Raw genomic sequence first — 57,671 nt, forward strand, 5'->3', positions numbered from 1 at the left:
ACCCTGGTGGTGGCCATCGTAATCACCTGGCAAACACGTAAGCTGGCAGCCGAGTTATTTCATAACCTGGCCATTGCTTTCTGGATCTGCGCCAATGGTTTTTGGATGATCATTGAGTTTTTTGGATACGATACGCAGCTGCGTGTGTACACGGCTATTCCTTTTAGCATCGGTTTGTTTTTTATAGCCACTTACTACCTGTTCATTCTGCCCCGCGAAAAACGAAAAGAGAAATTAGTGCCGGTGCAACTGGAAGCTTCTGAAAAAGTGTAGCATCCGGTTACGACCGCTTCTTACTTAATGGGTCCTGCTTAAGCAATTGCTTCATGCTGTTATATAATTCAGGATAGCGCCTGTGCAGTTCATCCGGTTCCTGAAAAAAAAGCTCTACGCTTTCGGCCCAGCATTCATGTACATTACTGTAGCCCTGTTTACTGAAGTAAGTTCCAATATTCCATTCCGCGTCAAATAAAATTCCCCCCACCTTACGCATTACCTTGTCAAAATGCGTTTGCAGCGACTGGTTATCGGCATAGTCGCCAACGGCCATTTCATATTCAAATGCGTGCGCCATTTCGTGCAGTCCTACATTATTTCTGGTATTGGAAGATGCATAACCTTGTAAAAAATGTTTCCATGAAATATAAATGCCCTGCCGGTTTACATGGCCTGCCCATGGGGTAACACTAAATCCAAAAGTATATTCATCGGCAGTAATATAAATATGCTTAAAAAATGAAAAGTGATATTTCTTCAGTCCAAAAGTCAGTTGTATAGCTGTGGCGCTGATCAATACTTCGGCTTCGGTTTGCGCTTCAAGACCCACGTAGTGAAACTTTTTTCTTTTGCGAAAATCATATACGCGTTGCAGAAACACCTGTTGTTCCGGTAAAGTCAGTTCATTAAAGTAACGAAAGCGCCGGCTGATGATGGCGGCATATTCCTGTAATGTAGTTGAAGGTGCTTTTTTTCGAAAGAAATCAAACATAAAAAATCTCACCCCGAAAATAACACATCGGTTCGAGCCAATAAAAAGTAAGAAAGCTCCCAAATAAAAAAAACCTCGCACCGAAAAAAACAATCCGGTTTGAGGCATTACAGTAAACAATAAAGTTTAAAAAAGTATTATTGATCTTTAGGCAGCCAGTTTATTCACACTTAAAATTTCAATCGGGTCCTGACGCAGCAAATGGCTCATGGCAGCATATAATTCAGGCAACTCGTGACGCATGCGAACCGGGCTTTCAAAAAACACTTCTACACTCACTGCCCAAAATTCATGATAATTGGTGCCCGCATAATCGCCCAGTAAATTTTTGGCGCCGTTTTGCATACTTTCAAAAATTGGCCGGGCCACTTTTGAAAAATTCTTGAATTCTTTTTTGAAATGCTTGTCTTCTTCGGTTTGTGTAATAAAGTTTACATACGCCAATGCATGTGCCATTTCGTGCAAACCCATATTGCAATTCGGGGTAAGCCCTTTCAATCCCTTCATGAAATTATCCCACGATAAATAAATGCCGCTGTGATCAACATGCCCCTGAAAAGGACGCGAATAAAAACCATAGTGGTAATCGTCTTTCAGTACATAGATGTCTTTGAAATAATTGAACTGGTATTTTTCCAGCCCAAAGGTTAACTGAACGGCAACAGCACTGATGAGCACCGGCATTTCGGCCTGCTCGTGCACTTCGATATAGTGGAACTTCTTGGCTTTCTTAAAAAGATATGTTCTGAAAAGGAACTTATGCTGTTCCTGCAGGTTTAACCGGTTGTAGTACTTTAAATTTTGCGAAACTATTGAGTGAAAAAAGGTTTCCTGGGCAAGAAACAACTTGTACTGCCTTTTTTCATACAAATAATTGTACCACCTGATAACAGGTCCCTGTAAAATGATGATGCCAAAGACCACCATGAAAATGATCAAAATTTCCATAAGGCTCATTTTTGTCCGTAAATGATGTTGTACGGGGATCAGATCAACATTGGATGGTCTTTACATAGAGTTTGGGATCATTCTACGGTTTCCAGGGAATTGGAAGGGGAAAGCAAATTAAAGGGTGGTGAACAACAGGAGGTTTTAAATTCCGCTACAAAATATAAAGAAAATTTTAAAAAATAAAGAGCCTGAGGGTAATTTTATACTTACGTTAGCAACATGCAGCTATTCTTCCGCTACCGGCGACATCAAAAGCCCTGATTTTAACATATCCTGATTTAACAAATTGCACATGGCCTCGTACAATTCGGGCAATTGAATTTTAAACGACTGCGGCCGCTCAAAAAAGTTTTCAACGCAAACCGCCCAAAATTCCTCGTAATTGGTAGCCGCATAGCTTCCCAGAAAGGTAGTTTCACCAGCCTGCATGCTTCTAAAAACAGCTTTGCCTACTCTTGAAAACCGCCAGAAACGCTGTTTAAACCCTTCATCTTCTCCGTTTTTAGCCGTAAAATTTACATAGGCCAGGGCATGCGCCATTTCGTGCAATCCTACATTATCGCCATCGGTATAATTGGCATACGACTGTAAAAAGTTATTCCAGGAAAGATAAATGCCGTCGTCGTTCACATGCCCCTGAAATGGTATATTAAACAAGCCGTAGTGGTAATCGTTTTTCAACACATAAATGGTACTGAAATGGTCCATCAGGTATTCCTGCAAACCGAATGTAAGCTGAACGGCGGCAGCGCTGATCAGCAGCGGCATGCGCTCCTCGCCCTCCATTTCAACAAACTCAAATTTTTTAGAGGCCATAAAAATGAGCGTCCTTTTCAAAAAACGGTCTTTCAGCGATGCATCGAGGTTACAGTAGTAAGGAATATATTGTTGTAAAATAGTGTCGTAGGTATTGTGTTTATCATCATACATTTTTTTCGCCTGTCTTGCCCGGTATTTTTTGCGAATAAAACGCCAGCAGGTGAAGGATGCCACGATTAAAACAAACATCAGGGCTACAAACAACCCGGGACCTACAATATCCCCATTCGATGCCGCAGGGTCCTTAATATCATTTTGATGCTCCGCCCCCGGCAACAGCTTTATAATAGAATCTGTTTCCGACTGCTGCATTAATATGGTATCCCCATTGGGTAAAAGAATATGCAAGGTGGTATCGGGTGGCATCGCAGGAAAAATACAAAATTACCACTTTGTGAGGTCGCTTAAAAAAGGAAAGATCATTATTAAAAAATTTGATAATTTATTGTTTATAAGCCTTTTTTGCAGGGCTTTTTAGTATTGGTCAAATTTTGAAAATCAAATAAATCGAAATAGATAGATAATAAGTGCAAAGTTGAAAGCATTCCGTTTTAAATTACCTTTGCACCCCGCGCTAAAGTGCAGGGCAATCTTGTGCTGAAGCACGGATTATCATTGCTTATCAGAATATTAAAATCATTATAGGAATGTACAGAACTCATACCTGTGGCGAATTACGAATTTCACATGCAGCACAGCAGGTAACGCTGGCCGGCTGGGTGCAAACCATCAGAAAGTTTGGCAGTATTACTTTTATCGACCTGAGAGACCGTTATGGCATTACGCAATTATTATTGGGCGAAGAGTTGAACAGCCAGCTCGATCAGCAGCCCCTTGGTCGCGAATTTGTTATACAGGCCATCGGTACGGTTGCCGAACGCAGCAATAAAAACCCTAATATACCAACCGGTGATATCGAAATCAAAGTAAGTTCATTTACCATTCTCAATAAATCTGCTACACCTCCCTTTACCGTTCAGGACGATACCGATGGCGGCGATGATCTTCGAATGAAATTCCGCTACCTCGACCTGCGCCGGAATGCCGTGAAGAAAAACCTCGAATTACGGTATGCCGTTAACCGTGCAGCCCGCAACTACCTGCACGAAAACAATTTCATGGATATTGAAACCCCCTTCCTTATTAAATCAACTCCCGAAGGGGCCCGCGATTTTGTGGTGCCTTCTCGCATGAATCCCGGTCAGTTTTATGCATTGCCGCAATCGCCGCAAACTTTTAAACAATTGCTAATGGTGAGCGGGTACGACCGCTATTACCAGGTGGTGAAATGTTTTCGCGATGAAGACCTGCGGGCCGACCGCCAGCCTGAGTTTACGCAGATCGACTGCGAAATGAGCTTTGTTGAGCAGGAAGATATTCTGAACATGTTCGAAGGCATGATCAAACATATTTTCAAAGCGGTGAAAGGCATCGACATTACCGAAAAAGTGCAGCGGATGAGCTGGGAAGATGCCATGTGGCACTATGGTAACGACAAACCCGACATTCGCTTTGGCATGCAGGTGCTGAATATAAAATCGGCCTTTACAAAAGAAGGTAAATTACAGGCAAACGGTGAACTGATTGCCGGTAGCGATTTTAAAGTATTTAAAGAAGCCGAAACCGTAGTGGCCATTGCAGTACCCGGCTGTGCCGACTATACCCGCAAACAAACCGATGAACTGACTGAGTGGGTAAAACGTCCGCAGATCGGTATGCAGGGGCTGGTGTTCATCAAATGCAATACCGACGGTACTTATAAAAGCAGCGTAGATAAATTTTTTACAGAAGATAAACTGAAAGCCATTGCCGATGCTGCCGGCGCCAAAGCAGGCGACCTGGTGTTTATTCTGGCAGGCCATGAAGAAAGAACCCGTAAAGCCATCAGCGAGCTGCGGCTCGAAATGGGCGAACGCCTGGGATTGCGCAAAAAAGAGGAATTCAAATTATTGTGGGTGCTCGATTTTCCTTTGTTCGAATACAGCGAGGAAGATAACCGCTGGGTTGCCCGCCACCATCCGTTCACCTCGCCCAAGCCCGATCATATTGAAATAATGATCAAAAACAATCCGGTTATCGACAATGCGGCTGAATACCTGAAACATCCTTACGCTAACATCAAGGCCAATGCGTACGACATGGTGCTCAACGGTAATGAAATTGGCGGTGGTTCTATTCGTATATTCCAGCGCGATCTGCAGGAAAAAATGTTTGCGGCACTGGGCATGAGCCAGGAAGAAGCCATGCACAAATTTGGTTTTCTGCTCGGCGCTTTTGAATATGGCGCCCCTCCGCACGGTGGTATTGCCTATGGGTTCGACCGTTTGTGCGCTATTTTGGGCGGCAGCGAAAGCATTCGCGACTTTATCGCCTTCCCCAAAAACAACAGCGGCCGCGACGTAATGCTCGATGCCCCCAGTTCAGTAGATCAAAAGCAGTTAAATGAATTGCAGATAAAGCTGAATTTGCAATAAAATAATATTACTTGTATTTTGAAGTCTCCCAACAAGTCGGGAGACTTCACTTATTTTAAACCTCCTATGAGCAAGGTAACCACATCATGGAAAATATTCAGGGCTATTTGTATTATACAGCTCATACTGGTGGCATTTAAAGGCATGCTGGCATTCAGTGAGCTGTTTTATAAAAGCCAGATACTTATAAGTATTATAGATACCCTTGCCTATGGATTGGTTTTTCTTTTTGTATATCACGGTTTGTCGATGCTGAATTATAATTATCCCGACATACCGTTGTCTGTTAAACAAAAGCGCTCTTTTAATGTGCTGTACCTCATTAACTTTTTGCTGATCGCTTATTTGTTTGCCCAAATAGTAAATACATGGTGGCTGGTGCCTTATGTATTTCGCATCAACAACACCATCAGATTTTATTCGTATACGCTCGCTGCCCTCTTTTTGTTTTCATGGGTCATTTTCATTGTTCATCTGATTTTTCTGGCAGGTATGTTTCGATTACGAAGACTTATTTATCAAAACACCATCAGTAGCTGGTATCAGCAGTTTGATAAAAAAGACTAATTTTAAAAATGCCGGAATACCGCCACCGTGGCACGGCTTTTTTCATTTTTTCTATTGTCAGTTATGCAATCAATACCACTTGCAGAACGGTTGCGTCCGAATACATTGGATGAACTGGTAGGCCAGGAGCACCTTACCGGTAAGGGAAGTATTTTACGAACTGCTATTGAACAGGGCAAAGTACCTTCCATGATCTTATGGGGACCACCCGGCACGGGTAAAACTACCATCGCCAACATTATAGCTCACACATTAAATGTTCCTTTTTATACGCTCAGCGCCATCAGTTCGGGAGTTAAAGAAGTGCGCGAAGTAATTGCAGAGGCCAAAGAAAAAGAACGTGCCATTTTATTCATCGATGAAATTCACCGGTTCAATAAAGGGCAACAGGATGCCCTGCTTGGTGCAGTGGAAAAAGGAATTGTTACACTGATCGGCGCTACTACCGAAAATCCTTCCTTTGAAGTGAACAGCGCCTTACTAAGCAGGTGCCAGGTGTATGTGTTAAAACCCCTGCAGGTAGAAAGTTTGATCAATTTACTGCAACAGGCTATTGAAAAAGACGAAACGCTTCGGCAAAAACATATTGAGCTGCAGGAAACGGCCGCATTGATTACCATATCAGGCGGCGATGCCCGCAAACTGCTCAACCTGCTTGAGCTGGTGGCAGATGCCCTGGGCAATAACGTAATAATAACAGATGATGCCGTAATGGAAATTGCGCAGCAACGTATTGCCCTATACGATAAAAGCGGTGAGCAGCACTATGATATTATTTCGGCCTTTATTAAAAGTATGCGTGGCAGCGATCCCAATGGCGCTGTATACTGGCTGGCCCGTATGATCGAAGGCGGCGAAGATGTAAAGTTTATTGCACGCCGCATGCTGATACTGGCCAGTGAAGATATAGGCAATGCCAATCCAACAGCACTGGTGCTGGCCAATGCCACTTTTGAAGCAGTTGATAAAATAGGTTATCCCGAAGCGCGCATTATTTTATCGCAGTGCGCTATTTATCTTGCTACATCTTCCAAAAGCAACGCTTCTTATGTTGCTATCGATGCGGCACTCGCAGCTGTTCGTGAACATGGCGACCTGCCGGTGCCCCTGCACATTCGCAATGCACCAACACAGCTGATGAAAAAGCTCGATTATGGTAAAGGGTATAAATACTCACATGATTACGAAGGAAATTTTTCAAACCAGGAGTACCTGCCTGCCCCGCTTGCAGGAAATAAATTTTACAACCCCGGCAAAAACGCACGCGAAGAAGAACTAAGAAAGTATTTAAAAAATCTGTGGAAAGAAAAATACGGATACTAAATGCTGTTACAGGTTACAGGGGATCAGGTTACAGGGACTTTTACTGTACCTTGAAACCTGTAACTTGTAACTTGTAACCTGAAACAAAAAAATGGATAACATTACCTTTACATACAAGTCATTCGCGCAACTTACTACACATGAACTATATGCCATTCTAAAATTGCGCAGCGAAGTATTTGTGGTTGAACAAAACTGTGTTTTTCTGGATGCAGATGATAAAGATCAATTTTCATATCATATAATGGTGTGGCAAAATAATTTACTCGTTGGTTATACACGATTGGTTCCCGCCGGTGTTGCCTATACAGAACCATCTATTGGACGAGTAGTAATTTCTTCTACCGTAAGAAACACAGGATTAGGTAGGTCATTAATGCAATTCTCTATTCGTACATTATACAACCTGTGGGGGAAAACTACGATTACTATTGGGGCGCAATTATACCTGCGTAAATTTTACGAATCACTCGGTTTTCAGCAGAAAAGTGAAGTCTACATTGAGGACGGCATCGATCATATCAAAATGATTTTACAGGATTTAGCCTGAAAATCGTACGCCAAAACACTTATTTGTATATTTTTTTGAAAGTCACACACAAAAAAGAAACAATTGTGCGTTTATTGTTTGTGTAACTGGTGTTTATTATTTTAGCGCCGGAATCCATTGACCATCTGAAAACTAAATCTGATATTCTCATGAAACAAATTTTACACCCTTTGTGGCGGTGTGGCTTGTTACTACTCGTTAGCGTGTGTAATCATCTACCTTCTTTCAGCCAAACCGAAAGCTCCTCATTTTTTGAAGCTGGTATTACCATGGGCCCCTCTAACTTCCTGGGCGACCTTGGAGGTAATATGGGAAAAGGTACCAAGTTTATCAAAGACAACAACTTCCCGATGACCAAATTCATGTTTGGTGCGTTCTTAACGTATCAGCCTAATGAATGGCTGGGATTCAGGCTGGCTGTTAACAGAGGAACTTTAGAAGGTGATGATGCTATCATCAAAGGCAAAGGCGGCTATGAAGAAGCCCGTAAGTACCGCAACTCCGACTTCCGTTCGCGGATAACCGAAGCCATGTTACTGGCCGAGATTTATCCTACAGTATTTTTAGAAAGCGATCCTTCTGATGTATTTATGAGATTAAGGCCTTATGCAACAATTGGTATAGGTGTATTTCATTTCAATCCGCAGGGAACTGATCCTCTTTCAGGCGCCTGGGTTGATCTGAAGCCTTTACACACCGAAGGTCAGGGATTTGCCGAATATCCTGGTCGCAAGGAATACAAATTAACCCAAATGAACGTTCCCATGGGTATTGGCGCCAAGTATTTCCTGAGTGAAACAGTAAACATTGGCCTCGAAATTTTACACAGAACAACTTTCACTGATTATATTGATGACGTAAGCACTACGTATATTGATCCCAGTGCTTTTTACGCTCACTTACCTTTTGCACAGGCACAGCTGGCAGAAAGAATGGCCAACAAAAGCGGTCATAATGGAACAACCACTCCCTATGCGGTTGGTGATAAAAGAGGAACTGCCACTAATAATGATGCATACTATTCAATAAACATTAAGTTAGGTATCAGATTAGGTCAGGGTGGAAACAGATACAACAGCTCTACCCGTTGCCCGGTTAGATTCTAATTGCAACTTTGCACTAATAATCCGTATACAAGATATTTGTTGATCCGTACCCTTTTGAAAATTTTAAGCCTTTAGGCTGCAATATTTAAACCCATGAAAACCACCGGAACCGTAAGAAAACGAGCTGCTCATAGTGTGTCCATTCTTTTTGCACTTTTAATGCTGCAGGCTATATCATGCCCGTCTTTCGGTTGTCCCTTACCTGTATCATTTTACGAAAATGATACCATTCTGGTACAAAAACAAACTACCAGTAAAAAGCATAAAATCAAACTTTACCCAAACGAGGAGCAGAATGTGCTGTTCTTTAGCGCACGTGGCTTTGAAGGGAAAGTGTACCAGCTGTTTTTGTTTGATGTGCAGGGCACCCTGGTAAAACAGGCCAATGTTAAAAACAAACAAACTACCATTTTAGACAATATTGAAAAAGGAAGTTACCTGTTCGAAGTGTTCAGTGATGACGAGCGCATTGAAAATGGACAGGTGATTATAAAATAAATCGGTTACAAGTTGACAAGTTAACAAGTTTACAGGTTAACAAGTTAAAGTAACAACAAAGCTCTTTGTTTGCATAACTAATAAACCAATAAGCTGCAGGGAAATTAGTAAAATCCATATATCCGGTTGAGTCAAAACCTGATCCGTTCCCTATTATTAAGTACCCTGAAACACAAAGATTTTATTAATCACTCCCTGCGCTTGCTTATTGGCTTTTTAAATTCTTCTGGTTAAATCCACCAGTATCCTCAGAGGCCGGCGATGAACAATTGCCGGCCTTTGCTTTTTAGAGAGGTCTGAAGTCGGATGTCGGAAGTCGGAAGTCAGAAGTCAGAAGTCAGAAGAACCTGAGTAATATTAACATGCTGACTAACTTATCAACCTGCAACCTGCAACCTGTAACCTGAAACCTGTAACCTGTAACCACCAACCGGAAGCAGATAGCTGGCAACCGCTAACTATTTCAAAAAAATTTCTGCAGCTTCCTGCCAGTTGTTCAGGCGGTCGTAACCGGTAATATCTTTATTGTGGGGAGAAGTATACAGGTATTTCTTTCCGTTAAAATGTTGCAGGTGGCGAACATGGTCATCGATCATATAATCACCGAACACCATGCGCTTTTCGCCACATAACACCAGTTGCTTCCAGGTAAAAAAGGGAAAGTGCTCCAGCAACCAGTCATATTTATCTTTTAATGAGTTGGGGAACTCAGTTGCAGCCGAAACAATAAATATCTCATACCGCTGATTCATTTCTTTTAACACATCCACGGCATCTTTCATCACCGGCAGGTCTCTGAAAAAACCAGGTTCATATAACCGTTCGCGGATCATTTTGTGATGCTGTTCGGGAAAACCAACCAGCCACGATCCTTTCATCTTACTGAAATCTACCGGTAACCCATGCTCTTTTTCATACCATGTTACCATAGCGCCCATAGGATCGGCAATAACCTCATCCATATCGATTATGATTCTTTCCATTGTTATATCATTTCAATTCTTCTTTTAAAAACTTTGCTGTATGGCTTGCTTTTACTTTCAGCAGGTCTTCGGGTATACCTTCAAACAATATTTGCCCGCCGCCATCGCCACCTTCGGGGCCCAGATCAATAATATGATCCGCCACTTTTATCACATCCATATTGTGCTCAATAACCAGTACGGTATTGCCACGGTCGACCAGCTTATTCAACACATCCAATAAGTGCTGAATATCTTCAAAGTGTAACCCTGTTGTTGGTTCATCAAGAATATAAAATGTTTTACCGGTATCTTTCTTCGATAGTTCGGTGGCCAGCTTCACCCGCTGCGCTTCTCCCCCGCTTAATGTTACTGCACTTTGCCCGAGTGTAATATAACCCAGCCCAACTTCCTGCAATACTTTTATCTTACGGTACAGGTACGGCACATTCTGAAAAAATTCTACGGCATCGTCTACCGTCATATCCAGCACATCACTGATCGATTTGCCTTTATACCGTATTTCAAGTGTTTCGCGGTTATAGCGTTTACCCTGGCATTTTTCGCAATGCACATATACATCGGGCAAAAAGTTCATTTCAATAACACGCATACCACCGCCTTCACACACATCGCAACGGCCGCTTTTTACATTAAACGAAAAACGACCTGCATTATACCCGCGGATCTTTGCCTCGGGAACCGATGCAAACAGCGTTCGTATATCAGTAAAAAAGCCACAATAGGTTGCCGGGTTACTGCGTGGTGTACGGCCAATGGGACTTTGGTCGATTTCAATAACCTTATCAATAAGCTCAAGCCCTTTGATCGTTTTATATTCAAGGGGCGTCATTCTTGAGTTGTAAGCGTGCTTACTTAAAATAGGATACAACGTTTCGATAATAAGCGTTGATTTACCGCTGCCGCTTACGCCGGTTGCCACAATGAATTTTCCCAATGGAAATTTTGCCGTAACCTGTTTCAGGTTATTGCCGTTGGCGCCGATCAGTTCAAGCACCTTTCCATTTCCTTTTCTTCTTTCTTTGGGAACAGCAATTTCACGTATACCATTCAGATAGGCCGAAGTAAGCGTATCTAATTTCAGCAAAGCGGTTGGTTCGCCCTGCGCTACTATGCGGCCGCCATGAAAACCGGCTTTGGGACCAATATCAACCAAATGATCGGCTGCCAGCATAATATCTTTATCATGCTCAACCACCAGCACACTGTTGCCAATATTGCGCAGGTTTTTCAATGCTTCTATCAACCGGTGATTATCGCGTTGATGCAATCCAATGCTCGGTTCATCCAAAATATAAGTGATGCCCTGTAATTGCGACCCTATTTGAGTGGCCAGCCGTATGCGTTGCGATTCACCGCCACTGAGAGTTCGCGAAGGCCGGTTCAGGGTAAGATACGTTAGCCCTACATCGAGCAAAAACTGCAACCGTTCACGAATTTCTTTCAACACATCTTTGGCAATGGCATTTTGTTTGGTCGATAATCTTTTTTCAATACCCTTGAACCACTGCATCATTTTATCGAGGTTCAGTTCGCTCAGCTCCGATATATTTTTTTCATCTACCTTAAACCACAAACTTTCTTTTTTCAAACGGGCGCCATTACAGGTGGTGCAGGTTTTTAATTCCATGAACTGCTCTGTCCATTGACGTATTGAGTCGCTTGAGCTGCCGGCAAACCATCGTTTCAGCTGAGGCACCAATCCTTCATATTCTTCGGTATATATATTAGCGCCCGGTTCAATGGTATCAAAATCAAGATGCTCTTCAACCGGTCCGGTTTCATTGCCATATAAAACCAGGTTCAATGCTTTTTTAGGCATTTCTTTCAATGGCACATCGAGACTAAACTTATATTTCTTTGCCATTCGCTGTACCTGGCCAAACACGTAGGTATCTCTTTCTTCGCCTAATGGAACAATACCACCTTCATTAATGCTTAGCGATTTATCGGGCATAACGGCATCCAGACTGATCTGGTATACATTGCCGAGACCTTTACAGGTTGGGCAGGCGCCATATGGACTATTAAAAGAAAAACTGTTGGGCGAAGGTTCTTCATAACTGGTACCTGTGTCTTCACACATCAGCTGCCGCGAGTACTGAACAAGCGCCTCCCCCTTACCCCCTCCGGTGGAAGGGGAATTATTACCTTGCTGCGATTTACCGTTTTTGGAACCGGTGGCAGTACCGGCATCCTGAACCAGCAAAAACATCAGCTCCTTCCCCATTTGCAGCGTCTTTTGCACGCTTTGACTTAGCCGAACTTTCATATCATCTGTAACGGCCATGCGGTCGATCACCACTTCAATATCATGTATTTTATACCTGTCGACCTGCATCTTCGGGGCAAGGTCTTTCACTTCACCGTCGACCCGTACTTTGAGATAACCTTTTTTGCGTATATCTTCGAACAGTTCGCGATAATGTCCCTTACGACCTCTTACGAGGGGGGCCAGCAAGGTTATCTTTTTGCGACTGAATTTCTTATAAATATTTTCAACAATTTCTTCTTCACTAAACTTGACCATTTTTTTCCCCGTATTGTAACTATAAGCCTCCCCAACGCGGGCAAACAACAAACGCAGAAAGTCATATACTTCTGTTATAGTTCCTACAGTTGAACGGGGGTTTTTATTGGTAGTTTTTTGTTCAATGGAAATCACGGGCGACAAACCGGTAATCTTATCTACGTCGGGCCTTTCCATTTCACCAATAAACTGACGGGCATAAGCACCAAAACTTTCCATATAACGGCGTTGCCCCTCCGCATATATGGTATCAAAAGCAAGTGACGATTTACCACTGCCACTGATACCTGTAATAACTACCAGTTTATTTTTAGGAATGCTGATATCAATGTTCTTAAGATTATGAACACGTGCACCAAACACATTAATAAACTCATCGGTTTCAACAGGAACGGTTTGAACATCGTTTGTTTGAACTGACTTTTTGCCTTTCACCTCTGCCATATATAAGTGAACCTTTTTAGTTGTTTTAATTACGCTTTTTTAAACGGTACATGAACAATTTGCCTTTACCTGTGTTGTAACACGCAAAATTTGTTCGGGAAAGTACAACTTATCACAACATTTTACTAAATAATTTGTCAAAGATAACAACAAAAAAAGTATAGGAAAGTTGATTATGTTATAAGATATTTGCGCCTCATAATCAACTGAATAGCGTTTAATTGGTGAATTGTGGTACAAAGTTTGAAAGTTGTGCACAGACATAAAACAGTTTTTACTAAAACAATATATATGAGATCAATCCAAAAAACCCTGACAGCCATTGTTGCAGCAGCTATTATTCTTGGAGGTTGCAAAAGCATGAACAAAACACAAAAAGGAGCAATTATTGGTACAGCAGGCGGTGGCGCTGTTGGTGCTATAATTGGAAAAGCAGCAGGTAATACAGCACTGGGTGCTATCGTTGGTGCAACAGTAGGTGGTGTTACCGGTGCCGTTATCGGGCACAAAATGGATAAGCAGGCAAAAGAAATCGAAAGCAAAGTGCCAGGTGCAAAAGTTGATCGTGTAGGTGAAGGTATTGTGGTTGAATTCAATGAAAAGATATTATTCGGGTTCGATCGTTCTGATCTTTCTGCTACTGCTGAATCTAACTTAGGTAAACTGGCAGATGTATTAAAGCAATATCCTGACACAGATATCGAAATTCAGGGTCATACCGACAGCAAAGGTGCTGATGATTATAATATGAAACTTTCTGAAAGAAGAGCTTCGGCCGTTGCCACTTATTTACGTGGAAGAGGCATTGCAAGTGGTCGTATCAAAACAAAAGGTTTTGGTGAAACAGCTCCTATTGCCAGCAATGAAACCGATGCAGGACGTGCGCAAAACCGCCGCGTTGACTTTTTGATCACTGCCAACGACAAAATGAAAGAAGACGCCAAGAAAGAAGCACAGAAACAGTAATAAGCGATTCTTCAATAATCCGTAATACCGCCGCTTAGCATTTTTATTTTAATAACCACAACTATTTAGTTATGAAAGCAAAAGTTCTGGTGCTTACAATAACAATAAGCACGGCCGCATTTGTCGCTAAATCGCAGCAATCTGCAACGTTTGGTATACGGGCAGGTATTAATTTCCAAAACATCACCGGAAAACAGTATGATGGAAGCGATGTGAATGGTAAATTAAAAGCAGGATTTAATGTTGGTGTAAATGCAGAAGTTCCGGTTGCACCCGATTTTTATGTGCAACCCGGTGTTTTGTTCAGCACCAAGGGCGCCAAAAGTAAAGATGATAACGATATAAAAATCAATCTCTCCTACATTGAAGTTCCCATTAATTTCCTGTATAAACCTGCACTGGGCGACGGCAAATTGTTATTGGGCATTGGGCCTTATATTGCTTTTGCAGTAGGTGGAAAATATACAGATCAAAACGGCAAGGAAGCGGATATAAAATTCAAAAACAGTATTACTGCAGCAGAGTTCCTGTCTGATCCTTACTTTAAACGCATTGATGTTGGCGGTAATTTATTATTTGGTTATGAACTAAGCAGTAAAATATCGGCACAGCTCAATGCCCAGTTGGGTATGGTAAAGATCAATCCCAAAATTGATGGCGTATCAAACGATAAAACCAAATACAAAAACACCGGTTTTGGTGTTTCGTTAGGTTATCGACTTTGAGTAATATATGTGTTGAATTTATGTGACATATACAGTGCAAATTATCCTCAACGTTTTTATAAAAAGCCTCCCGGCAAGCCGGGAGGTTTTTTTATGCATAATGAACACGATAATTTATTGCAAACTTTTTTATTACCGGCATGAACATTTAATTAACCCCGGATGTATAACGTTTGTGTAAAAAATGATTTGTAATACGTGTAAGCATGTATGCAATTTAAATATACTTATTACGTTATAAGGCAGATTTTTTTATTACAGATAAGTGAGATAATTAAGTTCCAGATATTTACATTTTAAACCACAACGTTTAATTATGAAATCAAAAGTTCTAATGCTTGCATTAGCAACCACAGCCTTTGCACTAACATCGAATGCCCAGGGAAAAGCATCAATTGGCATACGTGCCGGTATTAACTTTCAAAACATCAATGGAAAAAGTATTGATGGTTCAGATGTTGATTTTAGTTTAAAAACAGGGTTTCATATCGGGGTAAACGCAGAAGTACCTGTTGCCCCTGAATTTTATGTGCAACCCGGTTTATTATTTTCCACCAAAGGAGCCAGATATGATGTGAATAATGGCGATGATATTAAGTATAACATTTCTTACTTCGAAATCCCGATTAACTTTTTGTACAAACCAACATTAGGCCCGGGCAAATTATTACTGGGTGTTGGCCCTTATATTGGTATTGCCGTAGGTGGTAAAGTAAAACAGGGTGGTAATAGTACCAGTTATAAATTTAAAAATGAAATAACGTACTCTCAACTTTCTACTCCCTATGCAAAACGCATGGATTTTGGCGGAAACCTGTTGGCTGGTTATGAACTGAGCAACAAAGTTTCTTTTCAATTGAATGCTCAGTTGGGGATGGTAAAGATCAATCCAAAGATTACTGATATTTCAAACGACAAAAGGTCATTGAAAAATACCGGCTTTGGATTTTCTGTTGGCTATCGCCTGAATTAAACATACTATGCTGGTTTGCTAAGCTTAATAAAGCCCATGCATAAACATTTTTAAAAAGGTTGCATTTTGCAGCCTTTTTTTATTTTACTACCCCGAAAAACACCCGATAATAATGAAACCAAAAACTTTGCTGCCTGCGTTATATTGCCCAGGTGGGCCCTGTAAAGATCGATCCAAAAATTACCGACTACACCAACGATAAAACCTCCTATAAAAATATTGGCTTTGGTATTTCAGTGGGCTATCGTTTTTAAAAAATCACACATGGTGTTAAAAAGAAATTTGACAATTTAATTTTCGTCATTATCTTTGCGTCAGTTCTTTACACATCGCTTATCAAGAAAGGCTGAGGGAAATGGCCCGATGAAGCCTTGACAACCTGCATTCATGTTGAACAAACATGAAGCGTAAGGTGCCAACTCCATCCCGCGGAAGGCGGGACAGATAAGTCAGATAAAAGCTTCTACAATACTGAAATTCAACATATTGAAAGCTCTTCTGACTTACGGAAGAGCTTTTTTATTGGTCCTGAGCGAAGTCGAAGGACCAATTATACAGATTGAGCGCAGTCGAAATCTGTAATAAATCAACTCCTCCCGTAAGAACTCATCTTGATAAGTGCTGTCGCAACCAATGTACTGAGCATACTGAGCGTAGTCGAAGTATGCAGCGAATGATACTGAGCGAAGTCGAAGTATCATTTTCAGTACAACTGTCTAAACAAATTATTAATCACGCTCCTGCTACTGATATCCCGGTTTGGATATGCAGATGGAGGCAAAAAATGTTTATCATGCAAGCGACAACACAATTAATTCACAGCATTCCTGTTGATCCGTTAACCGGCGCAGTTTCTGTGCCTATTTATCAAACCTCCACCTTTGTACAGGAAGCACCCGGTGTAAACAAAGGCTTTGATTATGCACGAACCAACAACCCTACCCGCGCTACACTCGAAAACCTGATCGCTCAACTCGAAGGCGGACAGGTAGGTATTGCATTTGCCAGCGGACTGGCTGCCATTGATGCCGTTGCCAAATTATTAAAAGCCGGCGATGAAATTGTTGCCGTAGATGATATTTACGGTGGTGCGTACCGGTTATTCACCCAGGTATATCAGCAGTTTGGGGTTAAAATAAATTTTGTTGATACTACCGATCCCGAAAAAGTATTCAACGCGGTTACACCCAACACACGCCTCATATGGCTCGAAACACCAACGAACCCTACTTTAAAGATCAGTGATATTGAGGCTATTGCTAAAATTGCCAAAGCCAACCGGTGTTTACTTTGCGTGGATAACACTTTTGCTTCACCCGCATTACAACAACCTCTTTCGCTGGGAGCTGATATTGTAGTGCATTCCGCCACCAAATATTTAGGCGGCCACAGCGACCTGATCGCAGGGCTGGTGGTTACAAAAGAAAAAGAACTGGGCGATAAAATTAAATTCTATCAAAATGCCTGCGGCGCCGTGCTGGCCCCCTTCGATAGCTGGCTGGTAATTCGCGGCATTGAAACCCTGCACCTGCGCGTACAACAACATTGCCGCAGTGCACAGGCTGTAGCCGAATTTTTACAACAACATCCGGCAGTTGATAAAGTATATTATCCGGGATTGAAAGATCATCCTAACCATGATATAGCCAAAAAACAAAGCAAAGGTTTCGGAGGTATTGTTTCGTTTACCCTAAAGCACGATAACGAAGCGGCAGCAAAAGCTTTTGTTACCGGTACCCGTTTGTTTAAACTGGCCGAAAGCCTGGGAGGTATTAAAAGCCTGGTTAGCCATCCCGCTACCATGACGCATAAAACCATTCCTGCCGAAAAACGCAGGGCAGCCGGTGTAACCGACAGCCTTATCCGATTAAGCATTGGCCTCGAAGATGACGGCGATCTGATACAGGACCTGCAGCAGACGCTTGAGCTGAGCAGTATCACTGAGGTAGTGTCTGCTGATAATACAGTGCAGTGCTAATGTGGAAGCAGGAAGTCGGAGGTCGGAAGTCGGAAGAACCCAAATTTTGTAAATACCTTCTTTCTTTATAACGCAATTTTCGGACCTCAGACATCTGACTTCAGACTTCATATAAACAAGAGCTTAAAACAAACCATAAAAGCATCATGTCAGAACAGATAGCAATAAGAACCTTTAAAGACATAGACCGTAGTATTTTAAAAGGTATTCCAAACCCTACTGATAAAGCGTATGAGATCAAAATAAAAATACCCGAATTCACTTTTTTGGGCGTTAAGGAACAACCTGATTTTGCGGTTATTTATCTAACGTTTTATCCGGGTAAAAAAGTAATTGAACTGAAATCGCTGAAACAATACGTTTTTCAATTACGCAATATTGTAACCTCGTACGAACGGTTGATCAATATTATTTATGACGACCTGTGTGCAGCATATGAACCTGAACGGTTACGGCTGGTTATGATCTGTAATCCGCGCGGCGGCATCAGCTCAAAATTGACCATTGATTCTGACTGGAAAATTCGTGGCGGTAAAGAACAATTCAACGACTGGAAACTGGAAGATGAATGGATCGTAAGAATGTAAAAAACGCGGAACGCAGAACGCCTAACGCAGAACGCTTAAAGCATTGGATGTTCTGCATTTTGCGTTCGGCGTTAAGCGTTGCGCGTTAAGCATTTAGCGTTAAGCATTTTCAAATTAGCTAATTATCAAATTACAAATATGGACGCACACAAACCATTAACAATCGGTTTATTCGGATTTGGGGTAGTGGGAGAAGGCCTTTATAAAGTTTTACAACAAACGCCTTCCCTGAAAGCCACTATAAAAAAAGTCTGTATAAAGAACCCCGACAAAAAGCGCAATGCTCCGGCAAGCCTGTTCACTACCAGCAAAGATGAATTGCTGAACGATCCTGAAATAAATGTGATCGTTGAAGTGATCAATGAATCGGAACCTGCTTTCGACATCGTTTCTACCGCTTTAAAAAACGGTAAAGATGTGGTAAGCGCCAGCAAAAAAATGATTGCTGAACACTTACCCGAATTACTGGGATTGCAAAAAATCACCGAACGCTCTTTCCTGTACGAAGCAGCCGCCTGCGCTTCGATACCGGTTATACGCAACCTCGAAGAGTATTACGATAACGACCTGTTGCATTCCATCAAGGCCATTGTGAATGGATCTACCAATTTCATTCTTACCAAAATATTTGAAGATAAACTCGATTATCATCAGGCCCTGTTGCTGGCACAGCAACTGGGTTTTGCCGAAAGCGATCCCTCACTTGATGTGGAAGGTTTTGATGCAGCCAACAAATGGACATTCCTGCTTACCCATGCTTATGGAATTGTAGCCACAACCGACACCCTTGTATTTAACGGTATTCAGCATATACATGCAAGCGATGCTTTGGTAGCTACCGAAAAACATTACGATATTAAACTGGTAGCTCAGGCTAAAAAACTCGAAAACGGCAAAGTAGCCGCTTTTGTATTACCCCAGTTTGTTAAACACGACGACCATCTGGCCTTTGTAAAGAATGAATACAATGGCGTTGTGATCGAAAGCGGTTTTGCCGATAAACAATTCTTTTATGGAAAAGGCGCCGGCAGCTTTCCTACAGCATCCGCCGTATTAAGCGATTTATCGGCCCTTCGTTACCAATATAAATATGAGTACAAGAAATTGTATCACCATAAACCCAATGAGCTTACAAACGATTTTTATGTTCGGGTATATGTAAGTTTCGATGACTGGCAATACATTCCCAAAGAAAAATTCGAGTGGATTGAAGAGTGGCATGCTGAAACCGACCGCAAATATCTGGTTGGTGTATTGTCGTTTAATGAGCTGGTGCAAAATAGCTGGTGGCGCGAAAATAAAACCTCGCTCATTCTGGCCCCCGATCCGATTATTGAAGATGTGGAAGTACGCAAGTTGAAAAAGAAGAGTCTTGAATTAGCTGGAATAATTTAATACAAGTAATACAAGGCCGAAAGTCAGTAAAGACCGAAAGTCCGAAAGAAAGATACTTTTAATGTAAGATTCTTTCGGACTTTCCTCCCGGTAGCTATCGGGACGGACTTTCGGACTCTTTCGCACTATTCTTTCAAAAACTTCTTCTCAATAACCGCCAGTTGATCAGCTTTCAGTGAAGACGTTTTTTTCAGCACTTTTATAAAATGGGCTACTTCTTCTTTCGTTGCCGGACAACCGGTATTTTCACCACGCGTATCTAAACCGGCTCCATCGGGCCTCATCTGGCAATCGCCCAGTAAATTTCCTTTTGCATCAAAAACAAGCCAGAAGGGAATGCCCTGTTTTTCGCCGTTGTACTTTTTGAGCACCTCTTCCCCACCTGCATTTTCGAGGTCCTTTTTATCTTTCGATTCCATTACGGTAAGATGCTCCACCACATAATTATCAGCAAAAAAACTCCGGCAGTCAACACTGTTCATAAGACTATCCATACGATGGCACCAGCCGCACCATGAGGCATGAAAAATAATGAATACGTTCTTATGTTCTTTGCCGGCACGATTCATGGCATCTTTCAACACAGCATTGGCAGGCGGCGGTGTAGTTTGTGCAAAACCGGCAGCAGCCACTAAAAGCAAAACCGGCAGGAAAAGGTTTTTACGTATGATCATATGGGGTGGTTTATAAAGGTAATTTAGGAAGAAATCCGGTAGTCCTGCATTTTTCCTACCCGGCAAGTTTTAATTGAGCAAATCGATTATTTGAGCTTTTTGCTTTTGCTTAATCGTTCAAAACGGTCGTTTAATCTTTCAAATATGCCATTCAATCCTTCAAATTGATGATTTAATCCTTTAAATGAGCGATTTAATTCTTCAATTTGGTCATTTGATCCTTTAAATGAACGATTTAATGGTTCAATTTTGTAATTCAAACCTTAAATCAGCGATTTAATTCTTCAATTTGGTCATTTGATTCTTTAAAAGAGCGATTTATAGTTCAAATCGGATAATTCAATCCTTAAATCAGCGATTTAATTGATCAAATCAGTCATTTAAAGCTTCAATGCTATCATTTAATCCTTCAAACCGGTCATTTAATCTTTTAAATAGCTCATTTGAAGAATTTTGCTATTATTTAATTCTTCAAATTGATGATTTCATTGATCAAATCGATCATTTAAAGCTTTTTTGCTACCGCTTAATGCTTCAAAATAGTCCGGTGTTGGATCTGGTTACCTGGAAGGTTATGCGTTCACCTGAACTTCTTCGCGGGCGAGCCCCATTTCACAGCAGAATTGCTGGCCATTTGCCCTGTGCTTCAGGAGATTTGCTATCAATAAGGTAACTATGGCAAAACCCGATACGATGAGGTTGAGGTATTTGCCCAATAAAGCAAAAATATTGGTTTTGCCTGCAATTTTACCGCTTACCAGGGTGCCAATGGTCCACACGGCAACTTTATCGGCTTTCGGATTAAAATCGGCATAGGCATTTCCTTCCGAAAACGACACCATATGCATTAGTTTCTGCATGTCGTTTTTCAATAACGGTTGTTGAGCTGCCGGGGATTCTGCAGTTAATGATACTATGCCACTACGGCCCAGCACCCGTATATTATAACTGAAAGAAGGTTCGCTTTTTTGATTGGTTTGAACTTGTTTTGCCCAGCTTAAAATGTGATCATTTTTATTGTAAGCAGGTTGTTGCGCCCAGCGCACAATGTGTATTGGTGCATACCCCAACTTTTTTCGTTCAGCATTTTCATTAACCTCATTTCTTTGCAGGTTTCTTAACACCTGGTCATAATCAATTTTGTTGGCGTCGCCATCTTTCACATGCCCTCTTGGTTCATATTTAATAACAAACGCATAGGAATCTTTTGCAAACGGATCCTGCGATTCGGGAAAAAGCATACCTGCCAGATCGGGCTGGGGCGACCGGTGCCATACTTCACTGATGATGTATTTGCTTTGTTCGGCGTTCAGAAATTTATATCCGGTGGGAATAGTTAATTGTACAATGCCTTTGGCAACACGCACCACGCCGGTCTCGTATTGCAGCGGCGGCTTTGTGGCCTGTAACGGATCTCCTGCCTTGGTACGGATTGTACAGCAACAGAGCATGACAATCCACAGAAAACTGGTTTCTCTCATTATTTGCTGGTTGGTTGGGCTTTGCTCTGTCACAATTAAGCATCTTTCCGGCAGATAAAAAAGTTTCAGGCCATTATTTTTTCAACCAGCAGATAGAAACCCTTAGGATTTTAAAAAAGCTCCCGCAAAGGCCTTTAGAGCCACAAATGTTATGTTTATGGTTTGAGGTTTATGCCCGCCCGGATGACCCGGTCGGACGGGGTTTGTAGTTGCTGCCGCACTAAATTGTGTTTCTGGTTTGTAGTTTACGGTTTGTGGTTGCTGCCGCGCTTTGGAAACTCATTGTTAAACTCCACACCTTTCAGTGCAACAGGATAATAATTGCACGGCAAGATTAACTGAAAGAACCACAAACCATAAACCTCAAACTTCAAACTGAATTAAAGAACCTCAAACCATAAACTGCTTTGCCGCGTATCTTCGGTATAACAAATTAAAAATTACTTAATAGCAGGCTCTTCAACGCCTCATAATCCGGCGCCATAACATGACTTTTCTTTTTCAGTTGAAGTTGCGCCTGAATGGCATCGGGAACCGGCACCTGCTCATTAATAACAGGCTCTACCACATCGTAAAATTTTACCGGATGCGCTGTTTCCAGAAAGATGCCCTTATCATTGCTATGTTGCTGCAAATACCGTTGCAATGCAAGGTAGCCAACAGCGCCATGCGGATCGGGCAGGTACTTAAATTGCGCGTATACTTCTTTGATCACCGCTCTTGTTTCATCGTCGGTAATACTGTAGCCGGTTAACACTTTTCTTAAATCGCCTAATTTATGATGAAACAGTTCGAGTATGCGAACAAAGTTGCTGGGGTTGCCTACGTCCATCGCATTGGATATGGTGGCGATGGCTTTTTTCGGTTGATATTCTCCGTTTTGCAAAAACGCAGGCACTACCGCATTTGCATTACAGGCAGCGATAAAATGTTTTACCGGTAAGCCTGAACAATAAGCCAGCAAACCGGCGCATATATTGCCGAAGTTTCCGCTGGGAACCGAAATCACCGGAGGGTTGTTTTTATCGGACCATTGTTTGTATGCAAATGCATAATAAAACTGCTGCGGCAACCAGCGCGCTACATTGATTGAATTGGCCGAGGTTAAAAATATTTTTTTAGTCAGCGTTTCATCTACAAATGCCTGCTTTACCAATTGCTGGCAATCGTCGAATGTGCCGGTTACTTCAAGCGCATGAATATTTTTTCCCAATGTGGTGAGCTGTTTTTCCTGAACCGAACTCACTTTGCCCGAGGGGTACAGTATCACCACTTCAACACCGGGTACATTATAAAAACCATGGGCAACGGCGCCGCCGGTATCGCCCGATGTGGCTACCAGCACTACCACTTTTCCACTACGCTCCTTTGCAAAATATCCCAGGCAGCGGCTCATAAAACGGGCGCCTACATCTTTAAACGCAAGGGTTGGACCATGAAAAAGTTCCAGTGAAAATATGTTGTCATTCACCGGCGCCAGTGGAATGGGAAAGTTGATGGTTTCTGTTACAATACCACGCAAGGCATCGTCGGGAATAGTGCCGGCAACATAAGGATGAATGAGGCGAAAGGCTATCTCTTCATTACTAAAGGTTTTGATCTTATCAAAAAAAGCCTTTTCATGAACGGGAATTTCGTAAGGGAAATACAGGCCTTTATCGGGCGCCTGTCCTTTTATAGTAGCCTCTTTAAAATCTACATCAGGTGATTGTTTATTTAAACTGTAGTATTTCATGGTGAATCGTGAATGGTGAATAGTCAATCGTGAATGGTCAATGGTGAATCGGCAACCCGAAACTCAGCACCTCATTCTTATTACTTATAATTTATTACTTAAAACTTATAACTCAACACACTTCGCCCCGTTATAATTGATCATGGTTACATAAGTCTTAAACTCAATGCCCAGTTTCGTGTACACATCGATCATTACCTTCTCTACATGTTGAGCAACGGATTCTTCTTTGCTCAGCATAAAGATCGACGGACCCGAACCTGAAATACCGCCACCCAGCGCGCCGGTTTCTTTACTGTTCTTTTTTACTTCATCAAAGCCGGGGATCAGTATGCTGCGCACCGGTTCAATAATCACATCTTCGAGCGAACGGCCGATCAGGTCGTAATCGTTCTTCATAAATCCTGCTACAAGGCCGGCGATATTTCCCCATTGTTTAATAGCAGCTTTCAATTGCACCTCTTTGCGTAGTATTTGCCGCGCATCGGAAGTACGCACTTCTATTTGCGGATGCACTACCGTTACATATAAAGGGGGCGCTGTTAACTGTACAATATCGAGCGGAAAAATTGAGCGTATTAGCGTTATGCCTCCATAAATGCAGGGAGCAATGTTATCGGCATGTTTTACGCCGGAAGCTACTTTTTCGCCATTCATGGCAAAACGCACAAGGTCTTCTTTCGAAAACGGATTGCCCAGCAATTGATTGGCGCCAACTACGGCGCCTGCCGAACTGGCCGCGCTTGAACCCAAACCACTGCCTGGTTTTATTCGTTTGTCGATGATTACTTCAAAGCCAACCGGTTCTTTACATTCTTCTATTAATGCCAGCAATGAAGCACCGGCAACATTTTTTTCAGGTTCTACCGGTAATTTGTAACCGTCGGAGTGCTGAATCACCAATCCCGGCTCATTACGCAATCGTAAGGTCATTAAATCCTGAGGTTCCTGCAGGGCCATACCCAGCACATCAAATCCGCAAACCAGGTTAGCCACGGTGGCCGGTGCAAAAACTTTTATACTTCCATCCTTTAAAATACTTTTCTCATTTGCCATTTTGAATCGTTTGACTTTATTTAAGTCAGTGTGAGTAAACCACCCTCGCTGACATTTTACATTTTTCCATTTTCAAATTTGCACATTTTCAAATTTTCAAATTCTAATGTGCTGCTCTGATAATATCAGCAAACACCCCCGATGCAGTTACTTCGGCACCAGCTCCTGCCCCTTTTACAACAAGCGGTTGCTCGGGATAGCGGTTGGTATAAAACAGCACCACATTATCTTTACCATACAGGTGATAAAAATCGCTTTTCGGATCAACATGCTGCAAGCCTACCGATGCTTTCCCGTTTTCGTACCGGGCCACGAACTTCAGTTTCTTTCCTGCTTCAGACGCCTCTTTGTAAATTTCCTTAAAGTGCGCTTCCTGCTTCTCCATTTCCTTATAAAAATCATCTACACTGCCTACCATACACGAAGGCGGCATAAATGTTTTGTTGCTGATATCTTCCATATCGATGCGCTCACCTGCTTCACGTGCAAGGATCATTATTTTACGCATTACATCGGTACCGCTCAGGTCGAGCCGCGGATCGGGCTCCGTGTAACCCTCATCCTGCGCTTGTTTTACTACCTGTGCAAAGCTGCGGGTGCCATCGTAATTATTGAATACAAAGTTCAGCGTACCGCTTAACACGGCTTCGATCCTGTTCACCACATCACCGCTGCGCATGAGGTCGTTTAAGGAACCTATCACGGGTAAGCCGGCGCCTACATTGGTTTCGAACAAAAAGAAAGCATTGTATTCGCGCGCCAGGTCTTTTAGCTTTTTATAGTAGGCAAAGGCCGAAGAACAGGCTACTTTGTTACAGGCTACTACCGAAATGCTTTTGGCAAGCAGCTTATCATATACCTGCGCCACCATTTCATTGGCAGTAACATCGGCGAAAACCGAATTGCGCAGGTTCTTTGAACGGATGGTTTCAATAAATTTAGAAAGGTCCATTGCTTCGCCCTTATCGAGTTGTTCACGCCAGTTATTCAGATCAATGCCTTCATCGCTGAACACCATTTTTTTACTGTTGGCCATACCTACTATGCGTACCTGCAATCGCAAATGTTGTTGCAAATACAGTTGCTGCTGATGCAACTGGGCAAGCAGCTTACTGCCTACATTTCCGGTTCCTGCAACAAACAGGTTAACCTGTTTATAGGTAGTTTCAAAAAAATCTTCGTGTAATACGTTGATGGCTTTTTTTACATCGGCAGCTGAAATAACCGCAGAAATATTTCTTTCAGAAGATCCCTGGGCTATGGCGCGTACATTAACACCGTTGCGGCCAATGGCGCCAAACATTTTTCCGCTGATACCGGGGTGGCTTTTCATATTGTCGCCCACAAGTGCTACAATGGCCAGTCCTTTTTCAACTCTTAATGGCTCTACCCTGCCGGTTTCTATTTCATGGGCAAATGTTTTGTCAATGGCCAGCTTCGCTTTATCGGCAAGGCCTTCATCTATACCCACGCAAATGGAATGTTCCGAAGAACCCTGTGTAATCAGAATTACGTTAATGAGGTCGTTGGCAAGCGACTCAAATAATCGGCGCGAAAAACCGGGTATGCCTACCATGCCGCTTCCTTCGAGACTAAGCAGTGCAATTTTATTTATGCTGCTGATACCGCGAATATTGCTTCCGTTTTTGTGTACATCATTTTCTATGAGCGTACCATGATCTTCGGGTGCAAAAGTATTTTTGATCCACACCGGAATATTCTTACTCATTACGGGCTGAATGGTTGGCGGATAAATTACTTTGGCGCCAAAGTGCGACAGCTCCATAGCCTCCTGGTAAGAAATATTCGGTAAAATTTTAGCGTTGGGCACTAACCGTGGGTCGGCAGTCATCATACCGCTTACATCGGTCCATATTTCAAGTGATTGAGCGTTTATGGCGCCGGCAATAATAGCAGCAGTGTAGTCGCTGCCGCCGCGGCCCAGCGTGGTGGTATTGCCTTTGGCATCGGCCGCCACAAAACCCGGTACAATACATAAATTGCTTACGGTTGCCGCAAAGAAATCGTTACAAAGTGAATTGGTAACGGCAAAGTCAACTGTGGCATGGCCGTAATTTGAGTCGGTGCGTATCAATTCACGCGAATCGACCCAACTGCTTTCAACACCCTGTGCATTCAACCGGGCAGCAACAATTTTTGAAGATAATAATTCACCAAAACTTACAATACGGTCTTTGGTGCGGGCGCTTAGTTCGCCCAGTAAAAACACCCCGTTGCAAATGTCTTCAATTTCGTTACAGCGTTGTTTTACCCAGCTTAATACACTGCTTTGCTGTGTAACGGGTATCAGTGCTTTCACGCCTTCAAGATGACGCTGTTCAACTTTCTGAAGCAGCTCTTTGTAACTTTCATCGCCCGATGCAGCCAGGGCGCCGCTTTGTAATAAAACATCTGTAACACCCCCCAAAGCCGATATCACCACAATCGTTTTACCTTGTTGCAAGCGCCCTATTGCCTGCTGTACAATGCTGGTAACTTTATTAATGTTTTCGGCATTTGCTACTGAAGTACCGCCGAATTTTAAAACCTGCATAACCTGAAAATTAATTTGATTTGAAATTAGTTGTATTTCGACTGAAATGTGATTTTGAATTTTAAATGCTGCCTTTTCGAATGCACTCATCACAATTCTCTTTCAGAGAACAAGTTAGGCAAAAACCCCAGTTGGTAATATGGAAATGTACAACCCTTAACGGGTTGTTGTAATAGTCGTTGTTGTAGCAGTGGATGCTACGCAGGAGGATGAAATTATATGACGACTAATTACCACTTTTTTGTTTGAATACAATCAAAGATAACACGAACAACCGATAACAACTGTTAGTTTTCAGTTTTTTTTGCCCGGCGGCATTTTTTCACTGCCCTTAAAATGCAGTGGCAGCACGGGTTTTATGTCATCACGTAAAACAAATTCATATGAAGGTGCTCAAATTAATTTTTATAACGTACTTTCATTCCCCGATTTTGGTTGCTGCTTGCTGTATTTTTGCATAATTGCCATAAACTTGAAATTACATGGATCATCAGTCATCAAGAGGACTGCAGCAATTTAAAAATTACGTAGGCATTAAGTTTCAGCTCTACAACAGCCTGTTTACCTCTCTTCCATTTCATCGCATTGAAAAGACCGGTATTCTGCTTTCGCTATTATTAAATAATTGTGAAGAAGGATACAAGAAGAAGCAAAGCCCCGAACAGATTATCGAGGAATTTTTTGAAAAGCATACTGCTTATACCAGGGAGCAGGATAAGCTCGACCTGTTGTTCCGCTTTGTTCAATACGTTGAACGGCAGGTAGTTTTGTTCGATGCGCTGGAAGATGCTTCTTTTAAGGAGATCAATGATTTAAGTGGCATTGGCACTTTAAAATACCTCGAAGCCGAAGTAACGCAAAAGAACCTCCAGGAAAAACTGTCTGAAAAACTGAAGGATTTTTCCATTCGCATGGTGTTAACGGCCCACCCCACTCAGTTTTATCCCGGGCCTGTTTTAGGTATCATTCATGATCTGTCGAAAGCATTGGCCGAAAACAATGCCAGCCAGATCAATATGTACCTGCAGCAGTTGGGCAAAACGCCTTTCTTTAAAAAACAAAAACCCACCCCATACGATGAGGCGATTAGCCTTATCTGGTATCTCGAAAATGTATTTTACCAGGCAGCGGGCCGCATTGTGAACTTCATGAAAAGCCAGTTCCCGCAAATGATACCCGACGAAAACCCGGTAATTACTATGGGATTCTGGCCCGGTGGCGATCGCGACGGCAACCCGAACGTTACAGCCGATACCACTCTGAAAGTAGCCGATGCCCTGCGTGGCAGTATTATTAAATGCTATTACCTCGATGTACGGCGTTTAAAAAGAAGGCTCACTTTTAAAGGTGTAGATACCATACTGGCCGACCTCGAAAAACAGTTGTACGAAAATATTTTCATTCCCGGTCAGCGTACCTTCCTCAGCAAGCAGGGTATTCTGGATGCCTTATATAAAATTCGTGAGATACTGATTTACCAACACAACGGTTTGTTTCAGCACCTGGTCGACGGGCTGATCAATAAAGTAAATGTGTTTGGACTGCATTTCGCTTCGCTCGATGTTCGCCAGGAAAGCAGCGTTCATAACAAAGTGCTGGAAGCCATTGCCCAAAAATCAGATATACTTCCCGGTAACTATGCCGAACTGAGTGATGGTGAAAAGAAAAAATTATTATCTGCCGCCAGCGACGATATCGGCGGACATGTTTTCGAAGACGGTATCGTAAAAGATACGCTGCTCACTATAAAAGCTATCAAAGAAATTCAGCAATACAACGGTGCGGAAGGTTGCAACCGCTACATCATCAGCCAGTGCAACAGTTCATTGAACGTACTGGAGGTGTTTGGATTATTCAAACTCAGCGGATGGAAAAAAGATGAGCTGAACATTGATATTGTACCGCTGTTCGAAACCATCGATGATTTGCAGGAAGCAGCCGACATCATGCAGGAATTGTATGAGAATGAAGTTTACCGCGCTCACCTGAAAAAACGGAGCAACCGGCAAACCATCATGTTGGGCTTTTCAGACGGTACCAAAGACGGCGGTTACCTGATGGCCAACTGGAGCATTTATAAAGCCAAAGAAAGTCTTACCAGCATTTCGGCAAAGTATGGCATCGATGTGGTGTTCTTCGACGGCCGTGGAGGCCCACCCGCACGCGGCGGCGGCAAAACGCATAAGTTCTATGCCTCGATGGGAAAAAATATTTCGAACAAGGAAATACAACTCACTATACAGGGACAAACCGTTAGTTCGAATTTCGGCACCATCGATTCGGCGCAGTTCAATATTGAGCAGTTGTTAAATGCAGGCATATCGAACGATGTGTTGGCCGACAATGATAAAATTCTTTCCAAAGAAGAAGAAGACCTGATAGGCGAACTGGCCGTGGAAGGTTTAAAAGCCTATAATGACTTAAAGAACAATCCCGATTTTTTAAATTACCTCTCGCATGTAAGTCCGCTTAGGTTTTACAGCGAAACCAATATCGGCAGCCGGCCCGCAAAACGCGGTTCCTCTTCGAAGTTATCGTTGAAAGATCTGCGGGCTATTCCTTTCGTTGGCGCCTGGAGCCAGCTGAAACAAAATGTAACCGGTTATTACGGCGTGGGCACTGCTTTGCAGGCTCTGGATAAAAAGGGCAGACTGGGTGATATCAAAAAAGTATATCGCCACTCGATGTTCTTTAAAACGCTTATGGATAACTGTGAAATGGCCATGAAAAAATGTTTCTTTCCCTTAACCGAGTACCTGAGCCAGGACCCGCGTTACGGCGAAGTATGGAACATGATTTATAAAGAATACGAGCTAACACAACGGTATATTTTCCAATTGTCGGGTAAAAATGAGCTGATGGCCGACTACCCGGTTGAGCAGTTATCGGTTCAAACGCGTGAGCGCATCGTATTGCCGCTTACTACCATTCAGCAATTTGCCATTGCACGCATCAGGCAAATGGAAGAGCAAATGGCGCAACCGCAGCACAAGGAAATATTTGAAAAGCTGGTTATCCGCAGTTCGTTTGGAATTATTAATGCGGGAAGAAATTCGGCGTAGTTGTGAATGGTGAATAGTCAATGGTCAATAGTTGGTACCTATTGGGAACGTGCAGTTCTAATTAGAGAGCCCATTCACCATTGACCATTCCATTGACCAAAAAAACAAACGCACCCGGCGAAACGGATGCGTTTTCTGATAACTAAAACAACGGTAATGAAAAAAAGCATTAAATACTATTTCATTATATTACCGCACAGCATTTAGTTAGTTTGGGTCATTGTTAATTATAAAAACTATGGCGTAATAATATCAATATGCAATTGCCAACAGGCAATTTGCAAATGAAAAATTTTAAACATCGATCTCCGTTGTCAATTGCCAATTGCAAATTGCCAATTGACTTTGCAGCTTTCTTCTTCTTCAAATTTCTATTTATATGCAATCGGTGAAATGATGCCAGGCGCGGGTATTGCACGGTTTTGCGTGCAACAAGCCGGGACGGCTAACACAGATGCTAAAATTACCTGCCATGGACCGGCATTGTTGTTTGGCTATGATAAGCCTATACCCAATCTTCATTCCTGCCGGAAAGAAGAAAAGGGTAATACAAACGCCGCAGATCCAAAGCAGATAGTTTTGGGACAGGTGTAACCCTGCAAAAGAAAAATGAACAGTATGCTGAAAGAAAGAAATATAAGCAATTGGGGTGGCAGGTAAACTACAGGCAGGTAATGGGATAACAGTACATGCAATTAAAATAACTCCAACTGCACGGCTATCAACCAAGAACCCCCTGATCAGGCGTGTAAGCTTCCTTTGCGAAATTGAAACAGCCCCCATAACCACCCATTTTAATATTAAAAATAATACAATACGTGTAAAACGGAAATAATTAAGTCACATTGTATCAATTTCAAACAGACATATATATGCCCTTTTCAAAAATACCATTTTTTTGTGTCATCATGTAAACTACATACTATATAAAATTAATTATAATATGTAGTTTGACAAGGATATTTCCTTCCATATTCAGGAAATATCCTTGTCAAATTTCACTTATTATGAGTAGGCCGGTTCACTTTGGTGTTCGGTGTGCCCGGTTTTGTATGCCGGCGTGGGTACTACAGTGCCTTGATGCGGATAGGCCTCGGTACCATGTTCAAACACATCCAGGCCGCCGGGACTGGTTTCGCCTTTTGCTTCAACCCGCAGATTCCACGGATGTGGCAACTGGCGAATAATCCACATCAGCGCAAATGCAACCACAAAGGTGCCCACCGTTATTATGGCGCTGCCAACGAACTGAGCTTTTAGCACAGACCATCCTCCGCCATAAAATAAACCTGCTACAGGAGCAGAATTATCGGCTCCAAAAGGCCCCGTAGCGCCATATTTTCCGCAAGCAAAAAATCCGAGCGACAAGGTTCCCCATATACCGGCGAAACCATGCACCGCAACCGCTCCTACAGGATCATCTATACGAAACCATTCAATAAGCCAGGCACCTGCATACACTACAAAACCTGCGATAGCGCCCAGCAAAATGGCTCCCAGCGGGCTTACCCAATAACAGGGACAGGTAATGGCAACAAGACCGGCCAGAAATCCATTGATAGAAAAAGCCAGGTCGAATTTTCCTTTTGTAGAACCCCACCAGAAAGCTGCCAGCATAGCGGCTAACCCGCCTGTACAGGCTGCCAGCGTGGTATTGGCCGCAACACGACCAATACCCTGAGCATCCAATGCTGATAATGTACTACCGGGATTGAAACCATACCAGCCAAACCATAATAAAAAGCCCCCTACTGCTGCCACAGTAAGGTTATGAGGAGCAGGCATGCCGCCACCGTCGCGTGCAAAAACACGCCCAAGACGAGGCCCCAGCACCATAGCGCCTGCCAATGATATTACTCCGCCAATGGTATGCACCACTGTAGATCCTGCAAAATCACGGAAAGGTTGCCCCAAAAAAGGAAGAAAATTACCGGCACTACCCATGGTAACCAGAAAACCATCTGGTCCCCAGGCCCAATGGCCGATAATAGGATATATAAAACCGGTTACACCCAGACTGTAAAGAATGTCGCCCCGAAAACTGGTACGCCCGATCATAGCGCCCGAAGTAATGGTTGAGCAGGTATCGGCAAATGCAAACTGAAATATCCAGTGCGCCAGTAATGGAACGCCGGTAGCTTCATATGTATCAGGAGCGCCCGACAAAAAGAACCAGTGGGTGCCTATAAATCCATTGCCATGACTGAACATAAATGCATAACCGATAGCCCAGAAAAGGATACCACATAAACAGGTATCAAGTATACACTCCATTAAAACGTTAACGGTCTCTCTCTGACGGGCAAATCCGGCTTCGAGCATAACGAAACCTGCCTGCATGCCGAACACCAGAAAAGCAGCCACCAGTGTCCAAACGGTATTTACCGAATTCACAAGTGCCGTTTCATGTGGCGTATAACCGGTTTGCGCATGGGCAGGTGTGCCCAGTATACCGGGCAAAAAGATCATTGCTAAAAAAACAATCAACAGGCCGATCATCTTCCCTATGAAAATGGTTGACCCAAGTCGCCACTTTTCAGCGCGCGTTAGCTGAACGGCAGGGCTCAGCAAATTTTTACCTCGTTTTGTAAAAAAAGGAAGAACGCCAGGAAGGCTGGCAAACTTTGTTTGCATGTTTTTAAAGTTTTAGTTGGGGTGAACAATACAAGTTCAACTGGCGGTCGGGCCAATTTAACTTATTACTCGCCGGTCGTTTCTTTATGGTTTAAACTTATATCTGACACATATAAGATGATCAAACTATTCAACACCTGTGAATCAAATCCGGAGGCCCAACCTTAAAAACACTAAACAATCTTCTGATAGCTTCAATACTAATACATAACACAATCAATAAAGAGCTTCAACTCCGGTTCTTGTAAAACCTGTTTCAGTGATACGGATGTGGTAAAAAGAAACAGTTAGTTTTGGTTATAAACGTCTTAAAGCAAACAGGTATTCAATCACAATAGCCGATGGCATACATTATAAAAATGCAGCTCAACATCTATGTTAGCAATCGTGATCGAATACCTGTTTTACCGATGTAACTAATATGCTCTAAAAATGCCAGGTGGCAGCTAAAATAAAGGTGCCTGTACTTTTCACTGTTTCACCTGAATTTTTTGAAAAAATCGCGTCTTTCGCATTGTCGAGCCTGAACTCAGGAATAATGGTCAGGTTATCGATACGAATATTGCCCGATAAAGTGGTAGCCAGCACGCTGGTGCCTACGCCGCTTGCAACCGACAACCCGGATACGGCTTTTTTATCATCGAAATATTCTTCACGCAGCGTGATACCGAATACCTTGGTGGGATCAACATTCAGGTACACGGCAGATCCCCACCACGAGTCGCCACTGCTTTTACCATTGGGTTTAACCGCCTGCATGGTACCGTTATATCCTATGCTGAATTTGTCGCTTACGGTGCCCGATACCACCAGGTCGATCTGGTTAATGGTATTGCTGGCAATGTCTTTACCACCCTGGTAATTCAGGTAGGCCTTTACCTTTTCGGTTCCGGCGCTGATTTGTCCCAGTATCATTTTCTTACCAAAACTGGCCGAAACATAATCGGTGGGATTAGCAACACCCAACATAAAACCAAAACTGCCGGCAGTATATTCGGCCTTGATACCGGTATGAAAGAACGGACCGAACGAGAACATATAGGCCATACTGTAGTTGCGATTCAAATAAGCATCTACCAGTTCGTAGCCCACATGTGTTGCCCATTTACCCATGGTAAATTTCAGCTTGTCGGTAGCGGCTACTGATATATAGGCCTGTTTTATAGCGGTTAATCCTCCCTTGTCATTGTAAGAAAATTCATCTGCTCTTCGGCCAAAACCCAGGTCAACCACACCGGTTACCTTACCCATGGTATACTCGGCTTTTACTGAAGCCATACCCAACTCGAATGAATTTTGGGAGTTGGTAAAGCTGGTGTAGTTATTGGTTACTCCTGAATCTTTGGAATTGTGAAAATTATATCTATAATACGCATCTACAGAACCAGTGATGTTCAGGGCGCTTTTTTTAGTAGAATCCTGAGCGTTAACATAGGGAGTTACGGCCACGGTAATGATGGCCAATGCAGAAATTTTTCTTAACATTGCAGTTAGATTTTAAGTGTTAATATGAAAAGGGTACGGTTATTCGGATTGAACTTGTGTCAGAAGTTCAATTTTATGGGTGCTGTACCTTTTTCTTTTTTTATGCTTCTACCTGCTTTTCAACAAGTTTTCCATTCTCGCCGTTAACCAGTAAGGTTCCCTGCATATACTTTTCATTGTGCTGTGATTCATCCAAACCAAGCTCTTCTTCTTCAGAAGTTACACGCAAGGGCAGTACGAAGTTTATGAATTTAAAGATGGCAAAAGAAACTGCAAAGCTGTACACTACAACAATTGCCATCGCTTTAAACTGAGTGAAGAAGAATCCGGGGTTTCCGTAGAATAAACCCTGAGGACCATCTTTAATACCATGTGCCAGCTGGTTAGCGAATATACCGGTAAGTAACATACCGGTCATACCACCAATACCATGGCAGGGAAATACATCCAGTGTGTCGTCGAGTGTAGATTTTTGTTTGATCCCAACTGCGATATTAGAGATCAGCGCACCTACCAAACCAATAATAATACTTTGAGGAATGCCTACGAAACCTGCTGCGGGCGTAATGGCTACAAGTCCTACAACTGCACCAATACAGAAACCTAATACAGAAGGTTTTTTGCCTTTTACAACATCAAAGAACATCCAGGCCAAACCGGCAGCAGCAGCTGCTGTATTGGTAGTACCAAAAGCATTTACAGCCAATCCTGAAGCGCCAACAGCAGAACCTGCATTAAAACCAAACCAGCCGAACCACAGTAAACCGGTTCCGATCAATACATAAGGCACGTTGGCCGGTGGAATTTCTTTCTGATCAATATGGGCCTTTCTGCGCTTCAATACCAAAGCACCGGCAAGGGCGGCACAACCTGCAGTTATGTGAACCACAGTTCCACCTGCAAAATCCCAGGCGCCCATCTTGGCCAAAAATCCGTTCGGATGCCATGACCAGTGTGCTACCGGAGCATATACCAGCAAACTGAATAATACAATGAATAATATGTATGAAGTGAAGCGTATGCGCTCAGCAACAGCGCCCACTACAAGACCAGGAGTAATGATGGCGAACATCAGTTGAAACAGGGCAAACAAACCTAAAGGAATGGTTGGAGCCAGCGGCCAGGCGGCGCCGGATTTGACCCCCTTAAAAAACAGGTAAGTACCCGGGTTTCCGATAAAACCGCCAATTGAATCACCAAAACTTAAACTAAAACCAACAGTGATCCATAAAACGCCTACCACACCGGCAGCAACTACGCTTTTGATCATGGTAGAGATTACATTCTTACGATGCACCATACCGCCATAGAAAAAGGCCAGGCCGGGTGTCATTAAGAATACCAATGCAGTCGACACCAACACCCAGGCTATATCTGCGGTGCTATAAGGTGTGTCTTTAGGACCTGGGGGAAAATCTGCTTCCGGGGTTATAAACATCGCGGCCACTGCCACCCCGACCAGAATCAGGAACGGTAAAACCGATTTTAATGAGAGCTTCATTTTTTCCGTTGTTTTAGTTATAGATATTAGTAAAAATATATATCTAATGTTATCAACTCGAAAATATCGTTTTTTCAACAAAAAACCTGACATAAAACATACATTTTATTATTTATAATATGTATCTTATTTATCTTTTATACTTGTTGTAACTCATTGTAGCACCAGTAATTAAACAAATCGCCGTTTTGAAAACAAAAAAGCCATCCTTTTTGGACAGCTTTCAAAAATCGGGTGAGTTTTAAGCTATTTTACGAAAAGTGTGTTGTTATTTAATCGTTATCGATATTCGCCGTCTTTTTTCAAAAATTCACCTCTTTATTTTTCAGGGTCAAAATGCCTGAACCCCTTGTCCATGGTGCATCACAGAACAAAATTTTTATCATGTATGCATAAAAAAGCCTTCCCGCGGAATCACGGGAAGGCCTTGAAATCTTTATGCTTTATGCTAAATAGCTAAAACTATGTTTTTATCCTTACTTTCCAGGTACGACACGCCTTCATTTAAAAATTCATCAACTTTCCGTGCACATTCGCGTCCTTCGCTGATGGCCCATACCACCAAACTCTGACCGCGGCGCATATCACCGGCAACAAATACCTTATTAATGCTGGTTTTGTATTCTTTTTCAGTAGCCCGTACATTACCCCGGCTATCGAGGTCAACACCCAGCTCATTCAACAACCCTTCGTGCTGGGGATGCACAAAGCCCATGGCCAGCAGGGCGAGCTCGCAGGGTAATTCGCGTTCGGAACCGGCTTTTTCAACAAACTGCGCAGGCTTACCGTCTTCAACTTTCCACTCCAGATCAACCACCGTCAATGCCTTCAGGTTACCTTTTTTATCGCCGATGAATTCCTTGGTGGCAATAGCCCAGTGCCGGTTGGCACCTTCTTCATGCGAAGTAGAGGTTTTTAATATCATGGGATACGTAGGCCAGGGCATAAACTCGGTACGACCATCCGGCGGTTTGGGCAACAGCTCAAACTGGGTAACCGATTTGGCTTTATGCCGGTTGCTGGTTCCCACACAGTCGCTACCCGTATCGCCACCACCAATTACCACTACATTTTTGCCGGTAGCCAGTAAGTTTTCAGTGAAAATATTGCTTTCAACAGCGGCATTGGCCAGCGGATCGATGCCGGCATTGCGCTTGTTTTGCTGTTTCAAAAACTGCATGGCATAGTACACGCCCTTCAACTCACGGCCCGGAATTTTTAAATCACGGGGCACTGTTGAACCACCTGCCAGTACAATAGCATGGTATTCGCGCAGCAGGTCGTTGATGCGCACATTCACACCCACATTTGCATGACATTTGAAGGTTATGCCTTCTTCTTCCATCAGTTTAATCCTTCTGTCGATCACCCATTTTTCCAACTTGAAATCGGGTATACCGTATCGTAATAAACCACCGGGCGCATCATCCCGCTCAAACACAGTTACCGTATGACCGGCATAGTTCAACTGGGCTGCAGCGGCCAAACCGGCAGGGCCCGAACCTACAACGGCCACTTTTTTACCGGTGCGCACATTTGGTACGCGTGGTTTTACAAATCCTTTTTCGAAAGCTATTTCTATAATATGCTTTTCAATTTCTTCGATCGTTACAGCCGGTTGATTGATGCCCAGTACGCAGGCGCTTTCGCAGGGCGCAGGGCAAATACGGCCGGTAAACTCAGGAAAGTTGTTGGTAGAAGCCAGTATTTCATAAGCTTCCTGCCAGCTTTTTCGATATACCGCATCGTTAAACTCAGGTATTACATTACCCAGCGGGCATCCGCTATGGCAAAAAGGAATTCCGCAATCCATACAACGGGCCGATTGCTGGTTCAGCTTTTCATCGCTGTACCGCTCAACAAACTCATTGTAATTTTTTAACCTTTCCTCTACTGGTTTTTTACCAGGCAACTCCCTGGTAAATTCTAAAAAACCCGTTGGTTTACCCATTTTAGTTCTAAGTTGTAAGTTTTAAGTTCTAAGTTAATTTGGTTACCTACTCCAACATCTGAACAGATGAATATCGAATGTCGAATATTAAATGATGAAGTGAATGCAACTTCGATGTTCGACATTCATCATTCAATATTCAATATTTTATTTCTTTTTTGCGCTCTGTTTCACCTTCACCTTATCCTGCAGCGCCTTCTTATAATCTTTCGGGAATACTTTGACGAAATTCTTTAACTGGTTTTCAAAATCATCCAGTACAAAGCGGGCAACGGTACTACCGGTATAGGCATAGTGTCGGGTGATCATGTCGTTCAGTAACTGAATATCTTCGGCACCCAGCGGATCAAGGTCAACCATTTCTTTGTTACACAGCGATGCAAATTGTCCTTTTACATCATACACATAGGCAATACCACCGCTCATACCTGCTGCGAAGTTGCGGCCTGTAGCACCAAGAATTACCACTTTACCACCGGTCATGTATTCGCAACCGTGATCGCCAACACCTTCCACAACAACACGGGCGCCTGAGTTACGAACACCAAAACGCTCACCGGCTTTACCTCTGATGTAAGCTTCACCCGAAGTAGCGCCATAGAAAGCCACGTTACCGATGATGATATTTTCTTCGGGCACATAACTGGCCTGCTTGGGCGGATATACAATCAGCTTGGCACCGCTTAAGCCTTTTCCGAAATAGTCGTTGGCATCACCTTCCAGTTCAAGGGTAACCCCTTTGGTATTGAAGGCGCCAAAGCTTTGCCCTGCGGTACCGGTTAAGTTAAAGTGAATGGTATCATCGGGTAATCCGTCGCCTTTATATTTTTTCGAAATCTCGTTCGATAATATAGTACCGATCGTTCTGTCGGTATTTTTAACCGGGAACGAAGCGGCTATGCGTTCCTGTTTTTCGATCGCCGGTTTGGCAGCTTCGAGCAGCTTCCAGTCGAGCACATCGGCAATACCATGATCCTGTTCTTCCATTTTGTACAAACCGGTATAAGCGCCGGCCTGTTCTTTATATAAAATGGGACTCAGATCGAGCTTGCTGTATTTCCAGTGGGTGATGCCTTCGCGTACTTCGAGGCAATCGACCTGGCCTACCATTTCGTTGATGGTGCGGAAGCCCAGCTCGGCCATGATCTCGCGCAATTCCTGAACAATGAAACGGAAGAAGTTCACAACGTGATCGGCATTACCTGTAAAACGTTTGCGCAATTCAGGGTCCTGGGTTGCAACGCCAACCGGACAAGTATTTAAATGACATTTACGCATCATGATACAGCCTTCTACAACAAGTGCTGTAGTTGCCAGGCCCCATTCTTCGGCTCCGAGCAAAGTGGCGATAGCTATATCACGGCCGGTTTTCATCTGGCCATCGGCCTGAACGGTTACGCGGCTGCGCAATTTATTTTTTACCAGTGTTTGATGGGTTTCGGCCAAACCTAACTCCCATGGCAAACCGGCATGTTTAATTGAACTGATGGGCGATGCACCGGTACCGCCATCGTGACCCGAAATCAGTATCACATCGGCTTTGGCTTTGGCCACACCGGCAGCAATAGTACCTACCCCTGCTTTCGACACCAACTTAACGTTGATGCGGGCTTTGCGGTTACTGTTCTTCAGATCGAAGATCAGCTGTGCAAGGTCTTCGATTGAATAAATATCGTGGTGCGGCGGCGGAGAGATCAATCCAACACCGGGTGTAGAGTGACGTGTTTTACCAATCCACTCATCAACTTTATGGCCCGGTAACTGACCACCTTCGCCCGGCTTAGCGCCCTGTGCCATTTTAATTTGCAGTTCATCGGCTTCGGTAAGATAATAGCTGGTTACACCAAAGCGCGCACTGGCCACCTGTTTAATGGCGCTGCGCATACTGTCGCCATTCGGCAACGGCGTGTAACGAACTTCATCCTCACCACCTTCACCGGTATTGCTTTTAGCACCAATGCGGTTCATGGCAATAGCCAGTGTGGTATGGGCTTCCCACGAAATAGAACCAAAGCTCATGGCGCCGGTAGCAAAGCGTTTTAAAATGCTTTCGGCCGATTCTACTTCATCAATTGAAATGGGCGGCCTGTTTACTTTAAACTGGAACAGGCTGCGCAAAGTAGCTGCTTTTTCACTTTGGTCATTTACCAGTTTTGAATATTTTTTAAATGTATTGTAATCGTTCATCCGTGTTGCGTATTGCAACAGGTGTATGCTTTGCGGATTGAACAGGTGAAACTCGCCTTTGCGTTTCCACTGGTAAACACCGCCTACGGTTAAACGCTCAACCGGAATATCTTTACGGCTGAAGGCGAACCAATGCTTGGCAAGCGCTTCTTTGGCCAGTTCATCCAAACCAATTCCTTCAATACGGCTAACAGCGCCGGTGAAGTATTTATCTACCACATCTTTATTTAAACCAAGTATTTCAAGGATCTGAGCGCCCTGGTACGATTGCAGGGTTGAGATACCCATTTTTGAGAATACTTTCAGTAAGCCATCGCAGGTAGCCTTGATATAATTTTTACGTAACTGGTCCCAGGTTAAATCTGTTTGCAGCACGTTGTTCACTTTCATGTTGCGGATGGTAGCCAGTGCCAGGTATGGGTTGATGGCAGTAGCGCCGAATGCCAGCAAACAGGCAAAGTGATGTACTTCCCAAACATCGCCGGCTTCTACCACAATACCTACTTTACCACGCAATCCCTTGCGAATAAGGTGGTGATGTACAGCGGCGGTAGCCAGTAAGGTTGGAATAGCTGCGTGATCAGAATCTACAGCGCGGTCGCACAGGATCAATACTTCAAAACCATCGTACACCGCGTCTTCGGCATAGCGGCAAAGCCTGTCGAGCCCGGCTTTCAGCGATCCGGGTTTGCCATCGGCCCTGAAATAGGTTTGCAGCGTTTTTGCCTGGAAGATACCGGTATCGATACTACGCAGTTTTTCGAGTTCGGTACTGGTTAATATGGGATGCTTTAAAGCAACTGTATGACAATGTTTGGGATCTTCGAGCAACAGGTTATCGTTATTACCAACAAAAGCGGCCAAACTCATTACCATTCTTTCGCGAATGGGATCGATGGGCGGGTTGGTTACCTGTGCAAATAATTGTTTGAAATAAGAAGTGATGTGTTGCGGCTGATCGCTCAGTACGGCCAGCGGCACATCGGTACCCATTGAACCTATAGGTTCTTTACCATCTATGGCCATGGGCGTAATGATGGTTTCGATGTCTTCGGTAGTATACCCGAAAGCTTTCTGGTATTTTATTATCGAAGAATCAGACAAGTGGGTGAATGTAACGCGGGGTTCATCCAGCTCTTCGAGCCTGATCTTATATTGATTTAACCAATCGCCGTAAGGTTTGCGTGAGCAGATATCGTTTTTCAGTTCATCATCGCTGATGATGCGGCCCTGTTCCATATCAACCACAAACATTTTACCGGGTTGCAGGCGGCCTTTTTCGATGATGATCGAAGGATCAACCGGCAATGCGCCTGTTTCAGAAGCCATGATCACCCGGTCGTCGTTGGTTACGCAATAACGCGAAGGACGCAAACCGTTTCTGTCGAGCGTGGCGCCGATAATTTTTCCATCGGTAAATGAAATAGAAGCCGGGCCATCCCAGGGCTCCATGATAGAGGCATGGTATTCATAAAAGGCTTTCTTCACCGGATCCATGTGTTCGTTGCCATCCCATGCTTCGGGAATAAGCATCATCATCACATGCGGTAATGAACGGCCTGTTAAAGCCAGCAGTTCGATCATGTTATCGAGGCAGGCCGAGTCGCTCTGTCCTTCGGTAACGATCGGCAACAGTATTTCCATTTCTTCTTTGGTGAAATAGGGCGAGGTAAACCCGTGTTCGCTGGTCTTTAACCAGTTCAGGTTACCCTGCAGCGTATTGATTTCACCGTTATGAGCAATGAAACGGAAAGGTTGCGCCAGTTTCCAGCTGGGGAATGTATTGGTGGCAAAACGCGAGTGAACCAAACCAAAGGCCGATACCGTTCTTTTATTGCTCAGGTCGTTAAAGTAATTACGAACCTGGCCGCTGGTTAACTGACCTTTATATACAACGGTTTTGTAAGAAAGCGAGGCAATGTAAAAGCCGATCGCATCTTTTTTCACCGTGTTGTTTATGGTGTGGCTGGCATAGTTGCGCAGTACAAATAATTTACGTTCAAAATCATCGGGATTGTTGATGTGATCGGGGCAGGCGATGAATACCTGTTCCATTTCGGGTTCAACACTCAGCGCCGAAGGACCGATGCCATCGGGATTTACAGGAACCTTTCGGTAAACCAGTACTTCAAGACCCATTTTTTCGGCAGCGCGATTGAAGATATCGCGACACTCTTCGCGTAAACGGATTTCGCGCGGGAAGAAAATAACTCCTACCCCATAACGTCCGAAAGCCGGTAAATGAACACCCAGCTTAATGCACTCGTCGAAGAAAAATTCATGGGGCGTTTGAATCATAATACCGGCGCCATCGCCCGTATTATTTTCGCAGCCACAGGCTCCGCGGTGTTCCATATTTTCCAATACGGTTAAAGCATCGCTGATCGTCTGATGACTTTTATGCCCTTTAATGTTTGCTACGAATCCAATGCCGCAGGCATCATGCTCAAAGGAAGGATGGTATAGACCAAGATTACTTGCCATGGAAATGCAATAGTTTTTTGAAAATATTCAATAAATAGTCAATTTCTCTGTATAATTTCTAAATACATAGCAAGCAACCGAATGAAATTACGAAAAAAACTCCGTATTTACCGGTGTTTTATGCAATTTTTTCCACAAAAATGGTCGACTGTGCTGCCATTTTAAAGTGTCGGTATACCTGATTATGTAATGTTTGAAAAATGATATGTGCAACCTAATTGTAAGTGCCATTTCCCCAATAGGCTTTTCACTGGATTGGTTGCTTACAAAGTTAAGACAAACAGCGATTAAAATTGTTGTACGCATCACACTTATACAGCAGGTCACTTATTCAACAGGTACAAAAATATGACCGCTTTACAAGTGTATGTTTCACAATTCATGCTATAAATCTAAATTATTTATTACTACTAATTGCAGTGATTACGATAGGTATATGTATTACGAATTAGAAAAATACAAGTAATTGGATTTCATAAGCAAAATCACTTATATACATTTACCGGCTAATACTTAACACTGATTGAAATGTCATTGTTTGATTAATTCAACATTCAGGTAAAACCCAAACCCGCAAAACCCGTTCGTTATGAAAACCTGCTCTTTATTAAAAAGGGTCAGCAGTGCATTCGTGTGCCTGTTTCTTTCTTTACCCTGCCTGTTAACAGCCCAGCCTGATTATTCTTTCAAATCGGCTGTGCTTCAATCGGGCACCGCCTTACAAACCGGCGCGGTTTATCGCTTCAGTAATGTAAAAACCGGTGTTGATGCGCTGGTAACAATTACGTTTATTACAACAGGCTGCACCTTATCGCAATTCGACAACGACGGTGGCGCCGGATACCTTGATGCTTTTCAACCCGAATTACTGGCGCCTGCACATACCAATGGCTATGCCGAGTTTCATATAGCTTTTGTAACTGCCGGTACCAGCACGGCCATGGTGCAAAGCGAAATACCAGCCTCGGCCATTGACATTGATGGCAACAATGCGTTATGGGGCGGACCGCTGAATGAATACGATGGCATTTCCCTGGGCGCATCGAGTTATGTTGATTACAATATGCTTGGCGGACAGCTTGGTATTACCTATTCGGCCGGCTGGGTGCAGGCGCTCAATACCGGTGGTTCAGAATATGGCGGCATCAGCCTCACTGCCACTTCGGTCATGATCACAACTGTAAATGCAAACACGTCTTCCTTTAATTATCGTACGGGTGTAAATAACCAATCGAATATTTCAACCCTTTACCGGCAAAAAAGTTTGTACTTCAAAAAGTTTACCTACGCCAACTCTGTTCTTTCGTTACCGGCAGTTGCATCATCCAATATTATACAACCTGACCAAACCGGTGGTGCACCTGAATTATTTCCATCAATCATTCATTCAAACGCTACTCTTTGCATCACCGCCTCAACAAACAGCCCCGTAATGCTTCGTTTGTTTAATAGCGATGGAAGGGAAGTCATGTACAAATGGTGGACAGCGAATAAAGGGAAGAACAGATATGATTTTACAATAAATAAATCGCTGCCTGCAGGTATGTACATAGCCATGATTTATAACAATGGAAAGGTAAATAGCGAACAAATTTTCATACAACCATAAGCGGGTAATTTGAGTGTGTATATACTGCGGCCCACTGGCTGAAGAGCCGGATGGGCCGCTTTTATGGTCATTTTGGGGACACGTGTTATATTTTAACAATTTTTAACAAAACCCCGTTTTATGTGACTTTGGTGTGGAGTCCTTCACAGATAAACATGCATCCTATTCTTTATGTATTGCTTACCCTGTTGCTGTTTATTTGCATACACTTGTAAAATGGTTATCATAAATAACTAACGATCATCAGTGAGTTAAGTTACAAGCTGTATTTCGTGTGCTTTGAACAGTTATAATGTTGATAACTTTTACGTCCACCATTTGTCTGCTGTGCTGTAACGCCGTAACTTTGCAGCGCAAAATCCAATATAACGCCCGAAGCCCATTGTCCAAACTACTCTGCCATTATTCTAACCATTGTTTATTACTGCCATAGTAATCTTTTTTTCAGAATTTTTTTATAACCATAAATCAATAATTTATGAATGAAGATGCTATGTCTGATTTTGTTCAGTTAACCAAAGAAGAGCTATTGGAGCTGACCAGGGAAGTAAAAGAAACTATTGCACTCCCTGAAGCGAACCAACAAAAAGCACATAAGAATTTTACGGCTGCCCAGCTTTGGTATCGCCGCCGTTACATGCGTTCGGCATCTAAGTGGATCCGCAAGTAAATCAATATCAGTCTTGTTTTTAGTTTTGATCAGTTAACAGTATCCGTGAAAAGACCATTTCGTAAGCTATCAGGCGATTCATCGCTTTTATGTGAAGGTGTTTTATAACTTAACAATATCCGTGTAAAGCCGTCCCTAATTGTTTCAGGCGAATTCGTTCGCTATTCATGTAAAGTGGGTTTATTGAAAGTATCCAATATCTATGCAATGACCGTTGGCAAAGTGGGTTTTCGTATATGCACTATTTAACCTTAATTAGAATCTAATCCAATATCTGTGCAAAGCCGATTCCGTTAACTATGAAAGCGATTCTTCGCTTTCACTTTAAATGATTATGATGATTATATATATCCGTCTGTGTTAACTATGATGTAATACAGTATCCGTGAAAAAATCATTTCGTAGCTAAAGGTGCGATTTCGTTCGCCGTTATCGCAGTATCCTTAAAAAGATCACCCGTCAGATATCATGACTGAAGTCCCGCTTGGCGGGACTTTTTTTATGCCCGAAATCTGATGTCGGAAGTCGGAAGAACCTTCGGTTCAGTTCGGTTTAAGTGTATTTAAATATACGACTCTTCTATATTTTTGGTATAAAACAGAAAACCCCGCAAAAGCGGGGCTACTGATTTGGAACCTTTGATCACCCTTTTAGTATGTTTATAGTATAATATCGTTTTTAGTGTGTTGGTGCGGGTTATTTTCGCAACTCATATTCTGATAGTATATAAACGAACCGCGTGCCAAACCTGAAGCCTGTTAATAATCAAACTGTTGCGTACATACGTGTAAATGGTACGATGTCCTGTTAAAGGAACAAATTCCCAATAAGGTAACCGGGGTGTGGGGTCGATAAGTAGTTTTATGTAGTGGCTGGTGTTTGCTCTTTGGTTTTGGTATCGGCTGCAACTTCGGCTTCGACTACGCTCAGCCGAAGTATGAGCATCCTTCGACTTCGCTCAGGACTTTCGCGCGGGACTTCGCTCAGAATGCTCAACATAAAAAAGTCTCCCGACGGCCGGGAGACTACCACATAGAAACAGATAACATGTATGTTTATACCAAATATCCGAATTCGTATTTCGACTTCGCTCACGCTTCGACTACGCTCAGCATTGTCGAAGTCATCCTTCGACTTCGCTCAGGATTTTTATACCAAATATCCGAACAACGTATCATTCTTATTCAACGCTGTATAGTCGATATTATATCGTTGCATATTTTGTAAAAGAATATCGTAATCCTGTTTGTTTTTTAACTCAACGCCAACCAAAGCAGGGGCTGTTTCCTTGTTGTGCTTTTGCATGTACTCGAACCGGGTGATGTCGTCGTTGGGTCCCAGTACATGGTTAACAAACTCTTTTAAAGCGCCGGGCCTTTGTGCAAAGCGAATCAGGAAATAATGTTTCAGTCCTTCATACTGCAAACTGCGCTCTTTAATTTCCTGCATGCGGTCGATGTCGTTATTGCTGCCGCTAATGATGCAAACAACTGTTTTGTTTTTTATAACATCAGCGTAGTCGTCGAGGGCGGCAATTGATAAGGCGCCGGCCGGTTCTACAACAATGGCATCTTCGTTGTATAACTTTAAAATGGTTGAGCATGCTTTTCCTTCGGGCACAAGGTGCATTTCGTCGAGCACTTCTTTACAAATGGAAAACGTAATATCCCCTACTCTCTTCACAGCAGCTCCATCAACAAAACGGTCAATAGTGTTCAGCGTTACCGGCTGACCTGCCTTTAATGCTTCGAGCATCGAGGGAGCGCCTTCGGGTTCGAGCCCGATGATCTTTGTTTTGGGTGAATAGGTTTTTAAATATGATCCAACACCCGCACTCAATCCGCCGCCGCCTACCGGCACAAACAGGTAGTCGATGTCTGATAACTCTTCAAGGATCTCCAGTCCAACAGTTCCCTGTCCTTCAATGATGCGGTAATCATCGAACGGAGGAATAAAGGTCATGCCGTTTTCTTCGGTGAATTGTTTGGCGGCCACCGCACAATCATCGTAGGTATCGCCCACCAGTTGTATTTCAATATTATCCTCGCCAAACATTTTGGTTTGATTCACCTTTTGTTTGGGTGTGATAATCGGCATGAACACCACGCCTTTTACGTTGAGTTTTTTGCACGAGAAAGCAAAACCCTGGGCATGATTACCGGCACTTGCACATACCACGCCGCGTTGTAACTGATCGGCAGGTAAACTGCTCATCATATTATACGCACCGCGCAATTTGTACGAACGTACAACCTGCAGGTCTTCCCGTTTCAGATACACCTGGCACTGGTATTTGCGCGACAGGTTGTGGTTATACATCAGCGGTGTTTTATGCACCACTTTTTTCAACCGCAATGCTGCCTTGTGAAATTCCAGTTCCATCCGGTCTTCACCGACCCTTCGACTACGCTCAGGGTCCTGATTCCACTCTATCCTTCGACTACGCTCAGGATTATCTGTTGATGTGCCCATGTAGATATTGAGTTAAAAAAAATAGCCACCGCTGTTTTAGTTATCAGAAAACGCAAAACGCTGCAAAACGCTGAACGCGAAACGCTCAACGCTGAAGACATAACGCTAAACGCTTAATACATACGGTGGCTAATACATTTTATGCTGAACGCAGAACGCACAACGCAGCAATACATCGATTACAATGGCATTCAGCGTTGGGCGTTCGGCGTTGGGCATTAAGCTTCTACGTGCTGGTTTTCGGGACGCAGGCTGCGTACCACTTTACCGGCCTGCCACATTTCGCTTTCGCGCAGTTCTTTTAGTTCTGCATCGAGTTTTTCGCGATAGTCGGCCTGGCTGTTGCTGTCGATAGAACGTTGCGATTCCTTACCGGTAGCAACGCTTTCATATAATTCGGTGAATACAGGTAAAGTTGCATCGCGGAATTTTTTCCACCAGTCTAATGCACCGCGTTGTGCAGTAGTAGAGCAGTTGGCATACATCCAGTCCATACCATTTTCAGCTACCAGTGGCATCAGCGACTGGGTCAGCTCTTCTACAGTTTCATTGAATGCTTCTGAAGGCGTATGTCCTTTACTGCGTAATACCTGGTACTGGGCAGCAAAAATTCCCTGAATAGCGCCCATCAAAGTACCTCTTTCGCCTGTTAAATCGCTGTATACTTCTTTTTTGAAGTCGGTTTCGAACAGGTAACCGCTACCTACGGCAATACCTAAGGCAACTACTCTTTCTTTTGCTTTACCGGTAGCATCCTGGAAAATAGCATAGCTACTGTTCAGGCCGCGACCCTGTAAAAACATTCTGCGTAAAGAAGTACCTGAACCTTTGGGGGCAACCAGAAATACATCCACATCTTTGGGAGGTATAATACCGGTTTGCTCGTTGAAGGTAATACCAAAACCGTGAGAGAAATATAATGCCTTACCGGGTGTGAGGTGTTTTTTAACGGTAGGCCATAATGCGATCTGAGCAGCATCACTTAACAGGTAGCAAATAATGGTACCGCGTTGTAATGCTTCTTCTATTTCGAACAATGTTTCGCCGGGTACAAATCCATCCCGCACCGCTTTATCCCAGGTTTTTGAATTTTTACGTTGACCAACAATTACGTTGATGCCGTTGTCTTTCTGATTCAGCGCCTGGCCAGGTCCCTGAACGCCGTAGCCGATCACTGCAACGGTTTCATTTTTCAATACCTGTTGCGCTTTGGCAAGTGGAAACTCTTCGCGAGTTACTACATTTTCTTCCACACCGCCGAAATTTAATTTTGCCATTGTTGTTTACTGTTAGATTTATTAAAGAAAAATATTGAATATCGAATATTAAATGTAGAATGTAGAAATAAAGAACTTCATTATTTACATAGTAAACACTTCATCACCTTTACCCAGGTACTCGTTTTCTATAACTTCTTCACCGGGTTCGGTTTTTTCAAATTCTTTCAGCTTGTCGTGAAAACCGCTGCTGGCTTTGATGATAGCCACGCGGGCGCTGCGTACAAACTCAATCAGTCCGTATGGTTCCAGCACTTCAACCAGTTTATCGGTTTCTTCGCGCTGCCCTGTTGTTTCAAATACAGTGTAATCTTTTCTGATCACTACCGCGCGGGCGCCGTATTCGCGTAACAGGCGTTCTACTTTTACTTTTTCAGCAATTTCATCGGTAGATACTTTGTACAAAGCCAGCTCCTGCCAAACAATTTCTTCGTTGGTATTGTAGTAGGCTTTTAATACTTCTACCTGTTTTTCGATCTGGCGCACCAGCTTTTTCACTACCTCTTCCAGTTCATTGATCACAATGGTGAAGCGGTGAATACCTTCAACTTCCGAAGGAGAAGTATTCAAACTTTCAATATTGATCTTACGGCGCGAAAATATAATCGCAATACGATTGAGTAAACCAATCTGGTTTTCTGTATATACCGTAACCGTGAATTCCTGTTTCATGATATAACCCAAAGGGCATTAAATGAATAACTACAATTACTATTTTTAATTTTCTTTGATGGCCACTACCCGTAACCTTTTATAATCGGCATACCATTTATAATTCCTGTATTGTGTGTGCCGTAAAATGTCCTGTATTTCTTCCAATATAGCATCTGTTTTTGCTTTATCGATCCCTTCCAGATAGGCGCCGCCAAACATCAGTATCCAGTCTTTGATCCCCTGCTGCGCATCTTTTAATTCGGTATCGCGATTGTAATGCGTAGCGTAGGTAACCCTGAATCCCTGCTTTTCGAGCAAACCGGTATACTCACTCAATGATGGATAATACCATATTTCCCGGGCTGCATTTTTTTTATATCCGTGGTTTCGTAAAGCCGTTTTTAACGCATTCACAATCCTTTCCACATTTCCTTTACCGCCCATTTCAAGCACCAGCCTTCCACCGGGTTTCAACGTGTTGTACATGCAACGAATAGCCTTTTCCTTATCGGTTACCCAGTGCAGCACGGCATTGGAAAATATGGCATCGAACGGCTCCTTAAACCTGAAGTCGGTTACAGAGGCCACCTGAAACATCAGGTGTGGATAATCGTTTTTCGCTTTCGCAATCATATCAACCGACTTATCCATTCCTGTTACCACAGCGCCTGATGATGCTATCAGATTTGTAAGGTATCCGGTACCACAACCTACGTCCAGTATCCGTTCTCCTTCCTGCGGCGTAAGTAATTGCACCAGGTGTTCTCCGTACTTAAAAACAAAATCATGTTTGTTGTCGTACAGGGAAGCGTTCCAGGTCATCTCATTGGTGGCGGCCATTGGTTGTTTACTTTTATTATTTCAATCTTATTTCAGCAACACTGCAACCCTGGGGAACCATCGGGAATACGTTGTTCTCTTTACCTACCATTACTTCGAGCAGGTAAGCGCCTTTTGTATTGAGCATTTCGGTCAATGCATTTTTCAGATCGGCTCTTTTCGACACGCTTTGCCCGGGGATTCTGTAACCTTTGGCTACCTGTACAAAATCAGGACTGGCGATATCAACAAACGAATAGCGTTTGTCGTGGAAGAGCTGCTGCCACTGGCGCACCATGCCCAGGAACTGGTTGTTTAAGATCAGGATCTTAACATCAATTTCGCATTGCATAATGGTTCCCAGCTCCTGAATGGTCATCTGAAAACCACCATCACCAATAATCGCTACTACAGTTCTATCGGGCGCTCCTACTTTAGCACCCATTGCAGCTGGTAAGCCAAAGCCCATGGTTCCCAAACCACCCGAAGTGATATTGCTTTTCGATTGTGTGAATTTTGCATAGCGGCAGGCTACCATCTGGTGCTGCCCTACATCGGTTACAATAATCGCATCGCCACCGGTTAATTCGTTGAGGGTTTTAATTACTTCACCCATGGTCATTTGGTCGGCGGTGGGGTTCAGTTCGGGGATGATGCAGGTTTCTTCTTCCTGTTTCATATACTCTTTGAACTTCTGCAACCACTGTGGATAAACTTTTTGTTCAATCAGTTCGGTCAACATGGGCAGGGTTTCTTTACAATCGCCCCAAACCGGAACTGTTGTTTTTACGTTCTTATCAATTTCTGCGGGATCTATATCAAGGTGAATTACTTTGGCCTGTTTGGCATATTTATCGAGGCGGCCTGTAACGCGGTCGTCGAAACGCATACCCACGGCAATCAACACATCGCATTCATTGGTCAATACGTTGGGGCCGTAGTTACCATGCATGCCCAGCATACCTACATTCAGGGGATGGTCTGTAGACAGGGCGCTTAAACCCATGATGGTCCAGGCAGTTGGAATGCCGGCTTTTTCGATAAATTTTTTAAATTCATTTTCGGCTTTACCAAGAATTACACCTTGTCCGAATATTACAAAAGGTTTTTCTGCTTCATTGATCAGTTTGGCAGCTTCGGCAATATATTCCTTACGCACAATAGGAGCAGGCCGGTAGCTGCGCACATGATCGCATTTGGTATATCCTTCGTAATCGAATTTTTGTAACTGGGCATTTTTGGTAATATCAATCAACACGGGACCGGGTCTTCCGCTGCGGGCAATGTAAAATGCCTTTGCCAGCACGGCGGGAATTTCGGTGGCATCGGTAACCTGGTAGTTCCATTTGGTAACCGGCGTAGTAATATTGATCACATCAGTTTCCTGAAAAGCATCTGTTCCCAGCAAATGAGCAAACACCTGACCGGTGATGCACACCAGCGGCGTACTATCGATCTGGGCATCGGCCAAACCTGTTACCAGATTGGTTGCACCGGGGCCACTGGTTGCAAATACCACACCCACATCACCGGATGCCCGCGCATATCCCTGGGCGGCATGTGTAGCGCCCTGTTCATGACGCACCAGAATATGGTGCAGTTTATCCTGATAATCATACAACGCATCATAGATAGGCATAATGGCACCACCCGGATACCCAAAAATGGTATCGACACCCTCTGCCAGAAATGCTTCCAACACAGCGACCGAGCCGCTGATATTTGTTACTGCTGGCTTCTTGTCTGTCTTTGCTTTGGCAGGTGCCTTTTCGATTGTACTCATAAACTTATTTTAATGATTCAATAGAGTCGATTTTAAACATTGCTGATTTCGGGATTTTGAGATTTTGTGATTTAAATCCCAAAATCAATAAATCTCAAAATCAGAAATTATACTTCATCCGTTACACATCCTTCCGAAGCGTCTTTTACCTGCTTCGCATATTTATATAAAACACCTTTTGTTACTTTTAATGCAGGCTGTTTCCATGCCGCCTTACGTTTGGCCAGTTCGGCTTCGCTTATTTTGAGCGTAATGGAATTTTTAACAGCATCCAGTTCAATGATGTCGTTATCCTGTACCAGTCCGATAGTACCACCGTCAAATGCTTCAGGCGTTATATGCCCTACCACAAAACCATGGGTGCCACCGCTGAAACGGCCATCGGTGATCAGGGCTACACTTTTTCCCAAACCGGCACCAATAAGCGCCGAAGTGGGTTTCAGCATTTCGGGCATACCGGGAGCTCCTTTGGGACCCACATTCCTTATCACCACCACATCGCCGGGTTGCACTCTTTTGTTCTGAATACCGGCAATCAGTTCAAATTCGCCATCGAACACGCGGGCTGGTCCTTCAAAGCGTTCGCCTTCTTTACCGGTGATCTTTGCCACACTACCCTTTTCGGCAAGGTTACCATACAATATCTGCAGGTGACCGGTGGCCTTGATGGGCTGTTCGAGCGGATATATAATTTTTTGTGTTTCGAAATTCAGGTCAGGAACACCGGCCAGGTTTTCGGCGAGTGTTTTTCCAGTCACTGTAAGACAATCGCCATGCAGCAATCCTTTTTGTAACAGGTATTTCATTACCGATGGCAAACCGCCATGATCATGAAGGTCCTGCATCAGGTATTTGCCACTGGGTTTAAAGTCGGCCAGCATGGGCACCTTGTTGCTTATTTTCTGGAAGTCGTCCTGCGTTAATGGTACATCCACACTTTTTGCAATGGCGATCATGTGCAATACAGCATTGGTGCTTCCGCCCAGTACCATAATTACGGTGAGCGCATTTTCAAAAGCCTTGCGGGTCATGATATCGCGGGGTTTGATATCTTTTTCCATCAGATAACGGATGGCCCTACCCGCTTCCAGACACTCCTGTTTCTTTTGTTCGCTTAATGCGGGGTTCGATGAAGAAAAAGGTAAACTCATACCCAGTGCCTCAATGGCCGATGCCATGGTGTTGGCTGTATACATACCGCCGCAGGCGCCGGCGCCGGGGCAGGAGTTTTGCACAATGCCTTTGAAATCGGCATCGCTTAACTGACCGGCAATTTTTTGCCCCAGTGCTTCAAAGGCCGAAACAATGTTCAGGTCCTGCCCTTTATAATGTCCAGGTGCAATGGTACCGCCGTACACCATAATAGCCGGACGGTTTAAACGTCCCATGGCCATTACCGAGCCGGGCATATTTTTATCGCAGCCAGGTATAGCAATCAGTGAATCGTAATATTGAGCGCCGCAAACTGTTTCGATAGAATCGGCAATGATATCGCGGCTAACCAGCGAAAAGCGCATCCCTTCTGTTCCGTTGCTTATGCCATCGCTTACACCAATGGTATTAAAAATCAATCCTACCAGCTGGTTATCCCAAACGCCTTCTTTAACAATTTTGGCCAGGTCGTTCAGGTGCATATTACACGTGTTGCCATCGTAGCCCATGCTAACAATGCCTACCTGCGCTTTCTTTAAATCTTCATCGGTTAAGCCAATGCCGTATAACATTGCCTGGGCCGCAGGTTGTGTTATATCCTGCGTGATCGTCTTTGAATATTTGTTCAGTTCTGCCATTTCAGTTTTTTATGTAGTCAGCTTTTAGTTCTTTAGTTTCCCGCCAATAATCTCTCGCAAAGGCGCCAAGGCGCTGATTTGTTCGCGTATTTAAAACCTCAGATACAAAATCACTCCACTTATTTCAACGCCTCAGGACCGCAAAAAAGTCGCTTTGCGCCTTTGCGCGAAATAGTCTTTTTCCCTATGCAACAGCCTCCTTTGTAACCGGTGTTTCTGTTACCCTGTTCTTATACGCCAGTTGAATAATCTTTCCCAATGAATCGTTCCAGTTCTTCGGAAACAGGGCTTCATCTAACGACTGCCAGCCGATCACTTCGGCAGCGGTGCCGCAAAAGAATGCGGAATCGGCCTGTTTTAATTCATCGGTTGTGAATAAGCGTTCTTCAACGGGTATATTCAGTTCTTTACATATTTCTATTACCGTGGCACGTGTTATGCCGGGTAAAATATTTCCTGTTGGCGGTGTAAACAGTTTGCCGTTCTTTTCAAAAAACACATTCGCACCGGGACCTTCAGCCACATATCCGTTCATATCGGTTAACAACGCTTCGTCGAATCCTTTTGCTTTTGCTTCCTGGCTGGCCAGTATAGAGTTTACATAATGTCCGCTGGCTTTTGCTTCAATCCTGAACCCTTTGGGATTGGGGCGCTGGAATGAAGAGGTCATTACCCGCAGTAATTTTTCGCCGAGGAACAAACCCATTTCCCATGCTGCGATCAGTATATATGATTCGTTATTGGGGTTGAAACTCATGTTGGCCGGCGCGTACACTACCGGGCGTATATATGCGTTTTGGAGGTTGTTGCGGCTCAATACTTCATAGGTGGCATCAATCAGTTCATTGGTTAGCCAGTGATAAGGCATATTTAATGCATCGGCAGAATTTTTTAAGCGGTCGTAATGTTCGGCTGCTTTAAAAATTTTAGTGCTGCCATCTGCTGTTTTATACGACCTGATGCCTTCAAATACCGCATAGCCATAATGTAAACTCTGACTGTAATAGTCGGTAGTTGCCTCTGATGCTTTTACATAAGCACCGTTGAGATAAATGATCGTATCGTTGTTATAATATGCCATATGGTTATAGTTGATAAGGTTCTTATAAGTTGTAAGTTCTAAGTTTCAGGTTTCAAGGCGCAGGCCCCTTTCGGTTATTCGACCTTGCGGCACTTCGGCCCTTCGACTACGCTAAGGCCGGCTGTTCAGGATCGTTCGCGGCCACTTCAATTCTTCGACTTCGCTCAGGATCCAATGAGCCCAGGCAATTCTTCGACTTCGCTCAGAATCTCTATCTCGCCCCTTCGACTACGCTCAGGGCAATCACTCAGGGGCCTAAAACAAAAAACCCGCCTCGTTGGAGGCGGGTCTTGTATGCTTAGTTTTTTTCGTATACTTATACACCACCTCCGTGCGTTGCAGGAATAATCACCACCACCACAATAATTATTATTGCAGTTACGACAGAGATGATGTTATTTAATCTGCTTCTTTGCATAAGAGGACTCGTGTTGTCACAAATATACACCCGCCGGTTAATAAAAAGAGCTATTGTAACCAATTTTTTTTGAAACCGAGCCATCGTGAAGTCTGAAGTCTGAGGTCTGAAGTCTGATTGAACCCAATAATGAATCCTTCAATACTAATTCAACCTCACCCAATCTCTGACTTCCGACTTCCGTCTTCAGACATCTGACTTCGGACTTCAGTCTTCTGACATCCGACTTCCGTCATCAGATAATCGTCGACTTCCTCAATTCGATATTCGCTTTATTCACTCCACCCGGTATGCGATTGGCCACATAATCACTTACCAGCTCACCAATGGTAGAGGTGAAATAAAAATTAACAGTATCAATATCTTTTGTAACAAAGCCATTTACCAGCGTCCACTCTACACCCAGGCGTACAGCCTCGGCTTCCTTCTTCAAACCAAAATGATCGAGCAACATGGCTGCTGATAAAATGCTTCCCAATGGGTTGGCAATGTCTTTACCAGCTGCCTGCGGGTATGAACCGTGTATCGGCTCAAACAAAGCAGCGCCCGTACCAACCGAGGCAGAGGGCAGTAACCCCAACGAACCGCTGATCACACTGGCTTCATCGCTGATGATATCGCCAAACATATTCTCGGTAAGAATTACATCGAACTGTTTGGGGTTCAGAATGATTTGCATGGCGGCATTGTCGACAAACAAAAAATCAACCTTTACATCGGCATACTCTGCGGCAATGTCCTGTACCACCTTGCGCCACAGGCGCGATGTTTCGAGCACATTGGCCTTATCTACCAGCGTTAACTTTTTGCGCCGTTGCTGTGCATACTGAAATGCCAGTCGTGCCACGCGTTCAATTTCAGGGCGCGTATATACGCAATCGTCAGAGGCCCGTGTTCCGTCTTCACTTAATTCTTTCTTTCCAAAATAAATTCCGCCTGTCAGTTCGCGGAAAATTATAAAATCAACGCCTTCTAATTGCTGCGCTTTCAAAGGCGACAAATGTTGCAACGATGGGTATGTTGTTACCGGTCGTATATTGGCAAACAATTGCAGCGACTTCCGCAATTTCAGCAGGCCCTGCTCGGGGCGTACTTTGGCCAAAGGATCGTTATCGTATTTAGGATGGCCGATGGCGCCAAACAATATAGCATCACTTTGCAGGCAGGCATCAATCGTTTCGTCGGGCAGCGGATTGCCGGTTTTATCTATGGCATCTGCACCCATTAAGCAATAGCGGTAATTAAATTCATGACCGAATTGCTCGGCAATGGCATTCAAAACCTTAACGGCCTGCCGGGTTACTTCGGGGCCTATGCCATCACCTTCAATAATAACAATGTTCTTTTCCATATATAGTGTTTTCAGGGCGGGGGCCTCCCCCCGACCCTCCCGACTCGTGGGGAGGGGGATTAAGGGCGCGCGGCTTCAAAAGCTTCTATGTCGCCACGCAGGCTGAGCAGGTAATCAATATCATCATACCCATTCAGCAAACAGGTCTTTTTATAATTACTTATTTCAAAGGTTTCCTCAGCGGCCTCTCCCCGGCCCCCTCCGGTGGAGGGGGAGTTTGGCGACACTCCGCTTAATATTTTAATAGTCTGTTTTTCGAGATTCACTTCCAACTCAGTATTTGCATCTTCTTTTACTGCTGCAAAAATCTTTTGCAGAAAATTTTCACTTACCTGAACCGGCAGTAAAAAGTTATTGAGCGAATTATTTTTAAAAATATCAGCAAAAAAGCTGCTCACAACCACATCAAAGCCATAGTCTTTTATGGCCCAGGCAGCATGTTCACGGCTTGAACCACAACCAAAGTTTTTCGCTGCTACCAGTATCTTTCCTTTATAAACGGGATTGTTCAGCGGAAAATCAGTTTTCGGTTGTTGCTCATCGTCATTATTATAACGCCAGTCGCGAAACAGGTTCTTACCAAATCCATCCCTGCTGGTGGCTTTTAAAAACCGCGCAGGAATGATCTGGTCAGTATCGATGTTTTCGATATTAACCGGAACCACGGTGCTGGTCACTATGTTTATCTTCTTGCTCATTTACGTCAATGGTGAATGGTCAATGGTCAATCGTGAAACGGCAATACGCTCAGTTTTCTGTTAACTTATCAACTTGTCAACCTGTTAACTCGTGAACATATTCCTACGTCTTACTTCATCCTTCCTACTTCATCCCACTCCCTACCTGCTTATTTAAATCAGCTCCCTTACATCCACAACTCTTCCCGTAATAGCAGCTGCTGCTGCAGTTAGCGGGCTGGCGAGGAATGTGCGGGCATTGGGCCCCTGCCTTCCTTCAAAATTGCGGTTGCTGGTGCTGATGCAATATTTACCAGCCGGTATTTTATCTTCATTCATTCCCAAACAGGCCGAGCAGCCGGGCTGGCGTAGCTGAAAGCCTGCTTCTTCAAATATTTTATCAATGCCT

43 protein-coding genes and 1 riboswitch (2 of these 44 running past the window's edge) are annotated in these 57,671 nt (G+C 43.5%); of the genes, 16 read left to right on the plus strand and 27 right to left on the minus strand.

From position 1 onward, the window contains the following. Positions 1–273: the 3' portion of a hypothetical protein gene (locus AC59IL_RS15055; protein WP_496552976.1), read on the plus strand. 135 nt of this gene lie to the left of the window's left edge; only the last 273 of its 408 coding nucleotides appear in the window; the start codon falls outside the window, past its left edge; it ends in the stop codon at positions 271–273. Positions 274–280: 7 nt separating this feature from the next. On the opposite strand, the gene AC59IL_RS15060 is transcribed toward AC59IL_RS15055, so the two are convergent. From AC59IL_RS15060 to AC59IL_RS15070, 3 genes are all read right to left on the minus strand, one after another. Next, positions 281–988, minus strand: a complete 708-nt coding sequence (locus AC59IL_RS15060; protein WP_496552977.1) for a zinc-dependent peptidase — start codon at positions 986–988, stop codon at positions 281–283. A 147-nt stretch (positions 989–1,135) separates the two neighbouring features. Continuing rightward, positions 1,136–1,936 (minus strand): zinc-dependent peptidase, encoded by an 801-nt coding sequence (locus AC59IL_RS15065; protein ID WP_496552978.1) that lies wholly within the window; start codon positions 1,934–1,936, stop codon positions 1,136–1,138. Between the two features lie 228 nt (positions 1,937–2,164). Then, positions 2,165–3,124, minus strand: coding sequence for a zinc-dependent peptidase (locus tag AC59IL_RS15070; protein WP_496552979.1), 960 nt, complete (start codon positions 3,122–3,124; stop codon positions 2,165–2,167). Between the two features lie 281 nt (positions 3,125–3,405). Between AC59IL_RS15070 and aspS the strand changes: the two genes are divergently transcribed. From aspS to AC59IL_RS15100, 6 genes are all read left to right on the plus strand, one after another. Further along, complete coding sequence (gene aspS, locus AC59IL_RS15075; RefSeq protein WP_496552980.1) at positions 3,406–5,232, plus strand: aspartate--tRNA ligase; 1,827 nt, start codon at positions 3,406–3,408, stop codon at positions 5,230–5,232. Positions 5,233–5,298: 66 nt separating this feature from the next. Then, positions 5,299–5,799, plus strand: coding sequence for a hypothetical protein (locus AC59IL_RS15080; RefSeq protein ID WP_496552981.1), 501 nt, complete (start codon positions 5,299–5,301; stop codon positions 5,797–5,799). Between the two features lie 63 nt (positions 5,800–5,862). Continuing rightward, entirely contained in the window at positions 5,863–7,122 is a 1,260-nt protein-coding gene (locus AC59IL_RS15085) for a replication-associated recombination protein A (RefSeq protein ID WP_496552982.1), read from the plus strand. A 91-nt stretch (positions 7,123–7,213) separates the two neighbouring features. Then, positions 7,214–7,672 carry a GNAT family N-acetyltransferase gene (locus tag AC59IL_RS15090; protein WP_496552983.1) on the plus strand — a complete coding sequence of 153 codons (459 nt, stop codon included), beginning with the start codon at positions 7,214–7,216 and terminating at the stop codon, positions 7,670–7,672. Between the two features lie 149 nt (positions 7,673–7,821). Beyond that, the gene (locus AC59IL_RS15095; RefSeq protein WP_496552984.1) at positions 7,822–8,778 is read left to right on the plus strand and encodes an outer membrane beta-barrel protein; all 957 of its coding nucleotides are present in this window, start codon (positions 7,822–7,824) and stop codon (positions 8,776–8,778) included. A 93-nt stretch (positions 8,779–8,871) separates the two neighbouring features. Next, positions 8,872–9,276, plus strand: coding sequence for a T9SS type A sorting domain-containing protein (locus AC59IL_RS15100; protein ID WP_496552985.1), 405 nt, complete (start codon positions 8,872–8,874; stop codon positions 9,274–9,276). 458 nt (positions 9,277–9,734) lie between these two features. On the opposite strand, the gene AC59IL_RS15105 is transcribed toward AC59IL_RS15100, so the two are convergent. Together AC59IL_RS15105 and uvrA are read right to left on the minus strand one after the other, a co-directional pair. Continuing rightward, positions 9,735–10,259: a 5' nucleotidase, NT5C type gene (locus AC59IL_RS15105; RefSeq protein WP_496552986.1), complete on the minus strand. Its 525-nt coding sequence runs from the start codon at positions 10,257–10,259 to the stop codon at positions 9,735–9,737. 7 nt (positions 10,260–10,266) lie between these two features. Further along, a complete protein-coding gene (uvrA, locus tag AC59IL_RS15110) occupies positions 10,267–13,233 on the minus strand; it encodes an excinuclease ABC subunit UvrA (protein WP_496552987.1) in 2,967 nt (988 codons plus the stop codon). A 291-nt stretch (positions 13,234–13,524) separates the two neighbouring features. On the opposite strand from uvrA, the gene AC59IL_RS15115 reads away from it, so the two are divergent. The 6 genes from AC59IL_RS15115 (at position 13,525) to AC59IL_RS15140 (ending at position 19,857) form a co-directional block, all read left to right on the plus strand. Then, a complete protein-coding gene (locus AC59IL_RS15115; protein WP_496552988.1) occupies positions 13,525–14,199 on the plus strand; it encodes a YiaD family glycine zipper/OmpA-like lipoprotein in 675 nt (224 codons plus the stop codon). A gap of 71 nt (positions 14,200–14,270) precedes the next feature. Continuing rightward, positions 14,271–14,924 (plus strand): porin family protein, encoded by a 654-nt coding sequence (locus AC59IL_RS15120; protein ID WP_496552989.1) that lies wholly within the window; start codon positions 14,271–14,273, stop codon positions 14,922–14,924. A gap of 316 nt (positions 14,925–15,240) precedes the next feature. Continuing rightward, positions 15,241–15,897: a porin family protein gene (locus AC59IL_RS15125; RefSeq protein WP_496552990.1), complete on the plus strand. Its 657-nt coding sequence runs from the start codon at positions 15,241–15,243 to the stop codon at positions 15,895–15,897. A gap of 330 nt (positions 15,898–16,227) precedes the next feature. After that, positions 16,228–16,348, plus strand: a riboswitch (SAM riboswitch). A 342-nt stretch (positions 16,349–16,690) separates the two neighbouring features. Next, positions 16,691–17,875 carry a trans-sulfuration enzyme family protein gene (locus AC59IL_RS15130; RefSeq protein WP_496552991.1) on the plus strand — a complete coding sequence of 395 codons (1,185 nt, stop codon included), beginning with the start codon at positions 16,691–16,693 and terminating at the stop codon, positions 17,873–17,875. A 146-nt stretch (positions 17,876–18,021) separates the two neighbouring features. Next, positions 18,022–18,462, plus strand: a complete 441-nt coding sequence (queF, locus tag AC59IL_RS15135) for a preQ(1) synthase (RefSeq protein ID WP_496552992.1) — start codon at positions 18,022–18,024, stop codon at positions 18,460–18,462. Between the two features lie 138 nt (positions 18,463–18,600). Beyond that, the gene (locus AC59IL_RS15140; RefSeq protein ID WP_496552993.1) at positions 18,601–19,857 is read left to right on the plus strand and encodes a homoserine dehydrogenase; all 1,257 of its coding nucleotides are present in this window, start codon (positions 18,601–18,603) and stop codon (positions 19,855–19,857) included. Between the two features lie 125 nt (positions 19,858–19,982). Here the strand turns inward: AC59IL_RS15140 and AC59IL_RS15145 are convergent, their stop codons facing one another. The 5 genes from AC59IL_RS15145 to thrA all read right to left on the minus strand — a co-directional run bounded on the left by AC59IL_RS15145 (position 19,983) and on the right by thrA (position 27,357). After that, entirely contained in the window at positions 19,983–20,531 is a 549-nt protein-coding gene (locus AC59IL_RS15145) for a thioredoxin family protein (RefSeq protein WP_496552994.1), read from the minus strand. 572 nt (positions 20,532–21,103) lie between these two features. After that, positions 21,104–22,012 carry a DUF2167 domain-containing protein gene (locus tag AC59IL_RS15150; RefSeq protein WP_496552995.1) on the minus strand — a complete coding sequence of 303 codons (909 nt, stop codon included), beginning with the start codon at positions 22,010–22,012 and terminating at the stop codon, positions 21,104–21,106. 433 nt (positions 22,013–22,445) lie between these two features. Beyond that, positions 22,446–23,747: a threonine synthase gene (gene thrC / locus AC59IL_RS15155; protein WP_496552996.1), complete on the minus strand. Its 1,302-nt coding sequence runs from the start codon at positions 23,745–23,747 to the stop codon at positions 22,446–22,448. Between the two features lie 105 nt (positions 23,748–23,852). After that, positions 23,853–24,803 carry a homoserine kinase gene (locus AC59IL_RS15160; RefSeq protein ID WP_496552997.1) on the minus strand — a complete coding sequence of 317 codons (951 nt, stop codon included), beginning with the start codon at positions 24,801–24,803 and terminating at the stop codon, positions 23,853–23,855. Between the two features lie 103 nt (positions 24,804–24,906). After that, positions 24,907–27,357: a bifunctional aspartate kinase/homoserine dehydrogenase I gene (thrA, locus tag AC59IL_RS15165; protein ID WP_496552998.1), complete on the minus strand. Its 2,451-nt coding sequence runs from the start codon at positions 27,355–27,357 to the stop codon at positions 24,907–24,909. Between the two features lie 482 nt (positions 27,358–27,839). On the opposite strand from thrA, the gene AC59IL_RS15170 reads away from it, so the two are divergent. Further along, the gene (locus AC59IL_RS15170) at positions 27,840–30,419 is read left to right on the plus strand and encodes a phosphoenolpyruvate carboxylase (RefSeq protein ID WP_496552999.1); all 2,580 of its coding nucleotides are present in this window, start codon (positions 27,840–27,842) and stop codon (positions 30,417–30,419) included. A gap of 375 nt (positions 30,420–30,794) precedes the next feature. On the opposite strand, the gene AC59IL_RS15175 is transcribed toward AC59IL_RS15170, so the two are convergent. The 6 genes from AC59IL_RS15175 to gltB all read right to left on the minus strand — a co-directional run bounded on the left by AC59IL_RS15175 (position 30,795) and on the right by gltB (position 42,661). After that, a complete protein-coding gene (locus tag AC59IL_RS15175) occupies positions 30,795–31,202 on the minus strand; it encodes a Na+/H+ antiporter NhaA (protein WP_496553000.1) in 408 nt (135 codons plus the stop codon). Between the two features lie 222 nt (positions 31,203–31,424). Continuing rightward, positions 31,425–33,053, minus strand: a complete 1,629-nt coding sequence (locus tag AC59IL_RS15180; protein ID WP_496553001.1) for an ammonium transporter — start codon at positions 33,051–33,053, stop codon at positions 31,425–31,427. A 426-nt stretch (positions 33,054–33,479) separates the two neighbouring features. Next, complete coding sequence (locus AC59IL_RS15185) at positions 33,480–34,538, minus strand: outer membrane beta-barrel protein (protein ID WP_496553002.1); 1,059 nt, start codon at positions 34,536–34,538, stop codon at positions 33,480–33,482. Between the two features lie 100 nt (positions 34,539–34,638). After that, positions 34,639–36,039, minus strand: a complete 1,401-nt coding sequence (locus AC59IL_RS15190) for an ammonium transporter (protein WP_496553003.1) — start codon at positions 36,037–36,039, stop codon at positions 34,639–34,641. A 448-nt stretch (positions 36,040–36,487) separates the two neighbouring features. After that, the gene (locus AC59IL_RS15195; RefSeq protein WP_496553004.1) at positions 36,488–37,990 is read right to left on the minus strand and encodes a glutamate synthase subunit beta; all 1,503 of its coding nucleotides are present in this window, start codon (positions 37,988–37,990) and stop codon (positions 36,488–36,490) included. A gap of 147 nt (positions 37,991–38,137) precedes the next feature. Further along, positions 38,138–42,661, minus strand: coding sequence for a glutamate synthase large subunit (gltB, locus tag AC59IL_RS15200; protein WP_496553005.1), 4,524 nt, complete (start codon positions 42,659–42,661; stop codon positions 38,138–38,140). Between the two features lie 589 nt (positions 42,662–43,250). Between gltB and AC59IL_RS15205 the strand changes: the two genes are divergently transcribed. Then, positions 43,251–44,270, plus strand: a complete 1,020-nt coding sequence (locus AC59IL_RS15205; RefSeq protein WP_496553006.1) for a T9SS type A sorting domain-containing protein — start codon at positions 43,251–43,253, stop codon at positions 44,268–44,270. 478 nt (positions 44,271–44,748) lie between these two features. Then, positions 44,749–44,940 (plus strand): hypothetical protein, encoded by a 192-nt coding sequence (locus AC59IL_RS15210; protein WP_496553007.1) that lies wholly within the window; start codon positions 44,749–44,751, stop codon positions 44,938–44,940. Between the two features lie 861 nt (positions 44,941–45,801). On the opposite strand, the gene AC59IL_RS15215 is transcribed toward AC59IL_RS15210, so the two are convergent. From AC59IL_RS15215 to leuC, 11 genes are all read right to left on the minus strand, one after another. Continuing rightward, positions 45,802–45,939, minus strand: a complete 138-nt coding sequence (locus AC59IL_RS15215; RefSeq protein WP_496553008.1) for a hypothetical protein — start codon at positions 45,937–45,939, stop codon at positions 45,802–45,804. Positions 45,940–46,089: 150 nt separating this feature from the next. Next, on the minus strand, positions 46,090–47,412 hold the full coding sequence (gene ilvA, locus AC59IL_RS15220) for a threonine ammonia-lyase (RefSeq protein WP_496553009.1): 1,323 nt from the start codon (positions 47,410–47,412) through the stop codon (positions 46,090–46,092). 218 nt (positions 47,413–47,630) lie between these two features. Next, positions 47,631–48,689 carry a ketol-acid reductoisomerase gene (gene ilvC / locus AC59IL_RS15225; protein WP_496553010.1) on the minus strand — a complete coding sequence of 353 codons (1,059 nt, stop codon included), beginning with the start codon at positions 48,687–48,689 and terminating at the stop codon, positions 47,631–47,633. 84 nt (positions 48,690–48,773) lie between these two features. Beyond that, a complete protein-coding gene (gene ilvN / locus AC59IL_RS15230; RefSeq protein WP_496553011.1) occupies positions 48,774–49,361 on the minus strand; it encodes an acetolactate synthase small subunit in 588 nt (195 codons plus the stop codon). A 45-nt stretch (positions 49,362–49,406) separates the two neighbouring features. After that, the gene (locus AC59IL_RS15235) at positions 49,407–50,183 is read right to left on the minus strand and encodes a class I SAM-dependent methyltransferase (protein WP_496553012.1); all 777 of its coding nucleotides are present in this window, start codon (positions 50,181–50,183) and stop codon (positions 49,407–49,409) included. 16 nt (positions 50,184–50,199) lie between these two features. Next, positions 50,200–51,945: a biosynthetic-type acetolactate synthase large subunit gene (gene ilvB, locus AC59IL_RS15240; protein ID WP_496553013.1), complete on the minus strand. Its 1,746-nt coding sequence runs from the start codon at positions 51,943–51,945 to the stop codon at positions 50,200–50,202. A 107-nt stretch (positions 51,946–52,052) separates the two neighbouring features. Then, the gene (ilvD, locus tag AC59IL_RS15245; RefSeq protein WP_496553014.1) at positions 52,053–53,735 is read right to left on the minus strand and encodes a dihydroxy-acid dehydratase; all 1,683 of its coding nucleotides are present in this window, start codon (positions 53,733–53,735) and stop codon (positions 52,053–52,055) included. Positions 53,736–53,919: 184 nt separating this feature from the next. Then, positions 53,920–54,816, minus strand: a complete 897-nt coding sequence (locus AC59IL_RS15250) for a branched-chain amino acid transaminase (protein ID WP_496553015.1) — start codon at positions 54,814–54,816, stop codon at positions 53,920–53,922. A gap of 653 nt (positions 54,817–55,469) precedes the next feature. Beyond that, the gene (leuB, locus tag AC59IL_RS15255; protein WP_496553016.1) at positions 55,470–56,585 is read right to left on the minus strand and encodes a 3-isopropylmalate dehydrogenase; all 1,116 of its coding nucleotides are present in this window, start codon (positions 56,583–56,585) and stop codon (positions 55,470–55,472) included. 59 nt (positions 56,586–56,644) lie between these two features. Continuing rightward, positions 56,645–57,283: a 3-isopropylmalate dehydratase small subunit gene (leuD, locus tag AC59IL_RS15260; protein WP_496553017.1), complete on the minus strand. Its 639-nt coding sequence runs from the start codon at positions 57,281–57,283 to the stop codon at positions 56,645–56,647. Between the two features lie 153 nt (positions 57,284–57,436). Next, positions 57,437–57,671 carry the 3' portion of a 3-isopropylmalate dehydratase large subunit gene (gene leuC / locus AC59IL_RS15265; RefSeq protein WP_496553018.1) on the minus strand. The gene runs 1,235 nt beyond the window's last position, so only the last 235 of its 1,470 coding nucleotides appear in the window; the start codon falls outside the window, past its right edge — the gene reads right to left on this strand; the stop codon is at positions 57,437–57,439.

The organism is Niastella sp. sgz303648 (assembly GCF_059587045.1).

What these genes read in the sequence shown, in the direction of transcription:
- AC59IL_RS15060 (WP_496552977.1), bottom strand. Translation starts at nt 988, where the DNA reads ATGTTTGATTTCTTTCGAAAAAAAGCACCTTCAACTACATTACAGGAA.
- AC59IL_RS15065 (WP_496552978.1), bottom strand. Translation starts at nt 1,936, where the DNA reads ATGGAAATTTTGATCATTTTCATGGTGGTCTTTGGCATCATCATTTTA.
- AC59IL_RS15070 (WP_496552979.1), bottom strand. Translation starts at nt 3,124, where the DNA reads ATGCCACCCGATACCACCTTGCATATTCTTTTACCCAATGGGGATACC.
- aspS (WP_496552980.1), top strand. Translation starts at nt 3,406, where the DNA reads ATGTACAGAACTCATACCTGTGGCGAATTACGAATTTCACATGCAGCA.
- AC59IL_RS15080 (WP_496552981.1), top strand. Translation starts at nt 5,299, where the DNA reads ATGAGCAAGGTAACCACATCATGGAAAATATTCAGGGCTATTTGTATT.
- AC59IL_RS15085 (WP_496552982.1), top strand. Translation starts at nt 5,863, where the DNA reads ATGCAATCAATACCACTTGCAGAACGGTTGCGTCCGAATACATTGGAT.
- AC59IL_RS15090 (WP_496552983.1), top strand. Translation starts at nt 7,214, where the DNA reads ATGGATAACATTACCTTTACATACAAGTCATTCGCGCAACTTACTACA.
- AC59IL_RS15095 (WP_496552984.1), top strand. Translation starts at nt 7,822, where the DNA reads ATGAAACAAATTTTACACCCTTTGTGGCGGTGTGGCTTGTTACTACTC.
- AC59IL_RS15100 (WP_496552985.1), top strand. Translation starts at nt 8,872, where the DNA reads ATGAAAACCACCGGAACCGTAAGAAAACGAGCTGCTCATAGTGTGTCC.
- AC59IL_RS15105 (WP_496552986.1), bottom strand. Translation starts at nt 10,259, where the DNA reads ATGGAAAGAATCATAATCGATATGGATGAGGTTATTGCCGATCCTATG.
- uvrA (WP_496552987.1), bottom strand. Translation starts at nt 13,233, where the DNA reads ATGGCAGAGGTGAAAGGCAAAAAGTCAGTTCAAACAAACGATGTTCAA.
- AC59IL_RS15115 (WP_496552988.1), top strand. Translation starts at nt 13,525, where the DNA reads ATGAGATCAATCCAAAAAACCCTGACAGCCATTGTTGCAGCAGCTATT.
- AC59IL_RS15120 (WP_496552989.1), top strand. Translation starts at nt 14,271, where the DNA reads ATGAAAGCAAAAGTTCTGGTGCTTACAATAACAATAAGCACGGCCGCA.
- AC59IL_RS15125 (WP_496552990.1), top strand. Translation starts at nt 15,241, where the DNA reads ATGAAATCAAAAGTTCTAATGCTTGCATTAGCAACCACAGCCTTTGCA.
- AC59IL_RS15130 (WP_496552991.1), top strand. Translation starts at nt 16,691, where the DNA reads ATGCAAGCGACAACACAATTAATTCACAGCATTCCTGTTGATCCGTTA.
- queF (WP_496552992.1), top strand. Translation starts at nt 18,022, where the DNA reads ATGTCAGAACAGATAGCAATAAGAACCTTTAAAGACATAGACCGTAGT.
- AC59IL_RS15140 (WP_496552993.1), top strand. Translation starts at nt 18,601, where the DNA reads ATGGACGCACACAAACCATTAACAATCGGTTTATTCGGATTTGGGGTA.
- AC59IL_RS15145 (WP_496552994.1), bottom strand. Translation starts at nt 20,531, where the DNA reads ATGATCATACGTAAAAACCTTTTCCTGCCGGTTTTGCTTTTAGTGGCT.
- AC59IL_RS15150 (WP_496552995.1), bottom strand. Translation starts at nt 22,012, where the DNA reads ATGAGAGAAACCAGTTTTCTGTGGATTGTCATGCTCTGTTGCTGTACA.
- thrC (WP_496552996.1), bottom strand. Translation starts at nt 23,747, where the DNA reads ATGAAATACTACAGTTTAAATAAACAATCACCTGATGTAGATTTTAAA.
- AC59IL_RS15160 (WP_496552997.1), bottom strand. Translation starts at nt 24,803, where the DNA reads ATGGCAAATGAGAAAAGTATTTTAAAGGATGGAAGTATAAAAGTTTTT.
- thrA (WP_496552998.1), bottom strand. Translation starts at nt 27,357, where the DNA reads ATGCAGGTTTTAAAATTCGGCGGTACTTCAGTAGCAAATGCCGAAAAC.
- AC59IL_RS15170 (WP_496552999.1), top strand. Translation starts at nt 27,840, where the DNA reads ATGGATCATCAGTCATCAAGAGGACTGCAGCAATTTAAAAATTACGTA.
- AC59IL_RS15175 (WP_496553000.1), bottom strand. Translation starts at nt 31,202, where the DNA reads ATGGGGGCTGTTTCAATTTCGCAAAGGAAGCTTACACGCCTGATCAGG.
- AC59IL_RS15180 (WP_496553001.1), bottom strand. Translation starts at nt 33,053, where the DNA reads ATGCAAACAAAGTTTGCCAGCCTTCCTGGCGTTCTTCCTTTTTTTACA.
- AC59IL_RS15185 (WP_496553002.1), bottom strand. Translation starts at nt 34,538, where the DNA reads ATGTTAAGAAAAATTTCTGCATTGGCCATCATTACCGTGGCCGTAACT.
- AC59IL_RS15190 (WP_496553003.1), bottom strand. Translation starts at nt 36,039, where the DNA reads ATGAAGCTCTCATTAAAATCGGTTTTACCGTTCCTGATTCTGGTCGGG.
- AC59IL_RS15195 (WP_496553004.1), bottom strand. Translation starts at nt 37,990, where the DNA reads ATGGGTAAACCAACGGGTTTTTTAGAATTTACCAGGGAGTTGCCTGGT.
- gltB (WP_496553005.1), bottom strand. Translation starts at nt 42,661, where the DNA reads ATGGCAAGTAATCTTGGTCTATACCATCCTTCCTTTGAGCATGATGCC.
- AC59IL_RS15205 (WP_496553006.1), top strand. Translation starts at nt 43,251, where the DNA reads ATGAAAACCTGCTCTTTATTAAAAAGGGTCAGCAGTGCATTCGTGTGC.
- AC59IL_RS15210 (WP_496553007.1), top strand. Translation starts at nt 44,749, where the DNA reads ATGAATGAAGATGCTATGTCTGATTTTGTTCAGTTAACCAAAGAAGAG.
- AC59IL_RS15215 (WP_496553008.1), bottom strand. Translation starts at nt 45,939, where the DNA reads ATGTTGAGCATTCTGAGCGAAGTCCCGCGCGAAAGTCCTGAGCGAAGT.
- ilvA (WP_496553009.1), bottom strand. Translation starts at nt 47,412, where the DNA reads ATGGGCACATCAACAGATAATCCTGAGCGTAGTCGAAGGATAGAGTGG.
- ilvC (WP_496553010.1), bottom strand. Translation starts at nt 48,689, where the DNA reads ATGGCAAAATTAAATTTCGGCGGTGTGGAAGAAAATGTAGTAACTCGC.
- ilvN (WP_496553011.1), bottom strand. Translation starts at nt 49,361, where the DNA reads ATGAAACAGGAATTCACGGTTACGGTATATACAGAAAACCAGATTGGT.
- AC59IL_RS15235 (WP_496553012.1), bottom strand. Translation starts at nt 50,183, where the DNA reads ATGGCCGCCACCAATGAGATGACCTGGAACGCTTCCCTGTACGACAAC.
- ilvB (WP_496553013.1), bottom strand. Translation starts at nt 51,945, where the DNA reads ATGAGTACAATCGAAAAGGCACCTGCCAAAGCAAAGACAGACAAGAAG.
- ilvD (WP_496553014.1), bottom strand. Translation starts at nt 53,735, where the DNA reads ATGGCAGAACTGAACAAATATTCAAAGACGATCACGCAGGATATAACA.
- AC59IL_RS15250 (WP_496553015.1), bottom strand. Translation starts at nt 54,816, where the DNA reads ATGGCATATTATAACAACGATACGATCATTTATCTCAACGGTGCTTAT.
- leuB (WP_496553016.1), bottom strand. Translation starts at nt 56,585, where the DNA reads ATGGAAAAGAACATTGTTATTATTGAAGGTGATGGCATAGGCCCCGAA.
- leuD (WP_496553017.1), bottom strand. Translation starts at nt 57,283, where the DNA reads ATGAGCAAGAAGATAAACATAGTGACCAGCACCGTGGTTCCGGTTAAT.